The following is a 57,671-nucleotide window of genomic DNA, read 5'->3' as shown; positions in this document are numbered from 1 at the left end:
TCTGGTTGCGTGATACCGCTCTAATACCAACAGTCACCTATATTCCGTTGTACTTCTCAACCGGCGCGCGACAGCGGCCTAATTCGTCAATCAATAGATAGCTTAAAATCAACAATAGTTTGCTCAGCCGTGATCTCATAGCCTAAGCCCTCGTAAAGATATACAGCGGCTTGGTTCTCCTTCAGTACTCCCAGGTAGATATCTGATGAAAGTGACCTGCCCAGTTTTGTAAGTTGGCTCGTCAAGTGCTTTGCTAGGCCTTTCCCTCTGTGAGTAGGGCTTGTGTATATGTTTCCGAGCTCAACAAGTTTAGAATCATAAAAGTGGAAGCCGCCCACGACAATAAAATGACCACATTCCTTTATCCCAAGGAAAGGATATTGTTCGAGTTCGCTCCTCGTAAAAAATTTCATGCTGCCATTTCGTAATAAATCCACTATATCTGAAAGGTCATTTTCCTTAACTAGCTCAGCCCAGTTTGAATCGAGCAGTTTCGATTGATCCATATGCTTCATTGTTAAAAAACGTTGTGGGTTACCCAATATAAGACCATGAGATTGAAAAAGTTCAAGGTCACGATTACAGAGGATTGTACCACAAACAGTATTTTTCTTAAGTTGAATGATTTCCTCAGTAAAAGTAATAAGAGCTGGAAAGTTAAGTTTCTCGCGATTTATGCAATGGAAAGAAAAAGCAGGGAAGGATAGCCCCCAAAAGTATGCTAAGACCGCCGTCAGCTTGTCGTCTATATATTGACCAACAAATTTAGCCTGCTCCTTACGTTGACTTAAATAGCTATAGAATAACAAGTGTTGGTCTCTATTAATCTGGTCAGTTAATTGACTAATTGTTTCGTAGGTAAGCAATCGATGAGAAATCATTTATTAGTCCCTTTCATTAGTCATACTTTTCCTATGCGTGGAATACCTACTGGCATGATACCACAAATTGAAACTATTCTTCCCGCTTATTCCATATAGCCTTAAAAAATATTGGGTTATACATTTCTATAAAGATAAATTGTTTGCCGCCGGAGTATAAAAATCCATAATTTAAGGATGATTTTTCCCGAAATTCATTGTATGGTTCCTGCCTCGCGTCTAATTTATCATGAAATTAAAGAGAGGTGAGGCACTGAAAAAATTAATGACAAATATTGAAAACGCATACAAATGAAGAAGGTATGTTTAAAAGTGCAAGCTGGTCCTTAATCACCTGTCATCGATTACTTCAAAGCGTACTTAATATGTACACACTTATGAAAGCGTTTTCTGTACTATGCGTTGCAGGTTAACTAAGGCTTTAACATCTAATTCAAGGAGTGAGTCATATGCCAGACCCATGGAAAAAAAGGTTTTTCAGTATTCTCAGTTTTGTTCTCTTATCCTTTTTGTTGGTATCTCTCAGTTTAATTCCAAGCCTAGCAAAAGCAGAATCAGCTCACTTGGTCACTGACGGTAGCCCCTCTCCTATAGTCGTCAGCTCCAAAAATGCAATTCTTCAAGGTTACGGGGTAGAAAAACGGAATATACCCTATACCGGCGATACGCTTTATAAAGGCGATGGCTATGTATCCTTCTTTTATGACTATGACCCAAACTCAGGAAAGTCTGACGGGACGGCTACGTTTAAAGTGAACGTGCCTACAGCAGGTCTTTATAGGCTGAGCCTCGGCTACTACATTCCGGCGGACACCGGCTCCAAGGATACCAGCATCAAGGTCAATGGCACAATGGCTGAAAACGTAACGCTGGCTGCTCCTCCGAAAGGTACGGCGGTGAACGAGAAAATGGTAACTAAGATCATGCTGAATGCTGGCACAAACGAGCTGACTTTTTCAAGAGGCTGGGGATATTACGGGATCGAGTATGTGAAGGTTGAATTCGCCAATCTGCCTGCTGCCATAAGCAAAATGGAAGCCGAAGAAGGAGCCATTATTGGTGAGGTCAGCATCGAAGCTGCTGATACGGGATATTCCGGTACCGGTTACGCAGCCTTTAAAGGCACAGGGTCGTTAACCTTTGCCTATAACGCAGCCTCAAGCGGGCTTTACAATCTTGCAATCGGTTACAGTAACCCCAATGGAGACAAAAAGACTCAATTGGTGGTCAATGGCCAGACCAGCGAAACATCACTCCCGACAACAGTAAGCTACACAGAGGTATCTGGCGGTAAACTGATGCTGAGTGCGGGAAACAATACCATACAGTTCAATGTCGATTCGGATCAATATCATATCGACTACGTCAAGCTGTCAGCAGTGTCCCCCCCGAAATTGCATCAGATTGAGAAAAAGCCAGTAAACCCGAATGCGACTGCGGAAACCAAGGCACTTATGGGTTATCTCGTCGATAGTTACGGCAGCAATATTCTTTCCGGTCAGCACACTCTTGAGGATGCCCAGTGGATTAAAGACCAAACTGGAAAGTATCCTGCGATGTTATCAACGGACATGATGGATTATTCCCCCTCTCGCATCGAACATGGCGCCACCTCAACTGAAGTGGAAAAGGCGATTCAATGGGCCAAAGAAGGTGGAATTGTCACATTCGCATGGCACTGGAATGCTCCTAAGGGACTGCATGATATTCCCGGCAAAGAATGGTGGCGCGGGTTTTACAAGGACGCTACTACATTCGACGTTCAATATGCGCTCACTCATCCCGAGTCGGAAGAGTATCAGCTTATCCTAAGGGATATCGATGCTATTGCTGCTCAGTTGAAACGTCTCCAAGACGCTCACGTTCCGGTGCTGTGGAGACCGCTGCACGAGGCGGAGGGCAAATGGTTCTGGTGGGGCGCCCAAGGGCCAGACTCCGCCAAGCAACTGTACCATATCATGTACGACCGCCTAACAAACTACCATCACCTGAACAACCTGATCTGGGTATGGAACTCTGAGAGCCCCGAGTGGTATCCGGGAGACGATGTCGTCGATATTGTAAGTGTGGATATCTACAACCAGGCGGCTAATTATAGCCCAAGTATCGGCAAGTATGACAGCTTGGCGAATCTCGTGCAAGGCAAGAAGCTGGTTGGTCTGTCCGAAAACGGCCCGATTGGCGATCCTGAATTACTTCAAACATATTCAGCGCATTGGCTCTTTTTCACCACATGGACAGGCGACTTCATCCGCAACGGACAATATAACTCCCTGGATCATCTCATAAAAGTGTTCAACAGCGATTACGTGATCACGAGGGATGAGCTTCCTCAAGACCTATTTACTTCGTCCAAGAATGAAGCGGAGTAAATTACTTTGAACGTATCCGTAACTATACCGTCCCATCCAGCGTCGTAAAGTAACGAAGTAGTCTTCCTCTAACAAACAGCGGCCACCTCTGAAAGTAACCAGGGTAGCCGCTGTTTGTTTATACCTCAAATGCTCCACAATTCTATTCTCCCGTTTCGTTAATGTATCTACTTTTCTAACCAAGAGACCATTGTGAAAAGGGACCGTCTCCTCTCCAAATTGGAAAGTGGAACGGCCCCGTTCTTTTATGCCAAACGAATTAGTTGGTGGACCATAGCTTAATCCGATTCTGAATATGTTTGGTAAAGGATTGTTCCATTTCCTGTACCCCGGCTTTCTCCAGCTCTGCCATATAGGCATCCCAAACCTTATCGAAGTTTTCCGGCTTGGTCATGACCGCTTCCGGAATTCGTTTCCATGTAATATCCTTCATCTTGGCTCCGAGAATAACAGCCGGGTCGTCATTGGGGAGAGACATCGTGTAGGCTGCACCGTATGCTCTCGGCTGGAATTCTTCTTCTTTTGGGAAAAGATCTTTCCAATGATCGATTTTATAGGCCTTCAGGACTTCCTTCTCCGACTTGTTATAGGTTGCTGTCAGAATCTCCGGATAACTGCGAGTAAAGTAGTTGCCAGTTGAGTCTTTGATGCCATCACCATAATGGACCATCAGGTTCCAATATAGACCGATTCCGGACTCTTTTTGGAAAGCTGCATTGTCATTGTTCATCCGTTCCAGCACAGCCGGAATAATCTTACGCTTGCCGTCTTTAACTGTGTAATGCTTTCCTTCAATTCCCCAGTTATTCAGGACTTGCCCCTCTTCCGATGCCAGAAAGTCGAGGAACTGGATAGCACGTACCGGGTCCTTGCACTTGCTAGAGATCGAGATTCCATATCCCCCATCAAAACCAGGGAGCCAGAAGTTGGTATCCTTATATTCCTTGCTCATGGTGACTGGATAATGACCGTACGTTTGGTCAAATTTGCCCTCCGCTTTCAGCGCATTTTGTCCGTCGCCATAGTCCCACTCTGGATCGGCCAAGCCTAATACACGTCCTGAAGCTATCTTCGCCTTAAACTGGTCTGTCTTCTGTACGAAGCTTTCTGGGTCCAGCAATCCAATGGAGTTCATGTGATTCAACCAGCGGAAATATTCCTTTTCTTCCGGGCGGCGGAAATGATAAGTTGCTTGGTGTGTTTTTTGATCGATGAAGTATTCGCCGTCGTCTGGTCCCCCGGTCGTTTGAAATCCTGAGTTCGTGACCTGGTACATATGCCAATCGTCAGCATTTAGGGACAATCCGATATTTTTGTTGCCATTTTCGTCCGTTGGATGCTTGGTGATATAGTCCTTAATGACTTTTTCAAAATCCTGTACCGTACGAATGTCCGGGTATCCCGCTTCCTTGACGACACGATGCTGGAGTTTAAATCCTACGTCGGGTTTAATTTTTTTCTCCTCGACAGCGGACCAGGTCGGAATCACATAGATCGATGGGTCGTCCAAACTGTACTTTGTCCGAACAAGCTTGTCACCCAGCATTTTTTTGATGTTCGGTGCGTGCTTATCGATCAAATCCGTCAAATCAATGATTGCGCCAGCATCGACAAGTTTGCCGACATCCGCCTTAGCAGCGATCAAATCAGGATAGTTTCCTGTGGCTGCAATCAACGAAATTTTTTGGACCGGGTCGCCGACAGCGAATTCAGCATCTAGAGTTACTCCCGTTTTTTCAGCGATGACCTTACCGACTTCATCCTTCATGCTATTCCAGTTTGTGCTGGAGTCTTCCGAGAAATAAGTAAGCGTGATGTCTCCTGTGGTTACGGCCTTGGTAGCATCAGATGCTTTATTACCGCCGCACCCTGCGAGCGTCGCGACTAAAGTTAATGACATTACGAAAGATACGACCATTCTATGTTTTCTTGGCTTCATGGAGCTAAACCTCCCTGTATAATGAATGTTTGCTGCTTCGTTTTAGCTTTTTACCGCTCCAAGTGTCATACCCTTAACAAAATATTTTTGTAGAAAAGGATAGACGATAAGAATCGGCACGGTAACAATGATGGTGATTGCCATTTTGACAGATTCAGGCGATACCTGTGCCATACGCTCCGCCATATTGGCAGCGTCCTGGGAATTGGTTGCGCTTGTTGTCGTGCTTTGCAAAATTTTCATCAATTCATATTGCAGAGTCGTCAACGATTCGTTGGACCCATTAAACAGATAAGTATCGAACCAAGAGTTCCATTGCCCAACTGCCAAGAAGAGCGCTACGGTCGCTAATGCCGGTTTGCAAAGAGGAAGGATAACGCGCCAGTAGATCGTGAAGTCGTTGGCACCATCCAGCTTGGCTGATTCCTGTAACGCATAAGGCAGGCCGTCAATAAAGGAACGAATAATGAAGACATTAAACGCACTTACAAGGCCTGGTAAAATATAGACGGCAAATGTATCAATTAAATGCAATTCCTTCATCAGGATAAAACCTGGAATCAACCCTCCGGAAACATACATAGTGACGGCCAGAAAGATGGAGATGAACCTTCTAGCTTGAAAATCACTTCGTGCAAGCGTATAGGCAAGCATCGAACCGCTGACCAAGCCCGCTACGGTGCCAATGACGGTTCGCAGAAAGGAGATCTTGAACCCAGTGATTAACCCCTCATAGGTGAAAATCAAATCGTAATTCTTCAACGTAAATTGTCTTGGCCAGATGGTGATCCCACCTCTAATGGTGTCTACCGAATCGTTAAAAGAGATAGCCAGTACATTTAAGAACGGATAGATTGTTAGAGCGGTTACCACAATCATGAAAAGATAAACAACGACTTCTAAGATTCGATCTTGTGGTGATTTCGCCTTAAGCCAGTTGTTTAATCGGCCGACTGGCGTACTGCTTTTGACAGCCTCCATGTCCTTCATCCTCCTTACATAATACTCTCGTTGGTATAGCGCTTAAAGATTCCGTTAGCCGCAAACAATAGGATCAGGCTTATCACCGAATTAAAGATATTAATTGCCGTTCCGAAAGAGTAACGTCCCATCGCCAGACCATAATTAAGCGCATACAAATCAAGTACTTCAGAGTAATCAATGACCAGGTGATTGCCCAGCAAAAATTGTTTCTCGAATCCCGTACCGAGCAAATGACCAATCGACATAATCAGGAGAATGATAATGGTCGGCCGGATCCCTGGCAACGTGATATGCCACATTTGCCGGAATCGGCTAGCGCCGTCGACCCGCGCAGCCTCGTATAATTCAGGACCAATACCGGCGATGGCAGCCAGATAAATAATGGCGTTCCAACCTGTTTCCTTCCAGATGTCTCCGAAGGTTACAACCCACCAAAATAATTTACCTTGGGCCATAAACTGGATCGGCTGTTCGATGATGCCTAGACCCATGAACATATCATTCACGACACCGCCATCCGCTGAAAGCATTTTGGTGACAATGCCTGCAGCAACCACCCATGAAACAAAGTGCGGCAGATAAGATACCGTCTGAACAAATCGTTTTATAACCTGGATACGAACCTCGTTGAGCAGTAAAGCAAAGACAACCGGCACGATAAAACCGGCGATCAGTCCCATAAGACTCATAGCCAGCGTGTTCCGCAGCACTTGGTAGAAATGGTCATCTCGGAACAAAGTACGAAAATGCTCCAAGCCCACCCACTTTTGCTCAAAAAAACTCAAACCGGGTTTATATTTTTGAAAGGCCATTGTCCAGCCCCATAGCGGCAAATACTGGAAGACAAAAACCCAAATAACAAACGGAATGGACATGTAGTAAAGATACCTCTGGCTTTTAAATACCTTCCAAGCATTCCTCTCCGTCTTTTTGTATGCCTTTTCCGAAACCACTGTTACCGCTTTCATTTTTTTCATCCCCTCTCTTAAAATCCATCATAAAACAGAGAGGAGTCCGCGCCCATACAACGGATTTCGGAAAAAATCATACACAAATTATGGATTTCTATATTCCGATGGTGAACGGCCTTCGTACCTTTTGAATTTGCTGTAAAAGTAGTTGACGCTTGTATAGCCCACGCTTTCAGCGACTTCGTATACTTTCATTCCCTGATCCAGCAGCTCCTTGGCCTTTTGGATGCGGACTCGGTCCAGATAGGTGTTGAAGTACTCCCCAGTCTTGTTCTTGAAAAGCTGGCCTAAATAGGCGGTACTGTAGTTTAGTAGTCCGGCTAGCGTTTCCAGCCTCAGATTGTCCGCATAATGCCTATGAATGAAGTCGATCATTTTCTTGAATTCCTGCTCCTTTCCACGGTGTTCGGAGTCTTTTCCCAATGCTAGTAGGAAACGGTGGGTCTCTTCCAAAAGATCATCTAGGTTATCATGCTGGTATATCCCATTCAAAAAGCGGGAAACTGCTTCCGTCTCTTTCAACTCAATGCAGAAACCCGCGGTCAGCTTGTGAATGACTGCATTGGACAGAAAGAAGAAGGATTCTTTAACAGATTTCTCATCTTGCCCCTGTTTGAGAAAAAATGCTGCCGCCTCTTTCAACAACGATAGTACTATAGCCTGGTTTCCTACCTCCAGACTGTAATACAGGCGGAAGATGAAATCCTCCATCATTTCTTCGGCTTTATTGACGGACAATCGGGGAGAATCCAGCGAGGACGAAAAGAGAGGATACGGATCTATCAGTCGGTTCTTCTCGCTGAAAAAAGCTTGTTTTACTGCTTTCTGGGCCTTAAAAAAAGATTTGCAAATATCTTCGGGAACAGACACTCCCCCTCCGGTTGCAGCAACGAACCGTACATTACCCACGGCGTTACGAATCTCGTTATACAGACTTTCACGTCGTTTTCTCCCGCGCAGCAGCTCGTTGAGCAGAAGAACCGTATACGGGGGAATCACAGTTACAAGCCCCATCATCTGCCCTTCTATCTTTGGTTTTAACTCAATCGAAAGCCGATTTACCACATCGGCACGATCCACTTCAGAAACACGCGGGTAGACGACTACGACTTCATAGCTGGTCCACAACAAATCCGCTTCTTTTGCCTTACTTCTCAATTTGGCAGGATCCTCAGTTTTCTCTTGCGGGATGAGCAGGCTATGCAGGCAAAAATCACGACTCATAATCTCCCTCTCACGCCACTCTCCTTGAAGTCGCTCCTCTTCAATCCGCTCGCGTATCCGCTTTAAGTTGGCCGACATTTCAGCGACGTCCACCGGTTTAAGGAGATAGCCGACAACCCCGTATTTGATCGCTTGTTTGGCATACTCGAAGTCGGCATATCCACTGAGAATCATAAAATGCAAATGATGACCGTCAGATGTCAAGTGCTCAATCAACTGTAAACCATCCATAACCGGCATGCGGATATCGACAATTACGACATCGGGAGTCTTTTCCTCAATGACTTTCAATGCTTCTTTTCCATTAGCTGCCGCAGCAATAACGATAAATCCGAGACTTTCCCATGGAATCAGCGTTTGAAGGCCTTGACGAAGCTTCGGTTCATCATCAACGATCACTACCTTAATCATTTGGATTCCCTCCAGGAATGAAAAACTGAATACAAGTGCCTTTCCCAGGCTCGCTCTCGATTTTTAAGGCACTAGAAGCCCCATACAGTAAGACGAGACGATCGTTTACGTTTCGCAATCCAATCCGCTGGACCTCCTGTTCATGTAGGGATGCAGCAAGCTCTTCCCGTACAAGAGCGAGACGATCGGCCGTGAAACCGGCCCCGTTATCACGTACCATAACTCGGACCCCCTCCAGGATTTCCTTTACTTTCACTTCAATGACAGCTCCTTCTGCTTGATTATCCAGACCATGTACAATAGAATTTTCCACCAATGGTTGGATAATCAGAGGTGGAACCAACATTTCCTCCAAATTTGGATCAACGGTTAAGCGATACTCCAAACGGTCTTCATACCGAAACTTTTGAAGATCGAGATAACAGCACACTTGCTCAAGCTCTTTACGCAGTGGAATCTTGTCGTTACCAGCCTCCAGACTGCTGCGCAACAACGCGCTCAACTGCCAGACTGCTTTAGCGATATCGTCCTGTTGGCGAATGTGGGCCTCCATTCTGATAGACTCCAAAGAATTGAAGAGAAAATGCGGATTGATCTGGCTTGCCAGCATTTTAAATTTGATCTCGTTTTGTCTTTGCTCTACGAGATTTTTCTGACGATTCGTTTCTTGGACCTCCTGCACCAAATTGTTCACGCTGCTGACGAGCGCGTTAAATTGCCTTGATAGTATACCGACTTCATCTTTTCCGTCGATATGGAGAAATGTTTCCCATGAGCCCGCGCCAACTTTGGTCATATGTTTGCTCAAGCGGAGAAGCCTTCTGGATAATAGCGAAGCAGAAGCATAGATAAGTAAGACTGCAAACATCAGGCTGGCCGTGATCACGATTCCGCCAAGCCATATCACTTGATTGGCATCGCGGGTGATCTCTGAAACGGAAAAGATGGAAATGACGCGAAGTCCGTTCCAGCTGTTCTGTGGAATTAGATTTGCAATAACCACTTTTGACGCTTTTCCGTTGATGAACGTGTTGTAACTTCCTTCCTGATTAAAAAGTATATTTTCGTCAGCATGAATTTCGGAAAGATTCTTCCCGAACAACTTTACTTCATTAGACGCGACGATCTGATTTCGGTTATCTACGATTAAGGTAGGGAACGATTCCTGCTCTAGGATTGAATTTAATTGGCGCTTGTTTACATTCATGACCAGAACTCCTTTTCGCTCTAGTGAATCCACTGAGAATGAACGAATTAGACTGAGATAATCGGAACCGTCCCTCTCATCCTTGATTAAATCCCATCCGGCCAAACCTTTCTGATCTATAGCCTCCTTGTACCAATCTGCGGTTGTGATCGTATCGTCAGGCTGGATAAATTCCCAATTGTTAAGCGCTCCTGGATTAGCGACATAGACACGGATGCCGGATATCTCTTTGTATAACTGGAGGTAGTCACGAATATCCGTATACCCCCGGTATGCCTGAATGACTTCGAGGTAGCTGTTATACTTTTGGCTGGCCACCATCTTCATCCGGCTGTCATTGGTTAGCCGGTACGAGATGTCCAGCGGAACTTTAATCAGTTCTCCTGTACGATTTCGGACCCTTTCAACATTGTTGGATGCTTGCATAAAGGCGTTCTTAATGACAATCTCTCGAAGCCTCCCGGTCAGAAACAGACCGCATAACAGCAAGGGAAGAACGGCTACCGAAATGAATGTAAGCGTCATTTTCTTCCTCAGTTTCATGTCATTCATCATTCGTATAAAAAACAAGGCTTCCCCCCTCTCAGATCAGTGCGGCTGCTACGCGCAAAATGCCCCTTTTCATATAAAAAGGGGCATAACCTAATCGATTGTTTTTTCTCTTTTGGCAGTTTACTGTTGTACTGATCCTTTAGACCTTGCCGGACCTTATTGCCCGGAGCCTGAACCATCCACTTTCATAGTCTTTCTGTCTGTAGACAAGAGGAAGCCCCAACTTCATAAGCCTATCCCCCCCATGGATAGACTTTTGCCCGCTATTTCCTGACTGAACTTCATATTCGAGTTCTGGATTAAGTCCGTCAAGGCGGAGGGCTCGCCAAGGCGCGTTCGGGACAGCCATCACTTGGAAATAGTAGACGATGGCATCCTCTTGGTCTTCAGAAACAAACATCCAAGCCGACTCGTTATTTTCAAACGGACTCTTTAGGCGATACAAGTCACCCTTCTGTACTAAACCACGAATCTGCTTGTAGACTGCGATTTGGCGTTTGACCGTCTCTTTTTCCTCATCGGTGAATTTCGTGAGATCAAGCTCATATCCAAAATTCCCGGACATGGCTACATCACCTCGAAAATCAAGGGGCGTTATGCGTCCAACTTGATGGTTCGGAACTGCCGAGACATGCGCCCCGGTTGCGCTTACAGGATAGACAAGGCTAGTTCCAAATTGAATCTTCAGGCGTTCCACCGCATCGGTATTATCACTAGTCCAGACTTGAGGCATGTAGTAAAGCATGCCTGGATCAAAGCGTCCTCCGCCACTTGAACAGCTCTCGAAAAGAATATGCGGAAATTCAGTGGTGACGCGCTCCAATAGCTCATACAATCCAAGAACATAGCGATGGGCAGTCTCGGATTGGCGTTCCGGCGGCAGAGCAGCGGAACCGATTTCCGTCAGGCAGCGGTTCATATCCCATTTCACGTAAGAAACCGGCACGCTGGAGAAAATGGCAGCCAGCGAATCGTAGATGAAATCGCGCACTTCCTTGCGAGTATAGTCCAGCACTAGTTGCCATCTGGCTTCGCTGCGCCTCCGTCCCGGAACGTGAAGGCACCAGTCCGGATGCTCCCGGTACAACTCACTGTCTGGAGAGATCATCTCTGGCTCAAACCAGAGCCCGAACTCAAGACCCAGCTGATTGATACGTTTCGCGACATCCGCAAGTCCGTCTGGCAGCTTCCGACGATCCTCGTACCAATCGCCAAGAGACGAATTGTCGGAATCTCGTTTTCCGAACCAACCGTCATCTAAGACAAATAGTTCGATGCCTAGCTCAGCCCCCTCTTTCGCGATCGATACCAACTTATCTGCATTGAAGTCAAAATAGGTAGCTTCCCAGTTGTTGACCAGAATAGGTCTTTCTTCGTCCCGATATTTCCCTCGGCAAAGTCGAGTCCGATACAAGCGATGATACGTCCGCGACATATCTCCCAGGCCTTGACCGGAGTAAACCATAACGGCTTCTGGCGTTTGGAAACTCCCCCCTGGGCTCAGTAACCACGAAAAGTCAAAGGAGTTCACGCCGATGTTAAACCGTGTGGAGCCAAATGAATCCATTTCTGCTCCCGCCTCAAAGCCCCCGCTATACACAAGGCTAAAGCCGAATGCCTCGCCATGGCTTTCCGTTGTCTCCCGAGTGACCAATGCAGTAAAAGGGTTGAGTTGATGGCTGCTCATGCCCCTTTTACTATCAATTCGGGTTTCACCTTGAAGAATTGGTTTGCGGGTAATATTCCCTTCCCGAGCCCATGCTCCCGAAAGATACATGAATTCCAAATCGCTTTTACCCGAAAAATCGACACTGGCACTTAGTGCACGAAGGAGCCTAAGATTCTTTTCCCCCGCATTACTCAAACGAGCCGAACGAGCGATTACGTTTCGATCCGCGAAAACGGTGTAAAGAAGAACCACTTTAAGACCTGAAAAGGCATCTTTTAATTCCAGTTCCAGCGTATCCGCTTCGTCTTCATTCTCGGTATATACGGCCGGAAGCCCGCTTAATGATGGCTTTCCCTTCATGATACGGTAACCATCGTACTTCAACTCCGTAATACGAGTTCCATCCTCAAGTTCTACCTGATACGCCGGGGTACGGAAGTCTCCACTCCCATACTGCGGATACTCTTGCGGAAGCCGATCCAATCCAGCCGTCGCAGAAGTGTGAGGCAATAGATCGGCCGTTGATTCGCGATGCTTCAGCCTATCTCCCCAGTATACATGCACAGGAAATCCATCCACAACCTGAATAATATAACTCATGCCCGACGACTGTAGATGAAACAGCCCCGTTTGCTCTTGAACAATGATACCCATTGGGAAAATAACCCCTCTCTTAGATAATAATCATCGGAGATCCACACCAAAAAGGCACTTAGAAGAATCTTTATGTAGCAGGCATCAACTAAGCTCATATGGTGTAAAGCTTGATAAGATCCAACAATATAGCAGCAGGTTCTACAGAAATCATATATTAATTTTAGATATGAAGTACATGGCATGGTGCTCACTATTTATGTTATAATGCTTGATAATTTACATAAGGAGATTTTACCGTGATAGAGTATTTGCCACGTAGTAAACAGCACTCTGAATTGTATCTAACTCAGTTTGGTATAGAGAAATGCATACCCAGTCACTTTTTTGGACCTGCGATAAGAGATCACTATTTGCTCCATTATGTTTTGGACGGAGAGGGTACCTTCGAGGTTGGCGGGTTCAGTTATCGCTTGCGGAAAGGACAGTGGTTTCTAATCTGCCCCCAAGTCATCACTTATTATCAAGCCGATGTGGTGAATCCTTGGTCTTATTGCTGGTTTGGTTTTAACGGGGTACTGGCAGAAACACTCCTCAAGCAAGCAGGCCTAACGATGACGCGTCCAATCCTCAACTTTGAAGGAGACCATTTGATTTATCAGTATTTGCAGCTCATGAACGAATCAAGTGGATGCCATAAAGCTCGGGAAACCAGACTGACCGGTCTGCTATGCCTAATGTTATCGGAGCTTATAGAGTTCGGTCCGGTAACACCTCCTGAACAAAAGGAAAGCCGGGCGGAAATTTACGTGGAAAAAGTGAAGGATTTTATCGAAATGAATTATGCTCAGAAGATTACCATTGAGCACATTGCAAATTTTATCGGACTCAATCGGAGCTATTTATGTTCGTTATTCAAACAACAAGTGAACACAAGCATTCAGGATTATTTGGTTCGCTATAGGATCAACAAAGCATGTGAAATGATGGGAAACGCTGAACTTTCGATCGGTGATATTTCCCGTTCAGTCGGCTATAACGATCCTTTACTCTTCTCGAAAATTTTTAAAAAGATAAAGGGATTCTCCCCCAAACACTATCGAATCGAAACCCATGCTCAAACTCAAGCCGACTACTAACAAAAGAGGTCAACCCGAAAAACTGGCTGACCTCATAAGTTTATTTTGTTGTAGTTTGTCCTTCCAAATAAGAAACCGGCTCTTTAACTTCTACTTTGGTACCGCCAAATTCATCTTTAATGAATTTTTGAGTATCCTCGTTATGATAGAGATCCGCTAACTTTTGCAGCCCTTTGTTATTTGCCTTATCAGATGAAGTCACCAGAACGTTAATATTATTTTTGGTTGCCTGACTGATTTCCTCATGGAACAAGGAATCTTTCAGTACATTCAGGCCCCCTTCTAAAGCAATCGTATTCCCAATCAGCACCAAGCCTACATCTTGAATCACTCGTGGGCCTGTTTTGTCATCAATGAGTTCAAATTTCAGGTTTTTAGGATTGCTAGTAATATCATTGACTGTACCCAAGGCATCATTAAAGTCAGCCTTAAGCTTGATCAAACCGGAGGCTTCCAATAACTTCAAACCTCTTGCCGTATTGGCCGGGTTATCTGCCAAAGCTACCAGAGCCCCGTCAGTCACTTCATCGATGCTTTTGAATTTTTGCGAATAAATCCCCATCGGCTCCAGATAGGTTGTGGCTATCGCCTTCAAATCGGCTTTGCTCTCTTTGTTATAGCTAACCAGGTACGCCCATGATTGGAATGCATTCACGTCTACTTCGCCTTCTTTGGTTGCATTGTTCGTTTCGATTCCACCGTTAATTTCTTTCACTTCAATGTCCAGCTTGGCATCCTTGGCGGCCTGGGACTGGGCAATATGCTTCCATATCTGGGCGTCAGAGCCCATGGATCCGATGACTACTTTTTGCGTTTCCGAACCGGAAGCGGCGCCGGAGCCATTGCTGTCCGAACTTTTAGTACCACATCCTGCGGCAATTAATAATAAACTAATCCCTAATAGTAAAACGAACGATTTTCTCATGTTGTTTTCCCCCAGATCATGCTAGTATGCTAGTGCATCGTCATTCCACCTGTAACATTAATCGCTTGTCCTGTCATGTATGCAGAGAGCGGACTTGCCAGAAACAGCACTACATTGGCAACATCCTCCACCTCGGCCGTTCTCCCCAAAGGGACCTGTGAACAATCTTCTTCGTATATTTCTTGAGCGGTCATTCCGCGAATGACGCCTCCTTCAATCCGTTCACGATGCTTCATCGGCGTTTCTACAATGCCAGGGCAGACCGCATTTACCAAAATATTTTGCCGGGCAAGCTCAATGGCCATCACCTTGGTCAAGCCGAGAACCGCATGTTTGGAAGCACAATATCCGCCCATCGCCCGATATCCATTTTTTCCAGCCTGCGAAGCCATTTGAATAATTCGTCCTGCTTTACGAGCAGCCACCATTTCTTTGGCAAAACGTTTGGACGTTACATATAATCCGGTTGAATTGATCGAAAATACTTTCTCCCAATCAGCCAACTCACTATCAATGACATAATCCATCGTAGAAGTACCCGCGCAGTTCACCAATATATCAGGAACTCCCGCTTCGCTGATTAGTAAATCGCACCATCTTTCGATATCATCCGGTTTGGATATGTCCAATTGAGTTTCAACCAACTGTGGATTGACCACTCTATACGGCTCTTCATAAGAGATATCAGCAGAAATCACTTTAGCTCCGCTTTGAATGAAAAGCTCTACAATTCCCTTGCCTATGCCTGACTTACCGCCTGTCACTACCGCTGTCTGATGAGATAGGTCAATCGAAATCATAGATTTTACAATACTCTTTCGAAAGGATCGCGGCTAATGCCTGCTTCCAATACAATTTTCACATATTCCTGCGCAGAGAAAAGGGAGTGGTCCTTGTAGTTCCCACATTCCAAAGCAGTAACAGCCGGGACCTCTGTCGTTTCCAGAATTCTTTTCAAGGTTTTTTCCAAAGCGAGTGCAATTTCCTCAGGCTCATGTTCATTCCATAAAATCAAGTAGAACCCCGTTCTGCATCCCATAGGAGAGATATCAATAATTCCTTTGATTTCATCTCTCAGATACGTGGCTAATAAGTGCTCCAGCGTATGTACAGCTGCTGTCGGAAGTGCATCTTCATTGGGTTGCAAAAATCTCAAGTCATACTTTTGTACTGTGCTTCCTTTTTCGTCATGCTCTACTCCCGCTGCTCTTACATAAGGAGCCTTTACAATCGTGTGATCTAATTGAAAACTTTCTACTTTTGCCATTTTTCTTTTCCTCTTTTCTGTAATTTATATTTTTAATCTAATGATGGATACTCTACATTTGTGATTTTTTTCAAAGAATTAAATGCTCCAAATCAGCATTTTTGTAATTATACATCGGATTACTCGGTTTTACCACTATAATTCTTGTCGTATTTCTTTTTTTCTTTGTCCGTCTCTCCTTTGCCTGTAGGTTTTGACATAGTGTACAATGTATACGATAATGCATTTTTACGAAAAAGATCGAGGACATCATAAGCCTCATTTAGGAGAATGCTCTGTGAATGAACCGGATTGGAAGCACCTGAATGCTGTCCCATTACCCTTGCAGGAATTTCAGCTACAGCTGGATCAAAACAGTGTTGACGCCAAGCAACTAGAGGAGTGGAGAAAGATTCCCGTCCTTTATCAGCTGGCTCTGGAAGAATTAAAGAATAAAATTAAGCTGATCCAGACGGAATGGAAGCTGTTAGACGGTTTTAGCCCGATTGAACATATTAAAACCCGAATCAAAGAGCCCCACAGCATCGTGGAAAAGGTTCGGCGCAAAGGGCATGAAGTGACCTTGGACAATATATTGCGTGAAATTCATGATATCGCGGGGATGCGTGTGGTATGCGCCTTTGTGAAAGATATTTATCGTCTGATGGATCATCTACACACTCGGGAAGACATTCGTATTCTGGAGGTCAAGGACTATATAGCCCATCCTAAGCCCAACGGCTATCAGAGCCTGCATGTCATTGTGGAAATTCCACTGATCCTGTTTGAGGGCACACGTTGGATCAAGGTTGAAATTCAATTGCGTACATTGGCTATGGATTTCTGGGCCAGTATGGAGCATATTTTGTATTATAAGTTCGATAAGAAAGTGCCTGAACATGTCGTTAATGGATTGACCGAAGCCGCACGTGCAACCTACGAGCTGGATCAGAAAATGCTGAAGTTGCGCGGCGAAATTTTATCGCTTAGCGAGGAACAGGATGCGGAAGAAACCCCGGAGAAACCATCCGAAGAGTCGTCCATGAAGACACTCTCCCTCCCCGCAGATCACGCCACTTCACGGCCACAAACCTGCTAAGTTTTTGTGTGTAAGATAACTTAAGAATTCCGTCGAGGCTGCAAAAACGTTGGTTCAGTCTTACGCTGAATTCTGTAATGTACAAAAAAAGAGCCATCAAAACCACGTTCATCATGGTTTTGATGGCTCTTTTACACATTTTTTCGATCAAATATTACTGTTTCTCACGGATTTCTGTGCTGATTTTCTCAACGATGTCCGCAATGCTGAGTGATCCCAGATCGCCTTCGCCGCGTTTACGAACCGCTACAGTACCGGTTGTTTTTTCATTTTCCCCGATAACGAACATATATGGAACCTTCTCTAGTTGCGCCTCGCGGATTTTATAACCAAGCTTCTCATTGCGAGTATCCACTTCGACGCGCAGACCCGCTTTCAGCAACGCATCCTGTATCTCATTAGCAGTCTCGATATAGTTCTCGGATACTGGCAACAGTTTCGCATGAACAGGAGCCAACCATAATGGGAATGCACCTGTAAAATGCTCAGTCAGGATGCCCATGAAGCGGTCAATTGAACCGTAGATGGCACGGTGAATAACGACTGGACGGTGCTTTTGGTTGTCCTCGCCCACATAAGTGAGGTCGAATTTTTCAGGCATTTGGAAGTCCAATTGGATCGTTCCGCACTGCCAGCTGCGTTTGAGCGCATCGAGAATGTGGAAGTCAATTTTTGGACCGTAAAATGCTCCATCTCCCGCATTAATACGGTAGTTGATGCCCAGGTGATCCAGCACGTTTTGCAGAGCTTGTTCCGCTTGATCCCACAGTGCTGGCTCGCCCATAAAGTCATCTGGACGTGTGGACAATTCCACTGTGAAGTCAAAGCCAAACACACTATACATTTCGTTAATCAGCTTAATTACGTCTGAAATCTCTTGTTCAATCTGACCTGGTGTGACAAAAATATGCGCATCATCCTGACAGAATGTACGAACACGCATCATACCGTTCAACGCACCGGACAGCTCATGGCGATGCACTTGTCCAAATTCGGCTATACGAATTGGCAGATCGCGATAAGAATGAAGCTCATTTTTAAACACAAGCATATGCCCTGGGCAGTTCATCGGTTTCAGCGCAAATGTAGTTTCATCCACTTCGGAGAAGTACATGTTTTCCTTGTAATGCTCATAGTGTCCCGATTGTTCCCACAGCCGGTTGTTCATCATCAGCGGTGTACGTACTTCCTCATAGCCATGCAGACGTTGAATGTCACGGGAGTAATCTTCCAATGCAGTGCGGACAACCATACCTTTAGGCAGGTAGAACGGCATACCCGGTGCTTCTTCGGAGAACATGAACAGTTCCAACTCTTTACCCAACTTACGATGGTCACGTTTTTTTGCTTCCTCCAGCAAATGCAGGTGCTCATCCAGTTGTGCTTTTTTCGGGAATGCTGTTCCGTAGATACGTTGCAGCATCTTGTTGTTGGAATCGCCTCTCCAGTATGCACCCGCTACACTCAACAGTTTAAAAGCTTTGATGCGGCCAGTAGATGGCAAATGCGGGCCACGACACAGGTCAAAAAATTCGCCTTGGTCATAAATTGTAATTTCCGCTTCTTCCGGCAAATCACGAATCAGTTCCAGCTTCAGTGGGTCTTCCAACTCTCCAAAAATACGAGTGGCTTCCTCACGGCTGACCACACGACGTGTAATCGGCAGATTTTCCTGTGCGATCTTCGTCATTTCCTTCTCAATCTTGGCCAAGTCGTCAACGGACAATGGGTTTTCAATATCAATGTCATAGTAGAAGCCGCTGTCGATGACCGGACCGATACCCAGTTTCACGTTTTTCTCACCGTAAATGCGTTTGAGCGCTTGAGCGAGCAAATGCGCTGTACTGTGGCGATAAATTTCCAGACCGTCTGCACCGTCCAGCGTAATGATTTCAAGGTCAACGTTCTGGTCCAAAACGGTGTTCAGGTCTACAGCCTTCCCATTCACTTTACCTGCTACGGCGTTCTTTTTCAGCCCGGAGCTGATCGAACCCGCCACATCGGCGATCGTTACGTCCTGCTCGTACTCGCGTACGGCTCCATCCGGCAATTTCACTTGAATACTCACGATTAAAGCCTCCATTCAAATTGTGTGCTATATCAAAAATTGAACGCAAAAAAACGCCTCTCTCCCTCAAGGGACGAGTGCGTTCAGCTCGTGGTTCCACCCTAGTTCGGCCCGCTCCTGTGCGTACATTCATGTTCATCGGAACATGCTCATGCACACATGCGTGACCCTCCATTGGTATCCGTTAACGGGGATAAAGCGGTAGGCGCTTACTGATGTCACTGCCAGATTGCACAGCTACATGTTCAACGTCACGGCTACAAAGGGGTAACTTCACATGCGGTTGCCGGAAAAGCTCTCAGCCTCGTCTTTTCTCTCTGAACGGCCCTTCAAGGAAATCATGTCTTTGGTCAATGCCTTGAATATCACTATATGCTACAGCATTATAGATCAAATTCGCAGGTATTTCAAGTGGGCGTTTATGTGTCCATATTTACACAGCTCTGAAAACACTATAATATACACTTATCTAGACGACACCGTACAGAAAGGGAGAAGGAGAGATGCCTAGAATTATTGTCACAGAAGAACAATGGATTCGGAAAGGAATCGAACGTTTTGAACAGGGTGGAATTGATCAACTCGTAGTTGAAAAAATGGCCGTTTCTTTGGGGTGCAGTAAGAGCAGTTTTTATTGGTATTTTAACAATCGCAGCAGCTACATTAGACAGATTGTGGAGACATGGAAGGAACAGACGACACAACAGGTGATTGCAGCGTCCATCATCCATGCTGCTGCAGATGAGCGGATCAAAGAGTTGTTAACCCAGATGTTCGGGAAGACGAAACGAGGAGATTTTCTGTTTTATCTGCGAAAACTGTCATTGAAGGATGATAGTTACCGTTCCTTGCTCGATGAAGTTGAACAGATGAGAATGGAGTTTATGAAAGAGCTTTTAATACAGAAGGGAATGCAGGCAGAGAAAGCCTTTCAGAGATCATGGATGTTGTACCATTACTACTTAGGCTGGTATGAGCGTCACAAGCAAGAGACATTAAGTGACGAAGCCATTCAACAGCATATTCACATGATTTGGACAGAGTGGATTTCGAATGAACCCAATTAAGGAGGATGTGGGATGTTGGAATTACTTACATGGGCAGTTGGCGGAATTCTATGGGTACTGAGCGGCATGCATTTATATTGGGTATTCGGCGGACAAAAAGGCGCTAAGGCAGCGATCCCAAGCACGGGAACGGATTTACTCTTTAAACCCTCCAAAATAGGGACATCGACCGTTGCCATTTTACTAGCTTTAGCCGCTTGGTTCGTCCTAGAACTAGGTGGAGTTACACAATTCCTGTTTTTCAGGTCCTTTCATTCCTACGGTGCAGGCTTGTTGTCGTGCGTATTTATTTTACGTTCTATAGGAGATTTCAAATGGGTAGGGTTCTGCAAGAGAAAGAAAGGAACCGTTTTTGCAAAATGGGACAGTGTGCTCTATTCGCCCCTTTGCTTTCTCTTGGGAACAGCCATTTTAATCATTATGTTTTTGCGTACGGCATAACTTAAAGCTGACCTCTATCAGGTGGTTTGTTTCTTTCGCACATCTCCACTCGTTTCTTTCTCAGTGAAAAAGTACAGCAAAGCCAGCACAGGCAGGACGACTCCAATCAGAGCACTGAAATTCCAACCTCCTAACGCATACGACCAACCACCTAATGATGATCCAATCGCTCCGCCTATGAAAAAAATAGACATGAATAATCCATTCAAACGCCCTCTCGCTTCACTTCCCAAGGAGTAAATCACACGCTGTCCAAGTACAAGATTTCCCGATACAGCCATATCCAGTGTAATCGCTGAAATAAAGAGAAGTACGAGTGCAACCGTCGAATGACTTTGAAAAAGATAGATGAGTAAAAAAGACAAGGCTGCAATGATCATAGCTAACCCGGTTAATACTTTACTCCAGCCTTTATCCGCCAATCTCCCGGCAATCGGAGCAGCTACCGCACCACCTACGCCTACTAAAGCAAACAATGCAATCCCTTGTTGGGACATTCCGAAATCATCCGCCAAACGTAGAGGAACAACAGTCCAAAATAGGCTGAATGCACCAAATAGGCAGGCTTGATAGAGGGCACGGCGACGTAATGCAGGCGTTTGTTTTAGAAGAGTACCTAACGAGAAAATCAATTTACTGTAAGATACCGTAGGCACAGGCTTGCGTTCTGGAAGAGCTCGCGAGAGCAGAATCGTCAACAGCGTCAAGACAATGGCTGACAAAATAAATACGGCTTGCCACCCCCAGATGCTGGTGATAAAGCTTGCTACTGGCCGTGCGAACATAATGCCTAGCAAGAGTCCGCTCATGACATTCCCAACAACGCGGCCGCGTTGCTCTTCGGATGCTAAATAGGTGGCGTACGGCACCAGTATTTGGGCTACCACAGATCCAATTCCAATGAACAAGGATGCGGTCAGGAACAACGGGGCATTGGTAGCAAAAGCGGCAACAACCAATGCACAGACTGTAATGATTAGCGATACGACCATGAGCCGTCGATTTTCGATAATGTCGCTGAGCGGTACGATAAATAGCAATCCCACCACATAGCCGATTTGAGTCAAGGTGACAATGAAGCCCGCGGCTGTAGAAGAAAGACCCATAGCAATATGAATAGGTCCTACAAGGGTTTGAGCATAGTACAGGTTGGCAACAATAAGGCCGCATGCGGCTGCTAACAAAAACATCATCCAATTTGAGATACGGTTACTTTCTAAGGCTTGTTGTTCTCTTTGCATGATAATCCTCCTCATTAATTTAAATACTAAACGTATAGTTCATTAATTCGATAGTTAAATAATATACTGAACGTTTCGTTTTGTAAATAGGCAAAATCAACTTTTTATTTTTATATGGTATTTGATATACTGAACGTATAGTTTATTTTTTGTGGTTACTTATATCTATTAAGAAGGTGAGCATTCCAGTGCAGAGCAAAAGAGGACGTCCACGTAATGTCGAGACGCATAAATCTATCCTTAACGCTTCCTATGATTTACTGTTGGAGCAAGGCTTTGGGGCGGTTACGGTAGAAAAAATTGCTGAACGAGCGAAAGTTAGCAAAGCCACCATTTATAAATGGTGGCCTAACAAAGCTGCCGTAGTGATGGATGGTTTCCTGTCAGCCACCATAGCAAGATTGCCCGTGCCCGACACGGGCTCTGTATTAGATGATATTCTCATTCATGCCACAAATTTAGTGCGGTTCTTAATAAGTCGAGAGGGTAAAATCATTACGGAGTTAATAGGCGAAGGGCAACTTGATTCAGGATTGTCAGAGGCATACCGGACCCGATATTTCCACCCTCGGCGACTTGAGGCCAGGCTTCTTATTGAGCGCGGAATGGAGCGCGGAGAATTGAAGGAAGATCTCGATATTGAATTATGTATCGATCTCATTTATGGGCCCGTTTTTTATCGATTGTTGGTAACCGGTTATCCATTAGACGACTCCTATGTACGACAATTAGTCATGAATGCGTTCAAAGGAATTGGCTTGGACTGAATGACGTGGCATCAAGCAGCCCTCACAGAGTATCCTCTGTGAGGGCTGCTTTTTCTTTTACCTGCCACGATCCTCTGGCTAGTTCCTGATTTGTTTATTCGTCAGGGTCTATACTAATTTTTTGCAGCAGGTCGATCAGAAGGTCCTCTTCCTCTTCGGATAGATTGTGGACAAGGCTGACATTGGACTCGTCCAATATTCCTTGTAGGACAGGGGAAAATTCTAGCGCCTTGGCTGTAGGAGACAAAAGATGGGAACGGCGGTCATTTGGGTCTGTTTTCCGTTCAATATAGCCTGATTCCTCCAATTGTTTCACAGAGCGCGCCGTGGTTGCCTTGTCAAATTTAAGTTCATTCGTCAACTGCTCTTGTGTAATGCCCGGCCGCTGCAAAATGAGCTTTAAAAAGCTGTGTTGTCCTCCACTGCCGATTCCGTAAGGAGTCAGTTTTTTGGACAATATTTTTTGATTACGACGGTACAGGTGGGAAATTAGCTTTCCAATCGGTTGTTTTTTTCTCATCAAATACACCTCATTGGCTTAAAAATGACACATCCCCAGTTGGGACCAAAGCAAAGTTTACAATAATATTGTTGCACACGCAACTAATTTGCTGTACACTAGAACCGTTCATTTAGTTGCGCGTGCAACTAAATGAAAATTGTCAACGATAACGAGGTGTAATGATGAGTTCAACTGCTACAACGGCTACAACCTATCAAGAGAATATCGAAGTCCAGAAGAAACGTTGGCTGATTTTAATTGTTTTGAATCTGTTTACATTTATGTCCACATTGGATGGAAGCATCGTCAATATCGCTCTTCCTGTGTTGTCTCGCACATTACATTTACCCGTAGCACAGATTGAATGGGTGACAACCGCCTATTTAATGGCGATATGTACCGCTATTTTATTTTTTGGCAAGCTTGGAGATATTGTCGGTAAAATCAAAATATTTAAAATCGGCACAATCGTATTCATTCTTGGCTCCCTATTGTGCGGTCTTAGCTCTTCGCTCTCTATGCTGCTGATTTCCCGCATTATTCAGGCGATTGGGGCGTCCATGACCATGGCAAACAGCCAGGGGATTGTGACAGATGTCTTCCCCTCCAATGAACGGGGCAAAGCACTTGGCCTCATTGGAACCTTCGTTTCTCTAGGTAGTATCGCCGGGCCAAGCTTGGGCGGTATTATTGTCTCCTCGCTCGGCTGGCAGTACATTTTCTGGGTCAATGTACCGATAGGGTTGGTTGCTGTCTTTCTTGGCTGGAAGCTTCTGCCGAAGGATTTGATCAAGGTGAAAGATAAAATTGACGTTCCCGGTAGCTTGGTATTTGCTATTTTTATTCTCACTTTGTTCGTCGGATTGTTGCTGGGACAACAGGTCGGGTATGGCGACAAACGTATCGTTGCTTCGCTGGTGATGGCTGTAGTTGCTTTTGCCATGTTTATTCGATTGGAACTTCGTCGTCCACAGCCACTGCTACAGCTCGCGCTATTCAAAAATCCGTTATTTTCGCTCAGTATTTTGTGTGCTTTTCTGGTGTTCGTCGCTAACTTTTGCTTTAACATCATTTCACCTTTTTATGCGCAGAATATGCTGAACTTGTCGCCTTTTCATGCCGGGTTCCTGCTGATGTTGTTCCCCATCTCTATGGTTATTGTGGCCCCACTCAGCGGTGCGCTTTCCGATAAAATCGGATCTGAACTGCTCACATTCGCCGGGCTGGTCGTTATGGTCATTGCCCAGATTGGATTGGCCCAACTGCATGCAGGCAGCTCCATCCCGCTCGTGGGTCTGTGGATTGCCATGCTGGGCATTGGCAGTGGTTTATTCCAATCGCCGAACAACTCGCTGATTATGTCCACGGTACCCCGCACACAGCTCGGCTCAGCCGGTAGCGTCAATTCGCTGGTTCGCAACGTCGGTATGGTTGTGGGGATCACCTTGGCCACATCAATCCTCTTTTATATTATGAGTAAAGAGGCTGGTTATCGGGTCACCGGCTTGGTCCCGGGTCATCCAGAAATTTTTCTGGCAGGCATGCATGTAGTCTTTATGACGTCTGCGTCCATCTGTCTTGTGGCGGCATTGTTAACAGGCTGGCGGCTGATTGGGGCTAGACGGGTAAGAACGCAGCAAGAAAAGGGATAAAAAGTAACATTTACAATTTTAAAAATGGGATACAAGGGTGGAGCTCACATGAAACATTACTATGCATGCGGAACAAAATTGATGGTAAAGGAGTGTGAAGGCGAAGGCCCTATAAGCGTTGCGATGCGAAAATGATGAAAAAGATGTCTTTACAGATAATTGAATTGCTAAACCGCAAGATGGCTGCTCTTTCCAAGGAACCCTCTTGCGGGTCCCTACACTTCTACTAAACGTCCATTCTCTTTCCATGATTGCAGTATTTTCTCAAGTACCCACTGGTTTTTGTAGCCGTCCTCGAATAAGGGGGTACGATCCACAGACTCTCCCCTTGCCAGCTCAACAAAATCTTCATAGGCCGTATGATTATAGATTGCAGGGACAGTCCAAGTCTCGTATTCGGCATCCGGGTGTTCTAGGTCACGCAGCACAATGCGGATACTTTCCGGATTACTGAGGCTGGCGTGCAGCGTACCCAGTTCTCCATAGATATCGACTTCGATATCGTGCCGTATGCCGATGGCATTTTTATGTGTGATAAAGGTTCCCACGGTATTGTCGCCTACGATGCCATGAAAGGCAGCGAGATCTTCCACATCCACTTTTACAGGCAGGCCCGTGATCGGATCGAGCCGCTCGGGTGTAATGGTATGTAGCAGCGCTGCGACACTTTTAAATTCACCCACCAGAAAACGGGCCAGATCAATGATATGTGAGGCTGTATCCCCCACTACTCCAGAACCAGCCTTGGCCAAATTGTGACGCCATGTATACGGATGCTGACGATACGGCGCAAATGCATCCATTAGATAACGGAATTGAATGTTATAGATTTTACCCAGCTTTTGCTCATCCAGCAGTTGCTTGGTATATTGGAAGGCCGCGCCGTAGCGATGCTTATAGTGAACCAGCAAAGGCACCGGATTCGCTGTATATAGCTTTTTCAACCGATCCGCTTCCTCCCATGTGAGAGTCAATGGTTTTTCTGCCAGTACAGCTTTGTGTTTTTCCAGCGCAATACGAATAATGTCAAAATGCACATCATTGGGTGTCAGCGACAGAATCGCATCTACCTCTGGGTCACGGATTAATGCTTCATAATGGGCGTACCGCTTGGAAGTAGGCAGTTGCAATTGTTCTCCGATGGCTTGAAGGCGATGGGGATTCACATCACTAACGGCCACAATAGATACCCCCGAGATGGTGTGCAGTGATCTCATGTGATATTCAGCGATAAGACCCAGGCCAATGATACCCATCCGAATTTGTTTGGTTGGGAAGGTGGTGGTACTCATATGTTCAGAACTCCCTTCTCTTCAATTTGGTTTGAACTCTGTAGCAAATTCCTTTTGCTATGCAGTATCACCCGTTGCTTTGTAGAATAGTCCCCACAGGAAGTGATCGTTGCAACCCTTAATTCAACAGTCTGATGCCGGTAGTGAATACAATGTCTCATAAAAAAAGGATCTGCAGCTCCGTTGTCCGGTGTTGCAGATCCTTGGTATTCCTTCTCTATATCGACTACATCAAAAATGTACCTACCACAAAAGAAACCCCGACGATGATTGAACGCAGCAGCTGTGCCAGAGCCACATTGCCCTTGGCAATTTCCTCGCACACCTTGGTACGCGGCGTCACCAGATCAAAAATCACATAGACGAGACACAGCACTACAATGCCCACAGCCGACCAGGCCAGCATATCGAGCCATGAATGACTGCTGTACGACACCATCCCCACGATGATACACAGACCTAGCAGCTTTGCCCCCATATAGATGCCTGCCGCCTCATTGCCGTGTGCGATTTCTTGATTATCGTTATAACGTGTCAGTAAGCTGAACACAAAATAACCTACGATTAAGATGGCAAACAGGATAAGCAGGCCGATACCTACATTGCCCAGTGCGTTGCCCAAACTGATATGAGAGTCCAATTTTTTTCCTCCTTATGATACTTCAGGATTTTGCAAAATCCTCACTTGTGAAAATGAAACAGATATGTTCGAATATTGTATATTTTTCAATTTAGCTTATACAACCGGCGGATTAGGATGTACGGTGGCAACGGCGGCGGCGCAATAGTAGGCCATATCACCTGTTACCTTTTCACCGATTCGCGGCAGGACACCCGCAAAACGCCCCCCAATTACAAATATGCCTGTTAACACATAGCCGTGAAATAGCCCTTCCTCGGTCTGTACCTCTGCGGTCTGCATCGGCCACAGCCGCTGATAAATCTTAGGCTGTCCTTCATAATAAGCGGCAACATGTGCGGCTTCCTCCTGCTCAGGCGTTCGTGGGGCATCAGCTTGGTGAAGCAGATCAGGATGGTCGGTCTTCGCATTTTGAACCTTTCCCAAGACGCCTTCTAGTCTCTCCTCGTCTTCGGTATGTTCAATCAAGTGCGTCCCTTTACCCTCCCGACCCCATATACCTTTGGCCACATAGGGCTCTTTATTTTGCATAAACACCGAGGGTTCAAAATACGTAGGCAGCAGGTAGGTTCGTATCACCTCCAGCTCGCGATCGTCAAACAAACGAAAACCACAGAACTCTGGTGTCTGCTCATTGCGCTCATACAGTGACCAAACGGTTGCGGTGAACCCTTTGCTCTGGGTAATGATATGCTGCGGTGGGTTGATTAATCCTATTTTCCCGTCTGCCACCATATCCATTAGCGCCTGCCCCACCTCAAGCCCCGTATTCTCCTCCCGGTCATCAATTAGATACTCCAGCGGATACAGGCGATAGAGAATACGGATCTGCTCTCCCCGGTGATACAATCCTTCATTCGGGATAATCTCCAGTTCTTCCAAAGGAGCATAAACGACTTCGAATCCGGCTTGTTCACATAAACGCATAATATATTTGGTGTTCGTCTGATCCTCGATGTGCCAGTCATAGCAAGTGAAATACACCTTTGTCCCTAATCCCTTGCGGCTATAAAAATGGATGAGCTCCGTCAAGGCAGACTGAATCGCCTCGTCCATTCCAGTTGAGGGTCCATGTAGTGCATTGTCATCCTCCGACATTCCTCCCTTACTCAGCACCTCTAGCAGCTTTCCTTCGAGATAAGCCACCTCGGGAATTCCGGTTGGGGTATCGGTGTTATTCTCAATGCACTTGATACCCGCTTCCCCCACAATCCAGTCCTGGCGGGTTATCCCATCCGGCTCGGCCTCCATACGTGCAGCACGCAGCAAGCCCGGATGAATCCCCAACCGTTCCACCAGGTATTCATCCGGCATATAGCGCTGAACGAATTGCTGAACCTTGCGATAAATACGATGTACCGCCTCAGAAGCAACCTGAAGCTCTGCCAGCTCGCTTTCCCGATATACCGTTAAGGCCGGCACGCAATAGGACTTGCCATACATGCGGTGATACGGGATGATACGGCTGATTTCACCCTTAAAAAGCTCATCATGTTCATAAGGCAATTGCCGAATCGTGCGCATGCTCATCTTAACCCCCAGAGAAAAAGCCGCTGCGTGAGCCGCTGCTGCCAAAACCGCTGTGTGAGCTGGAAGATGAGGATGAGCTTTTGCGGTATGAGCTGGAAGAAGAACGACTGCTATGGTATGAGGAGCCTCCACTATAATAAGTCGATCCGCCATAGTAATACCCACTGCTGCCTGAATCCCGACACGCCGTTTGTTCCGATATAGGAAGCTCATCGCAGTCATAATACTCGTCGTCACCGCAACCCGTCAGAGCGGCCGGGACAGCCAACATCAGGGCAAAGGCCGCCATCCGTGTACGAGAGCCGGGCTTGGATTTCATTTTTTCCCAAGAATGCTCCATCACAGATCGACCTCCTTCACAAACAGATGTACCTTTTTCAGCTGAGGGTCCAGTACCGAATATATAAATTCATATGTTTTGCCACCCAGTACTGTATAGTGATCTAATAGCCGTTGGGCCAACTCCAAAGTAAATACCGAACCTTCCCGCTGATCCATGCTACGGAATGCAGGTTCATGCCATATCCAGTACATTGCACTGTATGTGGAAGTGTAACCTCCCTCACTGGCAAGCACGAGGTCTGTGATAGACGCACCGTAAGGCTTTGCACGTTCCCCTGTAAATTCAGTCACATAGACGGAATGATCCGTATGTTCCTCACTTTCATTCGAGATATGCGACCATAGTTTGTCATGGAGACGCGTAGCGTCTACAAGCTTGCGTAGAAACAGCTCATCTCCCGATACGGATTCCCGTGTCAGGCTGCGCAGTTCCTTTTGAGTGTCTTCCGACCATTCGCGATACGTTAATGAATAATAAATGATGATTCCCTTCCCTTCCTGTACGCTTCTGTCATGAGGTTTGCAACAAATCAAAGCGCTTCTGTCGTTGATCACTATACGAGATTCTACCTTGAAAAGGTTCAATTTGGAAGAAAAACACGACAAAAAGCCGCAATCCCTAGGATTACGGCTTGATTTTAGCTGCTACAGCTTGATATTGTTCTCGTCGAAATATTCCTCCAGCGTCATCCCCTGCTTGGCTACATCCTCCGCAATGTCTATTCCCACATAACGGATATGCCAAGGCTCGTACACGTAGCCGGTCACATCTTCCTTACCCTTCATATAACGAATAATAAATCCGTATTCCGGTGCATGTTGTTCCAACCATTCGCCTTCCTTGGAAGCTCCGAAGGATTGCTCCAGCGCATTACCTACGCTTGGGCTGGATACATCAATGGACAATCCCGTCTGATGCTCACTCGTACCCGGTACAGCGCTGACTTTAGAGGCATATTCCTGTCCCTTTGTCTTTACATTGTTGTCGAAAATAGACACCTGACGCTTATAGGAACGGTATCCCGATACCGCACGCAGCTCGATGCCGTCCTTTTTCGCACCGTCGAACAGCTTCTCCAGTGCCTCTGCCGCTTCCTTACGCAAATGCCGCTTTTCGTGCGGTCCCTCGAAGGAAAATTGCACCTGCGGCTCCACCAGGTCGTCTGGGACATAGCCCACAGGCAAGCTGCGCTTTTTGTTCACAACGACTGTATCCGAAGTCGCATTGGTGACAATCGCGGTTCCATCCTCTTCCTTAACCGTGGCTTGCAGCGCACTCTGGCTCCGCAACGCCATCACAGGGTCGGCTTGCCCACTTTCTGTACCCGCAGAGGCTTGTCCAGCACTAGTGCTACCATTGCCCGCATCCGGCTGGGTGGAAGGCTGCACATTCTCCTGTACCGCTGTAGATGACTTTAACGGCTCGCTTTCCTGTCCACCTGATCCTCCCTGCTGGCAGGCTGCCAGTAATAGCCCTGGCAGGATCAGCCCTGGAATGAGCGCTTTGGTCCATCGCTGAGATGTGCGCGTCTGTTGTATATGTCGTTTCATGCTGGTATCTCCTCCAATATTGCAATTGATACATGACTTGCAGTGACTTTTCCGTTCCCCCATTGTAACTGAACTTTGGACACTCTTCGAAGCCGTTATCCCGTTCGATGAAGGCGAATAGACTCGAAAAAGAAAGTATATACCCGAATTGTTACGGAGTATGACGTTTTTGCGGAATTGCAGCTCGGGCCCGCTCGGCTACCCGTTCACGTATGAGTTTCAATGCCTCTTCCGCACGGGGTAAACCCGGCAGCAAAGCCGTAATATCCGCTTCCTTCTTAGGAACAAGCTTCTGCGGCAGATGAATCTCAATCGCATGAAAACCTGCACCGGGACGATGTAATGCTCCTTCTGCCGCTGACTCGGCAATCCATTCGCTAATCGCAGCCGATCCACTGCGTCCGCCTTCCGGCCGCGAGGTAGACTCAAGCGCGGGGGATGTCCCCTGCACATGAGATAACTCTCCGGCCCAAGCACTGAATACGTACTCCAGCAGCTCTTCCCGCGTCATTCCGATCAATTCCAGACAGGTCTGCGGCTCGCTTTCCATCCCGGTCTGAAGAGCCTTCTTCACATCGTCGACTACACCCACGCCATCCTCCATGCTGGAAGTGGCTGTCTCAGCTGCTAGCTGAACGATCTCATCCAGCGATAGACAGGTTTTCCCTTGCAAAAAGCGGTAGATGTCCAAAGGATCTGCTTTTAGCTGCTCCAGCCATGCCTTTCGCTGTTCGGGGTTTAGTACAGGCGCTGGACCCATCCATTGGACAGCATGTGCGGAAGGTACACCCGTTGATTCGCCTTCCAAGCCATTTCTGTCTAATTCCGCTATCCATTGACCGTCAGTTACTTTCAGCTTCACTCGCGGCCTCGTCATCGCCTTCATCCTTTCTCTGCTCACTCAATCCATACATCATTTTGCAACGCTATCAGACCGCGCAATTCATCATCAGACATTTCGGTGAGCCAATGTTCACCGGAGCCGACAACCTGCTCGGAAAGTGCCTTTTTGCTCTCGATCAGCTCGTCGATTCGCTCCTCCAGTGTACCTTGACAAATCAGCTTGTGCACTTGTACATTGCGGCTTTGACCAATACGGAATACGCGGTCTGTCGCCTGATTTTCCACTGCAGGATTCCACCAGCGGTCATAGTGAATGACATGGCTGGCACGTGTCAGGTTCAGGCCCACACCACCTGCACGCAGGGAAAGTACGAATATATTCGGCCCTTCTCCCTGCTGGAAGTTGTGAACCATTTCATCCCGTCTGGTTTTCGCCAGTCCTCCATGTAGAAAATACGGCTCTTCCCCGAAGATTTTGGCCAAACGGGAGACCAGCAATTCTCCCATCGACACATATTGGGTGAATATCAGCGCCGATTCTCCGTTCTCGCGAATCGTCTCTACCAATTCCAGCAGTCGCTCCATTTTGCCCGAGTTTTGCGTTTTACCACTATCAGCCCGACCCGGAATGATCAGACCCGGATGGTCACAAATCTGCTTCAACTTGGTCAGTGAAGACAGAACAAGCCCTTTGCGAGCTATACCGATCTGCCCATCCAGTGTTCCCAATAATTGATCCACTACGCCCCGATACAATCCGGCCTGCTCTGGTGTCAGTACACAGTAGGATTTCAACTCCAGCTTCTCCGGCAAATCCTTGCGTATATCTGGGTCGCTTTTGAGTCGACGCAGCATGAACGGGGAGACGAGGCGATGAAGCTCACGCAACGCAGACCCCCGCTCCTCTCCCGCCAGACTGTACCGTTGGCGGAATGAAGACGCCGTACCGAGGTAACCTGGGTTCAGGAATTGAAAAATAGACCACAGCTCGCTCAGCCGATTCTCTACCGGGGTACCCGTCATGGCAATCCGATGTGGAGCAGACAGCTTCATGACGCTTTGTGCTTGCTTTGTTCGTGCATTTTTTATATATTGCGCTTCATCCAACACGATGGAGGACCAGTATACCGCAGATAAATCGCTACCGTCCCGTCCCGCCAAATGATAGGTAGTGAGGACGATATCATACTCACGTACACTTTCCTGAAACAGCTCGCCGTGGAGTCGCTGGTTTCCATGGTGAATATACAGTGACAAATCCGGTGAAAAGCGTTTCAACTCGCGCTGCCAGTTGCCGAGCAAGGACGTTGGACAGATGATCAACGCCGGACGTTGATCATCTGCGCCGATGCCACCGTCGAGTAGGCAGGTGATGACCTGAATCGTTTTACCAAGCCCCATATCGTCCGCAAGGCAGACGCCAAAACCTAATCCACGCATCGCGGCCAGCCATTGAAAGCCGCGCTCTTGATAGGGCCGTAATGCGCCGTGCAGCGTCTCTGGCACAGGTCGCGGCTCTACCGAACGAAGTACGCCGCCCTCAGCCAAAGACGCAAGCAATCCGGCGGATTCCGCGCCAAAGATGGACAAGCCTTTCCATGAGGCCTCGCCTGCACTTTCATTTTCTGCGGCCAGATGCATCCATTCGGACAAGCTCATCTCACCGTTCTCACCGCGCTTGATAAAGCGCAGCACCTGACGAATTTCCTTAGGATCGACCTCGATCCATTCCCCTCCGAGACGTACATACGGCAAATTAGCGGCGACAATGCTTTCCAGTTCCTCCATCGTCAAAGTTGTATCACCCAGCACAGCCTCGGCATCAAACGAAATCATGCGGTTAATGCCGACAGTCGATGTATCGGCAATCACACCATCCGGCTTGGCACCCTGCTCTGTCGAACGCATTTTGAGCCGCAAGCCTGCACGTCTTCGGCCCTCCCGGCTCCAGCGTGAAGGCATTTGCACGGTAATACCGTTCTTTTGTAATGCGGGAACGGCTTCCGTCAGGAAGCGGAAGAACATCTCCGGCTCCAGTGTCAGCCCTTCGGGATAAGGGCGGTTCAACGCTTCTTGCAATATAGGTGCCGCTTCAGCAGCCTGTCCGAGCCTCATTAGCAGTTGCGCCTGCACTTGACGATATACAATTCCGCCGCGAACCAGATCGCGTTCAGGATGCGCCCACAGTGCCAGAGCAGGCAGTCGCAACCCCGGCTCAGCATCGCTTTCTGCCCAAAAGGTAATGCGCCATTCCTTCACACTCTCTTCCAGCGAAGGCTCCAAACGAAGGCACAACCGCAGTTGCCCTTCTATCGGCTCCTTGTCTTCCCGCTCCGTGACAGGCATTGCGCTTCCCTTAAGAGAGGACGCTTGGAGAACCAGCTCCTCCATCTCCGCGGGCGTTCCCTGAATCGCCACCGGGCGGGAACCTGTCAGCAGACTGTTCCACCATAGCTCTGTCAGCGGCGATCCTCCGCGCCGATACTCTGCACGATATCGTCCCAGCTCACGGTCTGATGCTGCCAACACCGCGGTCGTTTCCGCATGGATGACCGCACACAAGAAGGAGTACAGCACGATTCCGGCTGCATCCTCGCGTGTTTCAGGCTCCTTACCCGCGAAAACGGCAGGAGCCGCCATACAAACAGCCGGCATTGCAGCAGCCAGCTCATGAAAGCGGCGTATGTCCTCCTCTTGATACAGACGAGGAATCCACACCCCGACAGCCGCTTCCGGACCGCGACGACGCGGTCCCGATGGACGCGCCTCTGTAAGCGATGGCGTAATTTCGCCCCGCTGCATCAGCTCTAGCGCAAAATAAGCGGCTTTTTGCCAATATTGCATTTCCTCGCCCAGCGTAATGCCCGATGCCGCACAGCCCTTCTCGTCCATGCGGGTCAGCAGTGCCATCGTCTCGCGCGGTTCCAGCGCCAAGCCCTCCAATGTACGCCCCAGCATGGAACGTCTTTTGCCACCTCTGCCCGCGGTTTCCACACGAGCAGTGTTCGGTATTCGTACCTCGGCAAGGCGCAACGCAGCCTGCCGAAACGGCCGAAGGTCTCCCTTTAGCGTCAGCCTGCGAATTACACTGCTCCACGCATCGATACGTGGTTCCGACGTCTCACCAGAAAAGCAAAAAAACACATCTCCGAGCCATATCCCATAAAGCGGTTGATTCATATCTGTCTCCCGTCCAGCCTTTTGAATTATTACTCTTCATCATATACGAAAACGGGCTCTTTTCAAAACTTTATCACAAAAATAAATGGAAAGTCATAAGTCAATAACCTTAAATATTCATGTGGTTAACTATAAATAAGAGAATCAATTTACAGGATTAATTGTCTTTTTCTTCATCATCCGCTTTTGCATCCTTCAGATAAGGGTTCAGGCTGTCTTGCAACAGTTGCTTGACCTGTACACGCAGTTCTTTGGGAAATACGACCTCGGCCTCTGGCCCGTATTTTAGCAAAAGTCGGGATACATATCTAAACTCTTCGACCGGAATATATCCCTGCCATTCCTGAGCCTGCCCTTCCTGATGGGAAACATTTTGGAAGAGGGCATCTGATCCGGCCAGCCTGACACCCAATGCGGTAAATTTTATTTTGGACGGAATTCCTATACGGGAATCCTCCGAAGCCAACCATTCTTGAAGTGTAGGAAGGGTGTCCAAGGTGTCGTCCAGCATCGTTATTGTGATCACCCGATCTGAACGATACAAAATGATGCGGTCTCTGCTATACGCTGGCATGTACCAATATCCGTGATCAAAATACAGTCCAATCGGATATACCTGAGTCCACTTTGCCCCGGAAGCGGAGCGGTAATGCATGTTCACCCGGCGCTTATTCAGCGCAGCCTCCAAAATGATTGAGGTGTAGGGTGACTCTGCGTGAGTAGGTAGCATACGAAAAGAAATGTACTCCTTTAATTGATCGATGCTGTCCTGCACATCCTGTGGAAGTTCGGCATAATAGTGCTCGGATAAATGCTCACGAACTGAGCCAAAAGGGATATCTGGAATGTTCTCCAACAGTTGCAGCATGAGAAAAAGACCCAAGGCCTCGTCACGAGCAAGATGAAGGGGAGGAAGAAGCCGATTGGGAAGTGCCCGATACCCGCCATGAGGACCCATTTCGGTATAAAGGGGTAATCCGGTCTGCTGCAAATAGTCGAGATCTCTCTGTATCGTCCTGACGGAGACACCAAAACGTTCAGCCAGCTCACGCGCCGTATATTTTTTTTGGGAATCCAGTATCCTCATAAGAGCAATTCTGCGTTCGTTCATAAGGTACCCCTCTAATCAAAAAATTAATTTAAAATGACCGTTTAACTACGACATACGATGTCATAAATACATTGTAACATTAGGATATAGAAAGGAGTGAATGAACACTATGAAGGATTTGAAATCAAACGCAGTTGTGCTGTATATTGCCATGAGTCTCGACGGGTATATCGCTTTGCCGGACGGTTCGGTGGACTGGCTGTATGATGTTAAAGGGGATGGTGGGGACAATGGATATGCCGACTTTTACGATACCGTTGGTACGGTGCTGATGGGCAGACTGACGTATGAGGAAGTATTGAAGCTCTCAGATGATTTCCCTTATGCTGGAAAGCCATGCTATGTGCTCACACGAGCATTAACGGAGCAACAGCAGGCGCCACATATTACATTTACGGACGAAGCTCTGACTGAACTGGTTCCACGTCTACAAGGACAATCGGAAGGTGCGGTATGGCTAGTCGGTGGAGGCCAGTTAGTCCAGGCCTTCTTACAAGCTGGACTGCTGGAGAAAGCTATCATTGCGATCATTCCCAAAGTGCTTGGACAAGGAATACCGTTATTTCCAGAGGGAACACTACCAAGTACGTTTGAACTCCAAGAAATAGAACGCCGCGGGGATATTGTTCTTCTCCATTACCATATATAATTAATTTTGCAAAAAAGCCTTCGTATGTTCAGGATCATGCAATTTCCCTGACATACGAAGGCTTTATCGCGTGCTTTTGTTCTTATTTAGTCTTCAAATTTTCCCATGTTTTCTGGAAATCATCGAATAGCTTCCCAGCATCCGATTTACCTGCCACATAGGCTTGCATCTGACTTCCGAATTCTTGCTGTGCTCCTTCAGGATAGCGGCTAAAGAACCAGCCCAGCAGTTTGTTTTCCTTACTGTACTTCACCACTTCAGCACCCAATTGGCCCATATCAGCCTCTGCCCCTTCGATGCTCTTGAACGCTGGAATAAACTTGAATTCCTTGGTGATATACTTTTTACCCTGCTCGGATGTTACCATCCAGTTTAAGAACTCTTTCGCCTCGGGTTTGACAGACGAATTTTTATTAACCACCCAGTTGTTGGCGACACCTACAAACAGCTTATCTCCGGCTGTTGCGTCTTCACCAATCGGCATAGGCAAAATACCCAGATTCAGCTTCGGATTAATTCCATCAATTTGGACTTGAGTCCAGTTCCCCTGCTGCATCATGGCAGCCTTTCCAGTGGCGAAGTTCGTTACCTGCGTGTTGTAATCAGTCGTGAGCGGCTTCGTATTCCCATACTTCAGTGTCAGATCGAACAACTTAACCCACTCGGCAAATACAGCGTTGCCCGGAATCTTTGCAGTTCCATCATTCAGTCCCTTAACGAAGGCCGAAGGGTCTGGCTGATTGGCAAATGCCACGTTCAGCAAATGATTGCCCAGCACCCAAAACTCCTGATATCCATTAGAAAATGGAGTAATCCCAGCGGCTTGGAGCTTTTGTGCAGCTCCCTCCAGTTCGGACAATGTTTTAGGGGTCTCCGTAATCCCCGCCTTCTTGAACAAATCCTTGTTATAAATAAAGCCGTATCCTTCCAGATTCATCGGCTGACCATACAGCTTGCCGTCTTTGGTCATCGGCTCTTTGGCGACATCGACCACATCCCCAACCCAAGGCTGGTCAGACAGGTCCTCCAAATATTCCAGCCACGTATCCAGCTCGCGGTAACCGCCGACGTTAAAAATATCCGGCTGCTCCCCGGAAGCAAACTTCGCCTTTAAAGCCGCTCCGTAATCACTGCCCCCGCCCACGGTCTGAATATCGAGCTTGATCCCTGGATGAGACGCTTCGTATTCCGCCTTCATGCGGTTCAGCGCTTCTGCAATCTCTACCTTGAATTGAAAAATGTGAATGGTTTTTTCCTTCACTTCCTCTTTGCCTGCGTTTTGTCCGCCACTGCTGTTACAACCTGCCAAAACCAGGGCAAAGGCCGCGAGAAGCAAGATTAATGCTTGAGCTTTCTTTTTAAAAGTATGCGTTTTCATTTTGATGTTCCTTTCTATTCTAAATTCATACCAGATGAACTCGAAAAATTCATGTGGAAACGGAGCTAACGGAATGGTGCTGAACAAGCGATAGCGCTCGCCTTTGTCTCTAGATTCCCACCTTTATTCGTTTATTCAGGGAAATCTGGAGGCTAACAGCGATGGTAAGCACCCTCGTTTGGGGAGTGGCACACCGTGTACATTTTCAGCTCATCCCACACTCAACCCTTGACCGAACCCGCCATAATACCTTGTATAATATATTTTTGCATAGCCAGAAAGAATGCGATGACTGGCAAGATGCCCAGCACCAGAGCAGGCAAAGCCAAATCCCACTGCTTTGTGTATTGTCCGAAAAAGGCATAGGTCGCAATCGGAATCGTGCGCAGCTCAGCCTTTTGCAGTACCAGAGAAGGCAGGAGATAATCATTCCAAATCCAGAGCGTATTTAAAATAATAACAGTTACCATCATCGGCAGCATCAACGGATACACAATTCGGAAAAACACTCCGTAAGGCGTACAGCCGTCCACCGTAGCTGCTTCTTCCACCTCGACTGGCACACCTTTGACGAATCCATGAAAGAGAAAGATCGACATTGGAGCTCCGAATCCCAGATAACAGATGACCAGACCACTTATACTGTTCATTAAATCCAGTGTACTTACAACCTTGACCAAAGGAATCATCACCGATTGAAAAGGAATAACCATAGCAGCTACGAACAGGCTGAACAACACTCGATTATAACGCGTCGGACGCCGGACCATTCGGTAAGCTGCCATTGAGCTGATCAGTACGAGCAGCAGATTACTAACTACCGTAACCACGAATGAATTCCATAAAGCTTCGGGAAAACGTGTGATGCTCCACGCTCTAGCGTAGTTGCTCCATACAAAGGTTTGTGGCCAGGCCGCAGAATCGGTGAGCAGGTCACCAAAGCTTTTGACCGAATTCACGAATAAAAAGTAAAACGGGACGAGGAATAACAATGCGACGAGGATCATCACTATCTCGGTCGCCCATGTTCCAAAGCGGTAGCGCTTGCTTGTTTCCATTTACGCTTCCACCTCCCGACTTTTCGTCAGTCGTACCTGAAGGCTCGTAACCAGAGCAACAATGATAAAGAAAATGAGTGCTTTGGCTGTTCCCAGCCCATAACGATTATTCACAAACGCTTCATTGTAAATATTGAGTGCAACCGACTCTGTGGACCCGAAGGGACCGCCTTTGGTCAGTGACAAATTAAGATCGAACATTTTGAATGACCATGATATCGCCAGGAAAAGACAAACCGTAACGGCAGGCATGATTAAAGGAAGTATAATCGACCGCAAAATTTGCATCCGACTAGCTCCGTCAATTTCGGCTGCTTCTAGCATATCGCGGGGCACATTGGTTAGGGAAGAGATATAAATCACCATCAAATACCCGGCAGTTTGCCAGATAAACACGATTACAATGCCCCAGAAGGCCGTGATCTCATCTCCCAACCAGGACAGATTGAAGAAGGACAAGTTCGTGCTCTCTCCGATTGCTGCAAATCCCTTGACGAAAATAAACTGCCAGATAAAGCCCAGCAACAGACCTCCGATCACATTGGGCATAAAAAAGATGGTCCTTAGTACATTTTTTGTTTTCAACGGTTTGGTTAGAAAATACGCCAGCAGAAAGCCAAAAATATTCGCAGCCACCACTCCTACCACCGTAAAACGGACCGTAAACCAGAACGCTGTCCCAAATTTGTCATCATTCCATAAAATGTGACTGAAATTATCCAGCCCGACCCACTTTGCCTGATTGGCTACTCCATTCCACTCTGTAAAAGAATAGTACATTCCGAGCATGAAAGGGATTACAATAATGATAACGAAAAATAACGTCGACGGCCCTACAAAAATCCATTGCTGTAGCCATTGCGACGACTTGGCGCGATTCAAACCGATCCCCCCTTATGTTGTCTATTGGTGTCTGGAACGCTCCTTTACGGCTTTCTTTCAGCAGTATGATGTTTGGGCCGTAAGGATATGCGATTCACATGTTCATTATGTCGAATAAGCGCTCTCGAGAACACGTAGGATCGTGAACCATTAAGGGGGAAAATATTGACCTCTGGCTCGCCTTGAATTGTGAAAGGAGCTCACTGCATGAAATTTTACAGTATTCGTTCTCGCCTAATCTGGTTTTTGCTCATTGCGGTCACCCTGCCGCTACTGCTGTCGATGACCATGACCTTCGTTCTCACCAAGCACTCCTTGCGGGAGCAGGCCACACAAGAAAATGAGCGGCTTATTTTTCAGGGAATTACGAATTTGGATAACTATTTACAGGGTTTGAATCGCGCGTCCATCGGAGTCTATAATGACCCTCATTTTCTGCGTAATCTGGCCAAAATTCCGGATGATTACCGGGCCGTCGCTGAAATATACACCACTCTGCAAACGATGATGAATGCTACGTCAGGCATTGACCAGGTGTATTTGCATTCTTTTGAGGCCGGGCAATCTACGCTGATTACCAGCACGGTTCCTCTACGGGAATTCCGGCTGGAGCCCTTTACCGGTTTTATTCATTATGGGCCTTCCGGACTGTTCATACAGCCCACGCATATGAAGCATTTGTACGGCTTTTCGGCGGTTTCCTATGCGGAGCACAGCACAGAGCAGCAAGTATTTACACTTCATCGGGCGATTCGGAACATTCCTGCCTCAGAGACGCTTGGGGTACTGGCTATAGATGTTGATCTGGAGCCGCTGCGCAGTATTTGCCGTCAATTGTATGATGCGGATACAGAGGAGCTGTTTTTGATCGATCGAAACGGAACGATCATATATAGCGGAAAAGAAGCATCAATTGGAACACACTGGAAGGAATCTGACCTGCTCAATCGAATTTCTAAAGAAGGCGAGCACGGAGTGATTGAGGATGATACAGCACTGCACGTGTACGGCAAGCTGGATGCCAACTTGTCAGGCTGGACACTCGTCAAGAAAATTCCACATCGTACGCTGTATTTACGGGCTACCCGCCTGACTCAGATCAATGCGGTCATTACAGGCGCAGCATTGCTACTTGCCATTGTTGCCACGTTATGGATTTCGATAAAAATCACGGCACCTATTAAGCGACTGACTCGTTACATAAACCAGATTCAGTCCGGTCAACTGGATGTAGACATTCGGGCCATGAGTAACGATGAAATCGGAGTACTGTCGCGCCGTTTCAGACAGATGATGGATACCATCAATAACCTCATTTTGCGGGAATACAAGCTGGAGCTGGCTAACAAGACACATCAATTGAAAGCGCTTCAGGCACAGATTAATCCTCACTTTTTATATAATACGCTACAGTCTATTGGAACCCTGGCTCTACAGCATGAGGTGCCGCGAATTTATTCGCTGCTCTCTTCCCTTGCCAAAATGCTGCGCTATAATATGAGGGACCATACGGTCGTTACACTTAAGGAAGAAGCCGAACATGTAAAACAATATCTTGATTTGCAAAAGGAACGCTTCGGTGAGCAATTAGAAGTCACTTACCAGTGGGAGGATGAGGTCCTGAATGATCGGGTGCCTAAAATGATTCTCCAACCGTTGGTGGAAAACTACTTTAAGCACGGTGCCGATCCCCGGCTGGGGCCCGGTGAAATTCGCATTACAGGCAGCCGAATCCGGGAAGGCATTGTGAAAATAACAGTGGAAAATAACGGAACTAACATTCCACAAGCCGAGTTGGAGCAACTCCAGCATATGTTAAAACGTCCGCTAAAAGCCTACGAGGAGCCAGACACTAGCGAGCAGGACTCCATTGGCCTTCGTAATGTTCTATTGCGTATTCAGCTTCACTCGGAGGATGGTTCTAACACCCTGTGCGTAGACAACATTCTGCCTCATGGTGTCCGGTACACACTCGAAATTCGCACTGAAGCCCATACGGAGATTCATATTAAGGGAGAGTGATCTGTCAATGAAAGTCCTGATTGTGGATGATGAGAAGCATGTGCGCCATGCCATACGGATGCTCGTACATTGGGAAGCTTGCGGTGTGAGCGAGGTGATTGAAGCCGAGTCGGGCGATCAGGCGATTGAGGTCATTACCGCCCTTTCCCCACCCGTTGTACTCACGGATATGCGGATGCCCGGCAAGGATGGGATAGCACTGATGGAGTGGATTCAAGTCAATTCCCCAGCAACCAGAGTCGTGGTGGTCAGTGGCTATGATGATTTTGACTTGGTTCGACAGGTCATCCGCCGGGGAGGCATGGACTATATTCTTAAGCCCGTGGATCCAGTGGAGATTAACGAGGCTGTAAAAAAAGCCACTCAAGCCTGGCGGACAGCAGAGCAAGACCGGAACAGGCAGACGATGCAGGCCATGGAAGTCAATCGGATGAGGCCACACTATACTGATAAGCTCCTGACTGAAATCGTTTCCGGGATAGCGAATACCCCTCTTTCCATTACGCCCTTACGCGAGGAGCTACGTCTTCCCGCAGCTATTCAGATATGTAATGCAGCTGTGATGAGTACTACTCAGCTGGATGCCGATATACTGGACAAATATAAAACGCGGCGTGCGCTTTTGAGCTTTTCCCTCACTAACATCTGCAACGAATTTCTCGGATCTTCTCAAACCGGAGTTGCATTCCGTCATCTGGAGCGTATGGACGAAATTATTCTGCTATATTGGGGCGATCCATCTCGTTGGTCAAAGCTCTTGCAGGATATTCATACAGGAATCAAAACCGCTTTGCGGTGCTACATGCACATCGGGGTTGGCTCTTTTGGTGCCTTTCCCATAGCGGCAGCCACTGCCTACCAAGAGGCAAGGCAAGCGTTGTGGAAACGGGATGTGTTGCAAGCCGACTGGATGCACCAGAGTACCCAGACACGGCAGAGCATTCGTCTTCCCCAGTTACCTGACATGGAAGAGGAACTACGGCTTAGTGCGCTCAGCTGTAATGCCAGTCGTGTGTCTATAGCGGTAGGCCGCTGGATAGCAGCCGTAGCCGAGTTGCCTTCGGTTACAGCAGAGCAGCTAGCCAGTTGGAATCAAGAGCTGGACTGGATGCTGGCCCGCTGGTTGAATGACAGACCTGGAGATACCGATGGCGAGGAGATGGCAGATGAGTCCGGCTCCATTCATGCCTTGCCGGTCGACAACCGCGGCATGCTTTCGTTGCCCTTATGGCAAAGACAGGTCGAAAACCGACTGCTGGCAGCCGGTCAGGCACTTACACCAAGCCATAGTCCAAACAACCCGACCATCCGTGATATTGCCCGCTATCTGGATGCACACTACGATGAAGACATTTCTCTACAGGATATGGCGAGCCGCTTTTACCTCAGTCGGGAATATATTTCTCGTAAATTCAAGCAGGAGTACGGGGTTAATCTGTCGGACTATTTGTGCCAGATCAGGATGGGCAAGGCAAAGCTATTACTGCTGAATGACAAGCTGCGCCTTCATCATATTGCCGGTATGGTCGGTTATCAGGATGAAAAATATTTTGGCAAGGTGTTCAAAAAACTGGAGGGTGTCACGCCTGGCGAGTTCAGAAGACGCCATTCTGCAAATCCTCAGCCGTTATCGCATACAGCACGTGATCTTCCCACACACCATTAATCTTCAAGTAGTTGAGAGCTAGCCCTTCGCGGCGAAATCCTGCCTTTTCCATCACTCGATTGGAAGGCGTATTTCTTGGCATCACTCCAGCTTGAATACGGTGTAATTCCAACTCATTCAGGGCGTAGCGTACAATATCCTTCACTGCGGAAGTAGCATAGCCTTGTCCGTGGTAAGCAGGATCTACAAAGTAGCCCAGATTGGCGTTTTGAAAGGGGCCTCTAGCGACACCCGACAGCTCTATTCTGCCAATCAGCTTATTATTTTCCGGCAAAAAAAGTCCAAACGTATATCCCTGTCCGGCTTGTGCCGCTTCCAAACCGTTGGAAATCAGACGCGCCTGTTCTTCCAGGGTAAAGTAAACTTCAGGCCGTTCTGGCTCGAACGGTTTGAAAAAATCAAAATTTTCACGTCTGATCTCTAATAAACGTTCTGCATCATTTACTTGCAACAGTCGAATCTGTAGCCCCGGATGGGTTGACTCCATCAAAATCGCGCCATTAGCTCCATGTAACATTGTCAGTTTCCTTCTTTCTCAGTTATTCCTATATTATTGTGTTCACGGTCACAAGACAGGAAAATACCCCAGGTGCATGAGAGCAGCCTAGGGTATCTCCGTCATTCAAAATTTAGTCCGTAACAGGCATCCAGCCTGGAAGGGTCGTCAACGCACCCCACAGGTAGTCAGGAATGACTAGCTCCTGCTGGGCTTGCTTGGATAAGGTCGTGCGAATGGTATCTTCTGTGCCGTTTTGCACCTTCTGAACCCATTGCGGCTCCATCAAAAGTGGACGTCCCAGCGATACAAGCGGTACACCTGTCTCCAGTGCTGCAAGCGCCTCGTCCGGTGTATTCAGCGATCCGACTCCCATAATCGGCACACGGTTACCTACCTTCTCATGGATGAGAACGGTACGTGACCGTTCGTCACTACGGTCACGGAACGAACCACCGAAGAAATGATTTACGGAAATGTGCAGGTAATCCAGCCCTTGATCCGCCAGACGGTCTACAAGCACCATCGTATCATCCAGCGTGATGCCTGGCGTGTGTCCTTCCTCAGGAGACAAGCGGTATCCGAAAATGAATGGCCCCTTTGCATGTTCTGCGATCACTTTCTTCACTTCGTGAACAATCGCCAGCGGGAAGGTCATTCGTTTTTCAACACTTCCTCCCCATTCATCGGTACGAAGGTTGGAGTGCGGGGAGAAGAACTGCTGCACCAGGTAACCATTCGCTCCGTGCAGCTCCACACCATCATAGCCTGCTTCAATCGCGCGGCGAGTTGCTTCGCCATAGGCGCGAATGACGCGATGGATATCGTCGGATGTCATTTCACGCGGCACAGGTGCGCCTTCTTTTTCCTCAGCTACTGCGCTTGCACTAATCGGTTGTCCGTCTGGAATCTGATCCGGTGGACACAGGCGGCCACCATGATAAATTTGCAGGATCGCTTTCGCGCCCTCCTGATGAATCGTATCCGCCAGACGGCGCAGGCTAGGAATCATTTCATCCTTGTCCGCACCAAACTCATTAACAAATCCTTTACCATCTGGAGTTACATACACACAAGCGGTAATAACTGCGCCCACACCCCCTGAGCGTTCACGGTAGTATGCCAGTTCCTCGTCACTCACTTCACCATTTTCGTGGGAAGCAAAGTTAGTCATAGGTGCCATGGTAATACGGTTCTTCAACGTAACACCGGATGGCAGGGTAAAAGCTTCAAATAGAGAATTATATTTTGGGTTCATTCTTTCTCTCTCCTTCAGTTAAATCAGATCAGATAATATAAGGCTGTTGAGCATGAAGCCAAATACGAATTCGATGTAGTTTTCCTCCATAACGACTCAAACTACTGTTGCTTACTTAAATACAGTGGTTATAATAACCACAGTATAATGATCCGCAACTATAAAGTCAAATCTATCCTTTCTGACCATCCCTAAACTGTTCGAAAAAGCTGAACCGTAGCCACTTGGCACAAGCCACTAACAAAGCTTAATGCTTCCCGGTTGTGCTTTTCTTCTCCTCCCGGCGGGAAAACCAAGTCGCGAGCAACGAGCCGGAAATATTATGCCACACGCTAAAAATCGCACTCGGTACAGCAGCAATCGGGTTAAAATGAGCTGCTGCCAGCGCAGCACCCAGTCCGGAATTCTGCATTCCCGTTTCCAGCGTAACAGCTTTACGCTTGGAAAGATCCATGCCGAACAGCTTGGCAAACCAATATCCAAGCAGGAACCCGATTCCGTTATGCAAAATAACCACACCAAAAATAATCGGGCCTGTCTCCAAAATCTTGCCTTTACTGCCTGCAATCACAATAGCCACGATGAGCATAATCACCAGTGTTGATATGAGCGGCAGCGCCTGGACACTGGCTTCTGCCTGCTTGCGAAATAGCGATTTGACGATAACACCCAGCACAATCGGGACAATAACCACGATCAGAATATCCATGATCAGCGACTTCGCATCAATATTCATCCAACGTCCCGCAAGCAGGTTAATCATGGCTGGGGTAGCCAGTGGAGCAATCAGCGTCGACACCGAAGCAATCGATACCCCCAACGCCACGTCGCCTTTGGATAAAAGCGTCATTACGTTGGACGCAGTTCCACTCGGGCAACAGCCTACCAAAATGACACCTACCGCAATATCCGGTGGCAGCTGCAATACTAATGCCAATCCAAAGGCCAGAAACGGCATAATCAGATAATGCCCGACCACACCAATAGCCACATCCACTGGACGCCGGAATACTTCGCGAAAGTCAGCCGCAGATAAAGTTAGCCCCATCCCGAACATGACAATGCCCAGAAATAACTGTATGTATCCTTTCAACCCTGTAAACGCCGCAGGAAAGAAAAATCCCAAGCATGCAAATAAAAGTACCCAGATGGAAAAGGTCCCTCCTACAAATTTCCCTACTTTCTCCAATCTATTCATTCAACTTATCTCCTTACTTCTATATAAGTTGAATTTGAGGAAATACAGCTTATATAGTGCTTAAAATTTTTATCATTGTACTACATATGACTGCATATACATACCACTTTTTATGATTATGCCGGGATCAAGAAACTTTTACCGTTCCGACATATTCGAAAGTAAAGTGGGTATATTCATAGTAGAAGATTGTGACCAGTCAGTCATTTTGGATCATCATTCGTTGAGGAGGAGATATCCCAATGTCACGAAGCCATCCGTATAAATGGTGGAATATTATTGTATTTATTGCTGTCGTTTTCATTAACTTTCTGGCTTCTACACTTCCTATCGGTGGCAGAAGTACTGCTGCTGTATCCAACATGTACCCTACCTTGATCACCCCAGCGGGTTACGCTTTTTCCATCTGGTCGGTCATCTACGTGCTGCTCGCCTGCTTTGTTGTGTATCAAGCTACACCTACAGGGCAAGCCAAGACAAGCGTTCAATCCATCGGTATTTTTTTTATTCTAGGCTGTCTTTTCAATATCATCTGGATTTTCCTCTGGCAGTATGTATACGTAGAACTGTGCGTCATCGTTATTATTTTATACTTGCTTTCCTTGGGCGTCGTGTATGTACGTACCCGCACACCTCAGCCAACCCGCGGAGAAATGTGGTTCGTCAAGCTACCGTTCAGCCTCAACCTCGGTTGGGTATCCGTTGCTACTATTATCAATATTGCAGTGGCACTGGAAAAGAATGAATGGAGTGGCTGGGGACTCAGTGATACGACATGGGCGATCATTATCCTGCTCATCGGCACCATATTGGCGATCATGGTCAGCTTTCCTTATCGTGACAGCATTTATCCTCTCGTATTTGTATGGGCCTATGTCGCCATCGCCGTCGAGCATCCGAACCATGAAAATGTACGGCTGGCTGCATTGATCTTGGCAGCAATCATTCTGGTGTACGCCCTATGGCTATTCTTTGCCCGTAATCGAGACCGGGATTAAAGAAACTATTGATATCTACTAGCAAAAACAAGCGAGTTCGGGTCTGAATCATCTAGCCCAAGCTCGCTTGCTTTGTTTATTCATTTTATCCAATATGATTAGGTATAGACTTTGATCAAATCTATAAGCTTGCTTGTCGAGTGATCTGCATTTATCTTCTTCATATTGATAATGTAATCCGACCTTTTTTCATACAAACGAAGAATCATGTCGACAAACCGTTCAGATTCCAACTCTTCCTCTTCTAAAAATTCACAAAAGCCTTGCGCCTTAAATGATTTTGCATTTAGAATTTGATCTCCCCGGCTAACCGCCTTTGAAAGAGGAATCAATAGCATAGGCTTCCGCAACGTCAAGAATTCAAAAATGGAATTTGAACCCGCCCTAGAAACAACCATATCTGCCATCGTCATAACATCCGCCAGTTCATCGTTTATGTATTCAAATTGCTTGTAGCCATGCATATGAATGGAATGATTCACTTGATCTTTACCACAAATATGCACGATTTGAAAATAAACGAGCAAAGCCTCTAAATTCATACAGACCATCTCATTGATCTTCTTGGAACCTAAACTCCCACCCATGATCAGAATGATCGGCTTATTTCGAGTAAAACCGCAATAGGCCAAACCTTTAGCTGCCACCCCATCTTTTAGTTCATCTCTCACAATAGCCCCTACATACCGGGTATGCTTAGAGCGAAAGTACTGAGTGGTTTCAGGAAAGGTAGTACAAATTTCTGTAGCAAATGTGCTGGAAATTTTATTAGCTAATCCAGGGGTAATATCTGATTCATGAATGATTACAGGGACTTTATTTAACCACCCAGCCAGTACCACAGGAACCGAAACAAACCCGCCTTTTGAAAAAATAATATCCGGTTTTTCTTTTCTTATAATCCGGTACGCTTGAGAAATCCCCTTCAGCACTTTAAAAGGGTCCTTAAAATTATCCCAATCAAAATATCTGCGCAATTTCCCAGTTGAGATGCTGAAATAACACACATTTTCTAGTCCGGAAATCAATTTTCTTTCAATCCCTTGTTCAGAGCCTATGTATTGGACACTCCATTGTTGTTCCAGTAAGTGAGGAATCAAAGCTAAGTTTACTGCTACATGTCCTGAAGAACCTCCACCAGTGAAAATTATTTTTTTATTAATCATCTCCACCTCCACTCTGTATTCAACAAAACAAAACACATTAAATTTGAGCAACCGGGTGCCTCTATTTAATAGGGACACCCGGTTGCCATGCAAACTTTTTATTTTATGAACGGACCTTTCAGACTATTCGCCCTTCAATGCAATGACTTCAATCTCCACCAGTGCATCCTTAGGCAGACGGGCTACCTCCACCGCACTGCGTGCTGGATAGGGTTGCTCAAAGAAAGAACTGTACACCTCATTGACGCTGACAAAATCGTTCATGTCCTTCAGGAATACAGTCGCTTTCACAACCTGGTTCATGTTGCTGCCTGCCGCTTCCAGAATGGCTTGTACGTTGCTCAAGGACAGGCGTGCCTGCTCCTGTACATCCTTACCAAACTCACCTGTTGCCGGATTCAGTCCAAGCTGTCCCGAAGTGTAAACAAACCCGCCTGCCTCTACCGCTTGGCTATAAGGGCCGATAGCACCGGGTGCTTTTTCAGTCGCAATTGTTTTTTTCATATGGGTTGGATTCTCCTTCCTGATACTGGTTCACCGTATTATAGCATGTGAAGCCCAAAGCCACTATTCCGTGCGACGGATTAACGCACTTGATGAATTAGAGATTACGATCGATGTGCCGCAACATACAGACCACCCATAAAACACAAATAACGCCGCTGCTGCCCGAATCATCGGGCAACAGCGGCGTTATTATCATTTTTAATCCTAAACGTGGTTTTACACGTTTACATCCGCATCCGCACCCGTTCCTGAACCAGTTTCCTCAACATCGGATGTTAGCTCCGCACCGATGACCCGAATGATGTCGTTCGGATAAATATGTACGCCGCTCGCCTGCGCAAGAGCGATTCGTACCATGGCTCGTGCGATGACCGAAGCCGGGATGGCACGGTAGGAAGCCAGTTTGCCCGTCATCAGACCGTCCAGCGCTTTCATGACAACAGCGGCAGCGGCTTCGCCCAAACGTCGTTCAGGTCTCGCGCCCAAAATCAGCGACGGACGGAACAAATGCAGCGCAGGCAATCCGATAGCGGCAAGCGCCTCTTCAGCCTCACCCTTGGTGCGATTGTAAAACACGCGTGAGTCTGGATCGGCGCCCATCGCAGAGACCGCAAGCATCTGTACCGCTCCAGCCTCTTTGCCCAACTGGGCAGCTAGCACTGGATAGTCCACATCCACCTGACGGAACTGCTCCTTGGAGCCAGCCTTTTTCATCGTTGTCCCAAGGCAACAAAAAACATCATCCACCCCTTCGAAGGCGAACGCCGTTTTCTGTGGCTGTTCCCAATCGATAAGCGCCTGCTCCAGCTTGGGATGCTTGATGTCCAACGGACGTCTGCCCATAACCATGACGCGGTTGTATTCCTTTTGCACCAGCAGCTCTCGTACAACATAACCCCCGACAAGCCCTGTTGCACCCACAACGACCGCTTTACGTTCCATGATAGACCTCCTTTGTGCCATAACGCTCCTGCTCCTACAATTGCGATTAGGTTAATTTAAAGGGTTGTTCGTCCGCCTCCTTGCTTTTGGACGGACACATCGGTAGGTACAGGGAAAATGCACTTCCATTGCCCTCCTCACTCTCCAGACGGATAAACCCGCCCAACAAGCGGGAAAAATCACGGCTGATGGACAATCCCAACCCAGTTCCTCCATATTTACGATTAATGGAACCGTTCGCCTGCTGGAATGCCTCAAAAATAACGTGTTGCTGAAGCTTGGAAATGCCGATGCCCGTATCTTTTACAGCAAATACAACCCAATCTCCCTCCTGTCCCTTTCGATCCAGATGTTGTGTACTGATTTCCAGCAATACACGTCCTTCATGAGTGAACTTAAAGGCATTGGACAACAGATTACGCAAAATTTGCTGTACACGTTTGGAATCGGACCGAATTTCATTCGGTATAGGCTCATGCTCCTTTAAGCTGAATTCCAGGTTTTTATCCTTCGCAGTGACTTCAAACTGCATCATCATCACCTGCGCAATTTCACGCACATTGACCGGCTCACTTACGATTTCCATGTGTCCAGCCTCGACCTTGGACAAGTCCAGAATGTCGTTGATCAGTTGGAGCAAATCATGCCCCGAGGCATAGATGAGATCGCTGTACTGGTATAACTCGTCCTCATCCAGTTCCTTTCCCTGCTCGTTGATAATCTGCGCCAGGTTAATAATGCTGTTAAGAGGTGTACGTAACTCATGCGACATCGTTGCCATAAAATCCGATTTATATTGGGAAGCCATCATCAGTTGCTTGGCACGTTCCTCTAGAATGACCTTTGTCTTCTGCAACTCATCTCGCTGCTCTGATAACAACTCATTCGCCTGCTTAATCTGATGATTCCGCTGTTGCTCCATCTGAAAGTCCCGTAAAATCAGAGCAAATAGAAAACTGAGGACGATGCCGATTGGCAGTGTCAGAGGAACAACCTCCGCTACATAATAGCGCCAGGGAATGACGCCCAGGCAGGCTATATTTAACGTATTTACGATATTAACCGCTAAAATGGTCACCGATGCCTTGATAATCAGACGCCAGGTGGAACGCCGCATCCAGTAGTTCAATCCGGCGCACAGGACGCCCAGAATGCTCATATTCAAAAAGCCGACCCACGCCGCCATATGCAAACCGAAGGTAAATCTCGTAAGTCCGATTGCGACCCCAATAATAATAAGCGTATAGGAGCGGGGATACACCAATGCCGCGATAATCAGCGGTACAAAACGCAGATCAAAAATAACCGTTTCACTAAAGTTAAAACCAAAGCAAGAGCTGACCCATCCGCCAAATATCACTAGCAGCACGGAGCTGACATATTTGAACCGCGAAGAGGTACGACTCAAACCATATTTATAAATCACGTTCGCCACATAAGCAACGGCAATCAGCATCCCTAAATTCATTAAAAACATCATTGAAAATTGCATGGACTCACACTCCCATAGCGCAAAAAATTGGATGCCAGGCCTATGTTAACCGCGTTTGCCTTTCTTGTACATCATAACATGAAGCCCCATCTTTCGACATGTCAAAAGATGCTTAGCTCCCTATATAAAAAAGCGAACCTCAATGGCTCGCTCTAATGTGCTGATACCTATAGAATCAGCTTGTGATGCCTTTGTTCCGGCGCCACTCCTTGACAAATAATTCGGCAAAATAAGGGTCCCATTGGGTTCCCTTTCCCTCCTCCAATATCATAACCGCCTTCTCTTCCTTCATACCTTGCCGATAGGGGCGATTAGACGTCATTGCATCATAAGCATCCGCTACAGCAATGATTCGTCCAAATAAGGGGATATCTTCCCCAGCGAGCTGGTCAGGATATCCTTTGCCATCATAACGTTCATGGTGCGAGCGCACGCCAGGCAAATAAGGGGCCATAGCATAAGCCGGTTCAACTTGCCGGAGAATGCTCTCCCCCATAACCGGGTGCATTTTAATCTGATCAAACTCCTCGTCCGTCAGCTTGCCGTCCTTGAGTAGCACAGCGTCAGCCACGCCGATTTTACCGATATCATGCAGCAAGGCTGTTTTGCGCAGCAAATCGATGTCCGCCTCATTCAAACCTCCCTTGCGCCCAATGAGTACAGAGTATTCAGCTACACGCAAAGAATGTCCTGCGGTATAGGCATCTCGTGCATCCAGTGCTGCCGCCAAGGTGGCGAAGTAACTGTCCAATAGCTGACCGTTCTTTTCTTCCCGTTCCTTTAGGCCCTCAATCATCATGTTAAATCCTTCGACCAGCTCCGCAAATTCGTCCGAATACAAATCGCTGGCATTACTGTTCAGGCGGCCTTCCTTCACTTCATTCATTTTTTCCAGCAGGTGGTGGATCGGCTGTTCGATCTCACGGGTCAGCAACCTGCCTCCCAGATAAGCAAAGGCTACACCAAAGATTAAAATCGCACCCGCCCATGCCCAATAGGAACTAGAATTCGCCGCCTCCAAACGTTCCAAGCGAATCTGTGTAGCTAAACAAAATAAAAATAAAGGAAAAGCACCAATGAGCGTCGCACTTAACTGAAATTTATGCCGAAGCGATAGCAGGACTCGTCCTCGCAGGGACAGGCTCAATCCATATTGCTGGTAGGTTCGATCCCGAATTTCCTCCAGCAGTGGTTTGATTGCTCTCATGGTCAGGAAAAATTCAACCAGTGCGTGCATGGAAGCGACCAGACAAGCTCCTATACAGGCGATTCCTACATAATAAAAGGGAAAAGTAAGTTGTCCAGTATGTATCATCCATAACGCAATGACGGTTGCCGGGATAGAGAAGCCTAACAAATGCGGTCCTACAATACGTAAAACTGACAAATTAGGCAGATGATGAACCCGGATATACACCGCTTCTACATCCTTGAGTGTTTCCTGGTTACCTAGAAAAAAACGATGAACCGGTCTCAAATGGATTCGAAACACTATGGTTTCACAAGCAATCATAATAACACTGGAAAATACAATAATTTTAACAAGACCCCAAATTTCATGGTGGGCTACATTTAAGGTGGAAAATACAAAAATCATACCTACCAACAATACAGCGATAAACGAACCTATAATATAGTTCAGGATAACATGCTGAATAAAGCGCTTATAGGTCGGCAAATTGCTACCCCTCTTTTCATCCGTACACTCTAAAATATCTTGTGTATTCAATATCGGAGTCCAACCATCAAAAGTTTACCTTCTTGCTTGAGCATTTTACAATACGAAGACGGCTTTTAGTCTGCAATTTATAGATGGGAAATCGTGCTATTCTTAATTAAGAAACCAAACACACCTTGTGTTTTAGATATATTCCTGCTATACTATTAAAGTATGTATTAACCCCATAAGATTCCACGCAACAAGCTATTACTCCTAATCACCGTATGGAGCTTCTCCAAATTTTATGTATAACCCTAATGTAGAATTTTGAGCTTTTGCCGAAGATTTTCACATTCACACTGGCGCGGTCATCGGAGCCGCAAGGACGAAAGAGAGGTAGGGCTTTTGTCGTTTGGAAAATGAACAGTGGAATCACACTGCCCCTTATGAACATGCTGACCATATATTGCAAGGTAGCAGGGGTTGAATATATATTATGCCATCAAACGATGAAGTTTGGGCAAGCTGTGCAGTACATGCAAACTGCACCCATCCTCCGGATGATCCCCGGGGGATTTTTCATTTTACGGAAACCGTATCATGAACAAAAAAATGACCCCGTCGATACATCGACAGGGCCTATAGCTTGATCAAAAAGGGGTTAATAGGGTCATTATAGTCTCGCTTTCTTAAAACTAAATGATATGCACCTTAAAAACTCATTAATTCTCCAGTTTTATATACCTTTTAATAATTCGTCCAATATTCTGTACCATCGGTCGGCATCGTTTGCGTAGTGGAACGTCTTGTTTCGGCTTGAGTGCGCCTTTGGGTCGAGGGACGCTCCCATCCTTCCAGTAAAACAACATGTTGGGTACCCGAATTGTTTTCCCAAGTGATGTAGCGCTCCTGTTCCATATGTCGCAAGGCGACTGTAATTTCAGCGTCTCGCTTGCCCGTTTTTACGGTCAATTCCGCCATTGTGGGCATGTGGCGATGCTGGGCGAAATAATTATACAAAATACGTAGCAGCTTTCGTTCCAAATCTGGCAACATCGTCTTCCCTCCTACAAAGAACATATGTTCCCATTATAACACATAAAAATGCACCCTCCTACTGGAAGATGCACTGGGCTTGTATTCCCATGTTGAATTCAGTTTTTTTCCTTCTCTTGACGACCGACAGAGCGCAGCCACCAAGCGACTCCACCAACACTTCCAAGTGCCAGAACCGTTAAGAAAATAATATAGAACAAATGAAATGCACGATCACTCATGGCAATCGCCTCCCTTACTTTATGTATACACTTTCCAGCTAAGCCTGTAAACCTCTTTTTGATCCCACATTCTAAATTTCCCCAAGAACTCGACAATAGATACTTGCTTGAGATCCATCGGTGCATACTAACTAAAAATGGTTAATACCAAATATGAGACAGACCAAGGAGGTTATCGAATATGAAATTCCTATTGATCGTGATCATCGTCGTGCTGATCGTTGTGTTGCTTATGAGAAGACGCAGATAAGCGGAGACATCCTGCATGGTTAAGAAGGAATACAAAAAGGGCTTTCGGCACATCACCGAAAGCCTTTATTCATATGAGGTTAGGGCTAAATTACGCCTTGTTCTTCTTGCTATATTTAATAAAAGCAATTACAAGCGCTACAGCAAACAATATTCCGCTGACTACCCATGTTGTCAGAAATGCCATACCCAAACCCACATTAGACCCCATCGTCGGGTGCTGCATGGCAGTAAACACCGAGCCCTGCATCATAAATATGGTACAGAATAAAACAACGGGCGCCAAAATAATCGTGCTTGCCGTCTTCCGACTACCAGATACTGCGATCACGCACAGAGCGGAAATCACCAAGATTACCCAATATATAACTGCTTCCCAAATCACTGAAGTGCCCACTGTTCAACCTCTTTTCTATCCATTCGTATATGCCTCTTCTATTGTAACAGACGTCACACAGTGAACCAAGCCATAATTTGATCAGAAAAGGGGTAAACTCTGCGAATAACGTAAATAATGTACAGTAGCAATCCTACATTAAAGACAGGAAAGGAAATGATTCCATGAGAAGTGCAAGCCCTTTTGTCATTGTAAACGACGTGCAGCAGTCAATTGACTATTACCAATCGGTTTTAGGCGGAAAAATCAAAGTGCTAAACAAGCAGGAAGGCAGACTCTTGCACGCTGAACTTCACCTGGGTAGCAGTCATATCCATTTTTCGGATTCCTACGGTAAGCCGCTGAAAGCACAGCATGTACAAATCATTCTCGACTGTGAAAGTGAGGACGAGCTTAAGCAGGCTTACCACGCACTAGCAGAAAAAGGTACCGTTACCGTGGAGCTACAAGATACTTTCTTTGGTGCGCTGCACGGCGAAGTAACAGATCACCTCAACCAGATTGGATGGGTGATGAACTATTTTAAGAGATGATCACGTTCAGCCATAACCGAATACGTCTTATAGCCACCATCAACGTTCCTCACCCGATAACCGTATTGGATCAAAATTCGGGCCGCAATATAGCCTCGCAGACCAACTTGGCAGGATACCGCGATCTCCAGATCACTAGGGATTTCCGCCATCCGCTCTCTAATCTCGGCCAGAGGAATATGAATCGAACCTGGAATGGCTCCTGCCTGTAGCTCCACTGCATCCCTAACATCAATAATAAGACCACCCTTTCGGTGAAAATCATCAACTTCATGCCACTGTATCGTTTGGACCAGCCCATCCATGATATTCGAAGCCACGTAGCCAGCCATATTCACAGGGTCTTTTGCTGAAGAATAGGGAGGTGCGTAAGCAAGTTCAATATCAGCCAGTTCTCGGACGTTCAAATGACCACGAATAGCCGTCGCAATGACATCAATTCTTTTGTCTGCTCCATCAGCTCCAACAGCCTGCGCCCCATAGATCATCCCATTCTCGGGATTAAAGAGCAGCTTCATAGCGATGGGTGATGCGCCAGGATAATAACCAGCATGCGAACCGGGATGAATATGAACAGCCTGATAAGGAACACCCAGCCGCTGTAATGTTTTTTCATTATTACCTGTAGATGCTGAAGTCAATGCAAAGGTCTTAATGACGGATGTTCCGAGCGCCCCATCATAAGAAATTGTCTGACCGTTAATATGATCTGCTGCCAAGCGCCCCTGACGATTGGCTCCCCAAGCTAGCGATACCATCGTTGCAAACCCATGATTGCGGTCCTTGACCTGGATGGCATCCCCCACCGCATAAATGGCCGGATCGCTGGTTTGCAGTTGGGCGTTAACCTGGATGGCGCCGCGAAAACCAAGTTCCAATCCGCTTTGCTTGGCCAACTCATTTTCAGGAACAACACCGATCGCCAGAATAACCATGTCCGTCTGAAGCACACCCCCGGAGGTCAAACGAAGTTGTGCACCCTGCTCTTCAAAAGCCGTGACTCCTTCCTCTAAACGCACCTCCACCCCGTTCAGTCTCATATGCTGTTCTACCAATTTAGCCATTTCAGGGTCCAGCGGATTCAATAATTGTTGTCCCATATCAATAATAGTTACTGCAAGTCCACGCTCTCGCAAATTCTCGGCCATCTCCAGCCCAATAAATCCGGCCCCGATCACCGTGACATGCTTTGGATGTCTTTCATCTACATATGCCTTAATAACGTCCGTATCATGAATATTTCTTAATGTAAATAGATTCATAGCTTCATGTAATCCGGGAATGTCCGGTATCATCGGTTTGGCTCCCGGCGACAATACCACAATATCATATGGCTGCTCATCTGTTTCCCCTGTAACCATATCGCGGAAATGGACGAGCTTCTGCTCCCGGTCTATTTGTATCACTTCTTTCAGTACCCGCACATCTATATTAAAACGGTCTCTTATCCCTTGAGGTGTTTGGAGAAACAGCTTCTCTCGCGCAGGGATTACCCCGCCAATATAGTAGGGAAGGCCACAGTTCGCAAAAGAAACATGCTCTCCGCGTTCAAACAGAGTAATCTCGTCTTCCTCATTCCATCTACGCAATCTCGCAGCAGCAGAAGCTCCACCTGCTACCCCGCCAATAATAACTATTTTTCTACCCACTTCTTCCCCTCCTTATATACCCTATGGGGTATAATATATACCTATGGGGGTATGTTGTCAACACGCAAAAAAAGACGGAGGTTGCCCCCCGCCTGATCAACCCTGAACGAATACCGATCTGGGTCGAAAAATCACTTGCGATGCTACACGAATGCTCTGTCACACTTAGTCTAAGAAGAGTCTACTGCTACTACTGCTGGCTGGCCGCGATCGCCTGCTCCAGATCATACAATATATCGTCTATTGCTTCTGTCCCGACAGATAGGCGTAACAGCTCCGGTTTGACTCCGGCAGCAACCTGTTCTTCCTCATTCAACTGCTGGTGCGTTGTGCTTGCCGGATGAATAATCAAAGACTTGGAATCACCTACATTCGCCAAATGAGAAAATAGCTTTACATTCGCAATTAGCTTGCTTCCCGCCTGGCTTCCACCTTTAATACCAAAGGTCAGGATTGCTCCTTGTCCTTTCGGCAAATACTTTTGAGCTAATGCGTAGGACGGGTGGCTCGGCAACCCGGTGTAGCTTACCCACTCCACATCCTTGTGGCCTTCGAGATATTGCGCTACCTTCAAGGCATTTTGACTATGTCTTTCCAGCCGCAGATGAAGTGTCTCCAAGCCTTGAAGCAGCAGCCATGAATTGAACGGAGAAATGGCAGCTCCCAAGTCCCGTAGCAATTGCACCCGTGCCTTGATAATATATGCGATAGGTCCCACCGCCTCGGTGTAAACAACTCCGTGGTAGCTCGGGTC

50 protein-coding genes (1 of these 50 only partly in view) are annotated in these 57,671 nt (G+C 46.9%); 12 read left to right on the top strand and 38 right to left on the bottom strand.

Features of this window, described 5'->3' with window-relative positions:
- Nucleotides 1–86: 86 nt before the first annotated feature.
- Nucleotides 87–881 carry a GNAT family N-acetyltransferase gene (locus MKX46_RS18440; protein WP_340884233.1) on the bottom strand — a complete coding sequence of 265 codons (795 nt, stop codon included), beginning with the start codon at nt 879–881 and terminating at the stop codon, nt 87–89.
- 449 nt (nt 882–1,330) lie between these two features.
- Here MKX46_RS18440 and MKX46_RS18435 point away from each other — a divergent pair, with 449 nt between their 5' ends.
- Nucleotides 1,331–3,253, top strand: a complete 1,923-nt coding sequence (locus MKX46_RS18435; RefSeq protein ID WP_341071600.1) for a glycosyl hydrolase — start codon at nt 1,331–1,333, stop codon at nt 3,251–3,253.
- A 259-nt stretch (nt 3,254–3,512) separates the two neighbouring features.
- Here the strand turns inward: MKX46_RS18435 and MKX46_RS18430 are convergent, their stop codons facing one another.
- The 6 genes from MKX46_RS18430 to MKX46_RS18405 form a co-directional block, all read right to left on the bottom strand.
- A complete protein-coding gene (locus tag MKX46_RS18430; RefSeq protein WP_341071599.1) occupies nt 3,513–5,192 on the bottom strand; it encodes an ABC transporter substrate-binding protein in 1,680 nt (559 codons plus the stop codon).
- 42 nt (nt 5,193–5,234) lie between these two features.
- A complete protein-coding gene (locus MKX46_RS18425; protein WP_340884227.1) occupies nt 5,235–6,173 on the bottom strand; it encodes a carbohydrate ABC transporter permease in 939 nt (312 codons plus the stop codon).
- Between the two features lie 14 nt (nt 6,174–6,187).
- Nucleotides 6,188–7,144: an ABC transporter permease gene (locus MKX46_RS18420; protein ID WP_029515960.1), complete on the bottom strand. Its 957-nt coding sequence runs from the start codon at nt 7,142–7,144 to the stop codon at nt 6,188–6,190.
- A gap of 87 nt (nt 7,145–7,231) precedes the next feature.
- Nucleotides 7,232–8,782 (bottom strand): response regulator transcription factor, encoded by a 1,551-nt coding sequence (locus tag MKX46_RS18415; RefSeq protein ID WP_341071598.1) that lies wholly within the window; start codon nt 8,780–8,782, stop codon nt 7,232–7,234.
- Nucleotides 8,775–10,559 (bottom strand): sensor histidine kinase, encoded by a 1,785-nt coding sequence (locus tag MKX46_RS18410; protein ID WP_341071597.1) that lies wholly within the window; start codon nt 10,557–10,559, stop codon nt 8,775–8,777. The genes MKX46_RS18415 and MKX46_RS18410 overlap by 8 nt, the downstream gene beginning before the upstream one ends.
- A 121-nt stretch (nt 10,560–10,680) precedes the next feature.
- Nucleotides 10,681–12,864, bottom strand: a complete 2,184-nt coding sequence (locus tag MKX46_RS18405; RefSeq protein WP_341071596.1) for an alpha-galactosidase — start codon at nt 12,862–12,864, stop codon at nt 10,681–10,683.
- A 239-nt stretch (nt 12,865–13,103) separates the two neighbouring features.
- On the opposite strand from MKX46_RS18405, the gene MKX46_RS18400 reads away from it, so the two are divergent.
- The gene (locus MKX46_RS18400; RefSeq protein WP_165148101.1) at nt 13,104–13,943 is read left to right on the top strand and encodes an AraC family transcriptional regulator; all 840 of its coding nucleotides are present in this window, start codon (nt 13,104–13,106) and stop codon (nt 13,941–13,943) included.
- A gap of 40 nt (nt 13,944–13,983) precedes the next feature.
- Here MKX46_RS18400 and MKX46_RS18395 read toward each other — a convergent pair whose 3' ends face one another.
- From MKX46_RS18395 to MKX46_RS18385, 3 genes are read right to left on the bottom strand one after another with little or no spacing between them, the layout of a single operon-like run.
- The gene (locus tag MKX46_RS18395) at nt 13,984–14,868 is read right to left on the bottom strand and encodes a MetQ/NlpA family ABC transporter substrate-binding protein (protein ID WP_029515965.1); all 885 of its coding nucleotides are present in this window, start codon (nt 14,866–14,868) and stop codon (nt 13,984–13,986) included.
- 29 nt (nt 14,869–14,897) lie between these two features.
- Nucleotides 14,898–15,668: an SDR family NAD(P)-dependent oxidoreductase gene (locus tag MKX46_RS18390; protein WP_029515966.1), complete on the bottom strand. Its 771-nt coding sequence runs from the start codon at nt 15,666–15,668 to the stop codon at nt 14,898–14,900.
- A 5-nt stretch (nt 15,669–15,673) separates the two neighbouring features.
- Nucleotides 15,674–16,135, bottom strand: a complete 462-nt coding sequence (locus MKX46_RS18385) for an S-ribosylhomocysteine lyase (RefSeq protein ID WP_029515967.1) — start codon at nt 16,133–16,135, stop codon at nt 15,674–15,676.
- A 277-nt stretch (nt 16,136–16,412) separates the two neighbouring features.
- Here MKX46_RS18385 and MKX46_RS18380 point away from each other — a divergent pair, with 277 nt between their 5' ends.
- Complete coding sequence (locus MKX46_RS18380; protein WP_029515968.1) at nt 16,413–17,213, top strand: GTP pyrophosphokinase; 801 nt, start codon at nt 16,413–16,415, stop codon at nt 17,211–17,213.
- A gap of 154 nt (nt 17,214–17,367) precedes the next feature.
- Here the strand turns inward: MKX46_RS18380 and thrS are convergent, their stop codons facing one another.
- Entirely contained in the window at nt 17,368–19,281 is a 1,914-nt protein-coding gene (thrS, locus tag MKX46_RS18375) for a threonine--tRNA ligase (protein ID WP_341071595.1), read from the bottom strand.
- A 503-nt stretch (nt 19,282–19,784) separates the two neighbouring features.
- Here thrS and MKX46_RS18370 point away from each other — a divergent pair.
- Together MKX46_RS18370 and MKX46_RS18365 are read left to right on the top strand one after the other, a co-directional pair.
- Nucleotides 19,785–20,348 carry a TetR/AcrR family transcriptional regulator gene (locus tag MKX46_RS18370; RefSeq protein WP_165148092.1) on the top strand — a complete coding sequence of 188 codons (564 nt, stop codon included), beginning with the start codon at nt 19,785–19,787 and terminating at the stop codon, nt 20,346–20,348.
- Between the two features lie 12 nt (nt 20,349–20,360).
- Nucleotides 20,361–20,789, top strand: a complete 429-nt coding sequence (locus MKX46_RS18365; RefSeq protein ID WP_029515972.1) for a DUF3995 domain-containing protein — start codon at nt 20,361–20,363, stop codon at nt 20,787–20,789.
- 17 nt (nt 20,790–20,806) lie between these two features.
- Here MKX46_RS18365 and MKX46_RS18360 read toward each other — a convergent pair whose 3' ends face one another.
- Nucleotides 20,807–22,030 (bottom strand): MFS transporter, encoded by a 1,224-nt coding sequence (locus MKX46_RS18360; protein WP_029515973.1) that lies wholly within the window; start codon nt 22,028–22,030, stop codon nt 20,807–20,809.
- 188 nt (nt 22,031–22,218) lie between these two features.
- Between MKX46_RS18360 and MKX46_RS18355 the strand changes: the two genes are divergently transcribed.
- Complete coding sequence (locus MKX46_RS18355) at nt 22,219–22,797, top strand: TetR/AcrR family transcriptional regulator (protein WP_029515974.1); 579 nt, start codon at nt 22,219–22,221, stop codon at nt 22,795–22,797.
- Nucleotides 22,798–22,891: 94 nt separating this feature from the next.
- Here MKX46_RS18355 and MKX46_RS18350 read toward each other — a convergent pair whose 3' ends face one another.
- Entirely contained in the window at nt 22,892–23,317 is a 426-nt protein-coding gene (locus MKX46_RS18350; protein ID WP_029515975.1) for a MarR family winged helix-turn-helix transcriptional regulator, read from the bottom strand.
- A gap of 164 nt (nt 23,318–23,481) precedes the next feature.
- Between MKX46_RS18350 and MKX46_RS18345 the strand changes: the two genes are divergently transcribed.
- Entirely contained in the window at nt 23,482–24,951 is a 1,470-nt protein-coding gene (locus MKX46_RS18345; RefSeq protein ID WP_029515976.1) for an MFS transporter, read from the top strand.
- Nucleotides 24,952–25,166: 215 nt separating this feature from the next.
- Here MKX46_RS18345 and MKX46_RS18340 read toward each other — a convergent pair whose 3' ends face one another.
- The 9 genes from MKX46_RS18340 to MKX46_RS18300 all read right to left on the bottom strand — a co-directional run bounded on the left by MKX46_RS18340 (nt 25,167) and on the right by MKX46_RS18300 (nt 35,440).
- On the bottom strand, nt 25,167–26,243 hold the full coding sequence (locus MKX46_RS18340; protein ID WP_341071594.1) for a Gfo/Idh/MocA family protein: 1,077 nt from the start codon (nt 26,241–26,243) through the stop codon (nt 25,167–25,169).
- A 226-nt stretch (nt 26,244–26,469) separates the two neighbouring features.
- Complete coding sequence (locus MKX46_RS18335) at nt 26,470–26,883, bottom strand: DUF350 domain-containing protein (RefSeq protein WP_029515979.1); 414 nt, start codon at nt 26,881–26,883, stop codon at nt 26,470–26,472.
- 96 nt (nt 26,884–26,979) lie between these two features.
- Nucleotides 26,980–28,413 carry a glutathionylspermidine synthase family protein gene (locus MKX46_RS18330; protein ID WP_049816912.1) on the bottom strand — a complete coding sequence of 478 codons (1,434 nt, stop codon included), beginning with the start codon at nt 28,411–28,413 and terminating at the stop codon, nt 26,980–26,982.
- 1 nt (nt 28,414) lies between these two features.
- Nucleotides 28,415–28,753 carry a hypothetical protein gene (locus MKX46_RS18325; protein WP_069010810.1) on the bottom strand — a complete coding sequence of 113 codons (339 nt, stop codon included), beginning with the start codon at nt 28,751–28,753 and terminating at the stop codon, nt 28,415–28,417.
- Nucleotides 28,753–29,310, bottom strand: a complete 558-nt coding sequence (locus MKX46_RS18320; protein WP_238794842.1) for a hypothetical protein — start codon at nt 29,308–29,310, stop codon at nt 28,753–28,755. The genes MKX46_RS18325 and MKX46_RS18320 overlap by 1 nt, the downstream gene beginning before the upstream one ends.
- Before the next feature lie 90 nt (nt 29,311–29,400).
- Nucleotides 29,401–30,306 (bottom strand): M15 family metallopeptidase, encoded by a 906-nt coding sequence (locus tag MKX46_RS18315; RefSeq protein ID WP_029515983.1) that lies wholly within the window; start codon nt 30,304–30,306, stop codon nt 29,401–29,403.
- 151 nt (nt 30,307–30,457) lie between these two features.
- Nucleotides 30,458–31,183, bottom strand: a complete 726-nt coding sequence (locus tag MKX46_RS18310) for a hypothetical protein (protein WP_029515984.1) — start codon at nt 31,181–31,183, stop codon at nt 30,458–30,460.
- Between the two features lie 20 nt (nt 31,184–31,203).
- Nucleotides 31,204–34,329: a DEAD/DEAH box helicase gene (locus tag MKX46_RS18305; RefSeq protein WP_069010809.1), complete on the bottom strand. Its 3,126-nt coding sequence runs from the start codon at nt 34,327–34,329 to the stop codon at nt 31,204–31,206.
- 157 nt (nt 34,330–34,486) lie between these two features.
- The gene (locus tag MKX46_RS18300) at nt 34,487–35,440 is read right to left on the bottom strand and encodes a helix-turn-helix transcriptional regulator (RefSeq protein WP_341071593.1); all 954 of its coding nucleotides are present in this window, start codon (nt 35,438–35,440) and stop codon (nt 34,487–34,489) included.
- A gap of 109 nt (nt 35,441–35,549) precedes the next feature.
- On the opposite strand from MKX46_RS18300, the gene MKX46_RS18295 reads away from it, so the two are divergent.
- Nucleotides 35,550–36,089 carry a dihydrofolate reductase family protein gene (locus MKX46_RS18295; RefSeq protein WP_029515987.1) on the top strand — a complete coding sequence of 180 codons (540 nt, stop codon included), beginning with the start codon at nt 35,550–35,552 and terminating at the stop codon, nt 36,087–36,089.
- Nucleotides 36,090–36,171: 82 nt separating this feature from the next.
- On the opposite strand, the gene MKX46_RS18290 is transcribed toward MKX46_RS18295, so the two are convergent.
- From MKX46_RS18290 to MKX46_RS18280, 3 genes are all read right to left on the bottom strand, one after another.
- Nucleotides 36,172–37,467 carry an ABC transporter substrate-binding protein gene (locus MKX46_RS18290; protein WP_165148071.1) on the bottom strand — a complete coding sequence of 432 codons (1,296 nt, stop codon included), beginning with the start codon at nt 37,465–37,467 and terminating at the stop codon, nt 36,172–36,174.
- 221 nt (nt 37,468–37,688) lie between these two features.
- On the bottom strand, nt 37,689–38,525 hold the full coding sequence (locus MKX46_RS18285; RefSeq protein WP_029515989.1) for a carbohydrate ABC transporter permease: 837 nt from the start codon (nt 38,523–38,525) through the stop codon (nt 37,689–37,691).
- Nucleotides 38,526–39,407: a carbohydrate ABC transporter permease gene (locus MKX46_RS18280; RefSeq protein ID WP_029515990.1), complete on the bottom strand. Its 882-nt coding sequence runs from the start codon at nt 39,405–39,407 to the stop codon at nt 38,526–38,528.
- Nucleotides 39,408–39,614: 207 nt separating this feature from the next.
- Here MKX46_RS18280 and MKX46_RS18275 point away from each other — a divergent pair, with 207 nt between their 5' ends.
- Both MKX46_RS18275 and MKX46_RS18270 read left to right on the top strand, forming a co-directional pair.
- Entirely contained in the window at nt 39,615–41,429 is a 1,815-nt protein-coding gene (locus tag MKX46_RS18275) for a sensor histidine kinase (protein WP_165148068.1), read from the top strand.
- Between the two features lie 7 nt (nt 41,430–41,436).
- Entirely contained in the window at nt 41,437–43,095 is a 1,659-nt protein-coding gene (locus MKX46_RS18270) for a response regulator (protein WP_029515992.1), read from the top strand.
- Here MKX46_RS18270 and MKX46_RS18265 read toward each other — a convergent pair.
- The 3 genes from MKX46_RS18265 to MKX46_RS18255 all read right to left on the bottom strand — a co-directional run bounded on the left by MKX46_RS18265 (nt 43,025) and on the right by MKX46_RS18255 (nt 46,047).
- Nucleotides 43,025–43,612 carry a GNAT family N-acetyltransferase gene (locus MKX46_RS18265; RefSeq protein WP_029515993.1) on the bottom strand — a complete coding sequence of 196 codons (588 nt, stop codon included), beginning with the start codon at nt 43,610–43,612 and terminating at the stop codon, nt 43,025–43,027. The genes MKX46_RS18270 and MKX46_RS18265 overlap by 71 nt on opposite strands.
- A 112-nt stretch (nt 43,613–43,724) precedes the next feature.
- The gene (locus MKX46_RS18260) at nt 43,725–44,849 is read right to left on the bottom strand and encodes an NADH-dependent flavin oxidoreductase (RefSeq protein ID WP_029515994.1); all 1,125 of its coding nucleotides are present in this window, start codon (nt 44,847–44,849) and stop codon (nt 43,725–43,727) included.
- Nucleotides 44,850–45,096: 247 nt separating this feature from the next.
- Nucleotides 45,097–46,047: a bile acid:sodium symporter family protein gene (locus tag MKX46_RS18255; protein WP_029515995.1), complete on the bottom strand. Its 951-nt coding sequence runs from the start codon at nt 46,045–46,047 to the stop codon at nt 45,097–45,099.
- Nucleotides 46,048–46,289: 242 nt separating this feature from the next.
- Here MKX46_RS18255 and MKX46_RS18250 point away from each other — a divergent pair, with 242 nt between their 5' ends.
- On the top strand, nt 46,290–47,045 hold the full coding sequence (locus MKX46_RS18250) for a tryptophan-rich sensory protein (protein WP_029515996.1): 756 nt from the start codon (nt 46,290–46,292) through the stop codon (nt 47,043–47,045).
- 98 nt (nt 47,046–47,143) lie between these two features.
- On the opposite strand, the gene MKX46_RS18245 is transcribed toward MKX46_RS18250, so the two are convergent.
- From MKX46_RS18245 to MKX46_RS18210, 8 genes are all read right to left on the bottom strand, one after another.
- Nucleotides 47,144–48,208: an undecaprenyldiphospho-muramoylpentapeptide beta-N-acetylglucosaminyltransferase gene (locus MKX46_RS18245; RefSeq protein WP_029515997.1), complete on the bottom strand. Its 1,065-nt coding sequence runs from the start codon at nt 48,206–48,208 to the stop codon at nt 47,144–47,146.
- 126 nt (nt 48,209–48,334) lie between these two features.
- The gene (locus MKX46_RS18240) at nt 48,335–48,715 is read right to left on the bottom strand and encodes a RidA family protein (protein WP_029515998.1); all 381 of its coding nucleotides are present in this window, start codon (nt 48,713–48,715) and stop codon (nt 48,335–48,337) included.
- Nucleotides 48,716–48,934: 219 nt separating this feature from the next.
- On the bottom strand, nt 48,935–49,660 hold the full coding sequence (locus MKX46_RS18235; protein ID WP_029515999.1) for an NAD(P)H-binding protein: 726 nt from the start codon (nt 49,658–49,660) through the stop codon (nt 48,935–48,937).
- Between the two features lie 46 nt (nt 49,661–49,706).
- Complete coding sequence (locus MKX46_RS18230) at nt 49,707–51,152, bottom strand: ATP-binding protein (RefSeq protein ID WP_341071592.1); 1,446 nt, start codon at nt 51,150–51,152, stop codon at nt 49,707–49,709.
- A gap of 175 nt (nt 51,153–51,327) precedes the next feature.
- Nucleotides 51,328–52,830, bottom strand: a complete 1,503-nt coding sequence (locus MKX46_RS18225) for an HD-GYP domain-containing protein (RefSeq protein WP_341040382.1) — start codon at nt 52,828–52,830, stop codon at nt 51,328–51,330.
- Between the two features lie 729 nt (nt 52,831–53,559).
- Nucleotides 53,560–53,868, bottom strand: a complete 309-nt coding sequence (locus tag MKX46_RS18220; protein WP_029516002.1) for a hypothetical protein — start codon at nt 53,866–53,868, stop codon at nt 53,560–53,562.
- A 98-nt stretch (nt 53,869–53,966) separates the two neighbouring features.
- On the bottom strand, nt 53,967–54,089 hold the full coding sequence (locus tag MKX46_RS18215) for a hypothetical protein (protein WP_256026045.1): 123 nt from the start codon (nt 54,087–54,089) through the stop codon (nt 53,967–53,969).
- Between the two features lie 340 nt (nt 54,090–54,429).
- Entirely contained in the window at nt 54,430–54,735 is a 306-nt protein-coding gene (locus MKX46_RS18210; RefSeq protein ID WP_238794843.1) for a hypothetical protein, read from the bottom strand.
- A gap of 164 nt (nt 54,736–54,899) precedes the next feature.
- On the opposite strand from MKX46_RS18210, the gene MKX46_RS18205 reads away from it, so the two are divergent.
- Nucleotides 54,900–55,268, top strand: coding sequence for a VOC family protein (locus MKX46_RS18205; RefSeq protein WP_029516003.1), 369 nt, complete (start codon nt 54,900–54,902; stop codon nt 55,266–55,268).
- Here MKX46_RS18205 and MKX46_RS18200 read toward each other — a convergent pair.
- Complete coding sequence (locus MKX46_RS18200) at nt 55,253–56,917, bottom strand: CoA-disulfide reductase (protein WP_029516004.1); 1,665 nt, start codon at nt 56,915–56,917, stop codon at nt 55,253–55,255. The two genes, MKX46_RS18205 and MKX46_RS18200, sit on opposite strands and share 16 nt — an antisense overlap.
- A gap of 190 nt (nt 56,918–57,107) precedes the next feature.
- A protein-coding gene (locus MKX46_RS18195; protein WP_165148041.1) for a homocysteine synthase crosses the window boundary here: on the bottom strand, nt 57,108–57,671 show its final stretch. The gene runs 729 nt beyond the window's last position; only the last 564 of its 1,293 coding nucleotides appear in the window; its start codon lies off the right edge, out of view; the stop codon is at nt 57,108–57,110.

The organism is Paenibacillus sp. FSL P4-0113 (assembly GCF_038009305.1).
Classification (GTDB): Bacteria; Bacillota; Bacilli; order Paenibacillales; family Paenibacillaceae; genus Paenibacillus; species Paenibacillus polymyxa_D.
This window is presented reverse-complemented; position numbering and strand designations above follow the sequence as displayed.

What these genes read in the sequence shown, in the direction of transcription:
- MKX46_RS18405 (WP_341071596.1), bottom strand. Translation starts at nt 12,864, where the DNA reads ATGGGTATCATTGTTCAAGAGCAAACGGGGCTGTTTCATCTACAGTCG.
- MKX46_RS18435 (WP_341071600.1), top strand. Translation starts at nt 1,331, where the DNA reads ATGCCAGACCCATGGAAAAAAAGGTTTTTCAGTATTCTCAGTTTTGTT.
- MKX46_RS18345 (WP_029515976.1), top strand. Translation starts at nt 23,482, where the DNA reads ATGAGTTCAACTGCTACAACGGCTACAACCTATCAAGAGAATATCGAA.
- MKX46_RS18305 (WP_069010809.1), bottom strand. Translation starts at nt 34,329, where the DNA reads ATGAATCAACCGCTTTATGGGATATGGCTCGGAGATGTGTTTTTTTGC.
- MKX46_RS18275 (WP_165148068.1), top strand. Translation starts at nt 39,615, where the DNA reads ATGAAATTTTACAGTATTCGTTCTCGCCTAATCTGGTTTTTGCTCATT.
- MKX46_RS18230 (WP_341071592.1), bottom strand. Translation starts at nt 51,152, where the DNA reads ATGCAATTTTCAATGATGTTTTTAATGAATTTAGGGATGCTGATTGCC.
- MKX46_RS18330 (WP_049816912.1), bottom strand. Translation starts at nt 28,413, where the DNA reads ATGAGCATGCGCACGATTCGGCAATTGCCTTATGAACATGATGAGCTT.
- MKX46_RS18265 (WP_029515993.1), bottom strand. Translation starts at nt 43,612, where the DNA reads ATGTTACATGGAGCTAATGGCGCGATTTTGATGGAGTCAACCCATCCG.
- MKX46_RS18395 (WP_029515965.1), bottom strand. Translation starts at nt 14,868, where the DNA reads ATGAGAAAATCGTTCGTTTTACTATTAGGGATTAGTTTATTATTAATT.
- MKX46_RS18390 (WP_029515966.1), bottom strand. Translation starts at nt 15,668, where the DNA reads ATGATTTCGATTGACCTATCTCATCAGACAGCGGTAGTGACAGGCGGT.
- MKX46_RS18220 (WP_029516002.1), bottom strand. Translation starts at nt 53,868, where the DNA reads ATGTTGCCAGATTTGGAACGAAAGCTGCTACGTATTTTGTATAATTAT.
- MKX46_RS18370 (WP_165148092.1), top strand. Translation starts at nt 19,785, where the DNA reads ATGCCTAGAATTATTGTCACAGAAGAACAATGGATTCGGAAAGGAATC.
- MKX46_RS18360 (WP_029515973.1), bottom strand. Translation starts at nt 22,030, where the DNA reads ATGCAAAGAGAACAACAAGCCTTAGAAAGTAACCGTATCTCAAATTGG.
- MKX46_RS18260 (WP_029515994.1), bottom strand. Translation starts at nt 44,849, where the DNA reads ATGAACCCAAAATATAATTCTCTATTTGAAGCTTTTACCCTGCCATCC.
- MKX46_RS18325 (WP_069010810.1), bottom strand. Translation starts at nt 28,753, where the DNA reads ATGGAGCATTCTTGGGAAAAAATGAAATCCAAGCCCGGCTCTCGTACA.
- MKX46_RS18385 (WP_029515967.1), bottom strand. Translation starts at nt 16,135, where the DNA reads ATGGCAAAAGTAGAAAGTTTTCAATTAGATCACACGATTGTAAAGGCT.
- MKX46_RS18430 (WP_341071599.1), bottom strand. Translation starts at nt 5,192, where the DNA reads ATGAAGCCAAGAAAACATAGAATGGTCGTATCTTTCGTAATGTCATTA.
- MKX46_RS18300 (WP_341071593.1), bottom strand. Translation starts at nt 35,440, where the DNA reads ATGAACGAACGCAGAATTGCTCTTATGAGGATACTGGATTCCCAAAAA.
- MKX46_RS18350 (WP_029515975.1), bottom strand. Translation starts at nt 23,317, where the DNA reads ATGAGAAAAAAACAACCGATTGGAAAGCTAATTTCCCACCTGTACCGT.
- MKX46_RS18235 (WP_029515999.1), bottom strand. Translation starts at nt 49,660, where the DNA reads ATGGAACGTAAAGCGGTCGTTGTGGGTGCAACAGGGCTTGTCGGGGGT.
- MKX46_RS18425 (WP_340884227.1), bottom strand. Translation starts at nt 6,173, where the DNA reads ATGGAGGCTGTCAAAAGCAGTACGCCAGTCGGCCGATTAAACAACTGG.
- MKX46_RS18340 (WP_341071594.1), bottom strand. Translation starts at nt 26,243, where the DNA reads ATGAGTACCACCACCTTCCCAACCAAACAAATTCGGATGGGTATCATT.
- MKX46_RS18365 (WP_029515972.1), top strand. Translation starts at nt 20,361, where the DNA reads ATGTTGGAATTACTTACATGGGCAGTTGGCGGAATTCTATGGGTACTG.
- MKX46_RS18240 (WP_029515998.1), bottom strand. Translation starts at nt 48,715, where the DNA reads ATGAAAAAAACAATTGCGACTGAAAAAGCACCCGGTGCTATCGGCCCT.
- MKX46_RS18290 (WP_165148071.1), bottom strand. Translation starts at nt 37,467, where the DNA reads ATGAAAACGCATACTTTTAAAAAGAAAGCTCAAGCATTAATCTTGCTT.
- MKX46_RS18440 (WP_340884233.1), bottom strand. Translation starts at nt 881, where the DNA reads ATGATTTCTCATCGATTGCTTACCTACGAAACAATTAGTCAATTAACT.
- MKX46_RS18315 (WP_029515983.1), bottom strand. Translation starts at nt 30,306, where the DNA reads ATGAAACGACATATACAACAGACGCGCACATCTCAGCGATGGACCAAA.
- MKX46_RS18205 (WP_029516003.1), top strand. Translation starts at nt 54,900, where the DNA reads ATGAGAAGTGCAAGCCCTTTTGTCATTGTAAACGACGTGCAGCAGTCA.
- MKX46_RS18255 (WP_029515995.1), bottom strand. Translation starts at nt 46,047, where the DNA reads ATGAATAGATTGGAGAAAGTAGGGAAATTTGTAGGAGGGACCTTTTCC.
- MKX46_RS18215 (WP_256026045.1), bottom strand. Translation starts at nt 54,089, where the DNA reads ATGAGTGATCGTGCATTTCATTTGTTCTATATTATTTTCTTAACGGTT.
- MKX46_RS18270 (WP_029515992.1), top strand. Translation starts at nt 41,437, where the DNA reads ATGAAAGTCCTGATTGTGGATGATGAGAAGCATGTGCGCCATGCCATA.
- MKX46_RS18420 (WP_029515960.1), bottom strand. Translation starts at nt 7,144, where the DNA reads ATGAAAGCGGTAACAGTGGTTTCGGAAAAGGCATACAAAAAGACGGAG.
- MKX46_RS18295 (WP_029515987.1), top strand. Translation starts at nt 35,550, where the DNA reads ATGAAGGATTTGAAATCAAACGCAGTTGTGCTGTATATTGCCATGAGT.
- MKX46_RS18415 (WP_341071598.1), bottom strand. Translation starts at nt 8,782, where the DNA reads ATGATTAAGGTAGTGATCGTTGATGATGAACCGAAGCTTCGTCAAGGC.
- MKX46_RS18310 (WP_029515984.1), bottom strand. Translation starts at nt 31,183, where the DNA reads ATGACGAGGCCGCGAGTGAAGCTGAAAGTAACTGACGGTCAATGGATA.
- MKX46_RS18285 (WP_029515989.1), bottom strand. Translation starts at nt 38,525, where the DNA reads ATGGAAACAAGCAAGCGCTACCGCTTTGGAACATGGGCGACCGAGATA.
- MKX46_RS18250 (WP_029515996.1), top strand. Translation starts at nt 46,290, where the DNA reads ATGTCACGAAGCCATCCGTATAAATGGTGGAATATTATTGTATTTATT.